The organism is Acetobacter malorum (assembly GCF_001580615.1).
In the GTDB taxonomy this organism is placed as follows: Bacteria; Pseudomonadota; Alphaproteobacteria; order Acetobacterales; family Acetobacteraceae; genus Acetobacter; species Acetobacter malorum.
This window is the reverse complement of sequence record NZ_LHZC01000054.1, coordinates 1-57,671: the sequence shown is the minus strand read 5'-3', so window position 1 is coordinate 57,671 and position 57,671 is coordinate 1. Positions and strand designations below refer to the sequence as shown.

Sequence of the window (57,671 nt, the reverse complement as noted above, 5' to 3'; positions counted from 1 at the left end):
CGGTCCGCGTTCTCTGGTGGTGGTGGATGAAATCGGGCGTGGCACGGCAACGCTGGATGGTCTGGCCATTGCCTGGGCGGTGCTGGAGGCGTTGCATTCAACAGTGCGCTGCCGTGCAATTTTTGCAACGCACTTCCATGAACTGGCTGGTCTGGTGGATACTCTGCCGCGCCTTTCTCCGCACACTATGGCGGTGCGGGAATGGCGGGGCCAGATTGTCTTTTTGCATGAAGTGCTGGCCGGTTCCGCCAAGAAAAGCTGGGGTGTGCATGTGGCGAAGCTGGCCGGTGTGCCACCTTCAGTCGTAGATCGGGCAGGGCGTTTGTTGCGTGAACTGGAGCGTGACCATGCGACCGGGCCGAAGCCTTTGCCGCTGTTCGACACGCAGAAGATATTACCGCAAGAAGACGAAAATACGTTAAGAAAGCGACTGTTAGAGGTAGATCCGGATGCCCTGACACCGCGTGCCGCGCTGGACATTCTGTATGAGCTTCACAAGGAAGCAGTGCGGGAAGACGAATGTCCGGCCCAGAGTTGAAACCGGGTTCTTTATCAGACGACCCTCAGGAGCAGATTCCGACCGCAATGTCGATTTCCCCCGCACATGCTGCCTCCGAGCAGCCCGATGTTTCCGCCCTTGCATCCCTCACCCCGGAGGGGCTTGCCGCCTGCCTTGCGCGGGAGTTGAGGGACGCCACGCCGGCAGATGCCACCATCCCGGAGCGGGACGAGGCCGTGGCTATTTTCCGCCGCCATCTTGGCCGGTATCAGGCGGATATCCGCAGTCGGTTTGAAACGCATGTGCTCAAAGGCGCCAAGGCAGCCAAGCAGATTGCGGCGTTCACGGATGTTATGCTGCGCGGCATTATCGATCTGGCATTGCGCGCCACGGGCACGGCGGAAGGTGTCGGGCAGATCGGGGAGGGCGCTCCTGCCGTCGGGCGGCTGGTTGTGGCGGCAACGGGTGGTTACGGGCGCGGCCTGCTGGCCCCGTTCAGCGATATTGATCTGCTGTTTCTGACCGAGGAAGAAAACGTTCAGAGCGCCCACCGTCTGGTGGAATATGTGCTCTATTTTCTGTGGGACCTGGGCCTGAAAGTCGGCCACGCGACCCGCACGATCAATGAATGTATTGAAGAAGCCCGAAAGGACACCACAGTCCGCACGGCGCTGCTCGATGCCCGCCTGCTGGCCGGGGATGCGGCCCTGTTTGCCATGTTCGAGGCCCGCTATATTGTGGCCTGCGTGGAAGCCGGGGCTGCGGGCTTTATTCAGGACAAGCGGCGGGAACGTCTGGAACGGCATCGCCGGTTTGGAGACAGCCCCTATCTGGTTGAGCCCAATATAAAAGAAGGGCGCGGCGGCCTGCGGGATTTGCAGACGCTCTACTGGATGTGCCGCAACACCTTCGGCACCCGTCACGTCATGGACCTTCTGGCGCCGGAATTTATCTGGATGGGCCTGCTGACCGAGCAGGAAGCAGCGCGTGCCCGCCGGTCATGGGACTTCCTGTGGACGGTGCGCCTGCATCTGCATTACGTCGCAGGGCGCGCGGAAGAACGGCTGACGTTCGATATGCAGCCCGTTATTGGCGCGCGCATGGGCTACACCCGGCATGGCCGCCAGAATGGTGTGGAACGCTTCATGCGCCACTACTTCCTGACGGCGCGTGAAGTTATGCGACTGACACACGTGCTGGAACCTGCGGTGCTGCGGCAGGCGCAGGGGCCGGTGGCGATCGCCGCCAAGCCGGACGAGGCCATGCGGGAAGCAGGCTTTACGCTGGTTGACGGGCAGATCCTGCCGGAACGCGGGATTTCGTTCGATCAGGAACCCATCAAGATGATGCAGTATCTGGACTGGGCGCGGATGCGCCGCCGGCCATTGCATCCCTTGGGGCGGCATCAGCTTATCCGGTGGGAACGTCGGGCCATGGCCCTGCGTGATAACCCGGAAGCGGCCCGTATTTTTCTGGATCTGCTTTGTGGGGAAACAGAACCGAAGGATCTTCCGCCGCGTCGTCGGCGTGAGACCCACGCGGCAGGGGATGAGGCAGGAACGCCTCTGTTGCGGGATGCTACCTATGAGCAGCAGACCCCTCCCGGCCACGCGCACTGGCTGCATATTCTGAACGAGACGGGCATTTTCGGGCGGCTGATCCCGGACTGGGCGCGGATTGTCGGCCAGATGCAGTTTGATACCTATCACGTGTTCACGGTTGATGAGCATACGATAGAAGCCATCCGCATCATGGATGAGGTCACGTCCGGCCGCATGGCGGATGAAATTCCGGTGGCCTATGAACTTGTTAAAGGCCTGCATTCCCGCCGGGCGCTCTATATGGCGGTGCTGCTGCACGATGTCGCCAAAGGGCGCGGGGGCGATCATTCGGAAATCGGGTCTGAAATTGCCGCTGACCTGTGCCCCAGACTGGGCATGTCGGGCGAGGAGACGGAAACGGTTTCCTGGCTGGTGCTGCATCATCTGCTGCTGAGCCACACGGCCTTCCAGCGCGATATTGATGACCCCAAAACCATTCTGGATGTGGCGGACATCGTTCAGTCTCCGGAACGCCTGCGTCTGCTGCTGCTGCTGACCATTGTCGATATGCGTGCTGTCAGCTCCCGCGTGTGGAACGCATGGAAGGCCACGCTGCTGCGTGAGCTTTATGTGCGGGTTGCGGAAGTGCTGGCGGGTGGCCTCGCCACCACGGAGCGTGACGTGCGTGTGCGGCACGCTAAGGAAATCACGTCCGAAATTCTGGCCGAAGATGGTGTCGCTCCGCAGGACATCGACCGTTTTCTGGGGCTGGGTTATGCGGGCTACTGGCTCTCCTTCGACCATGAAACCCACAAGCGCCATGCTCGCCTGATCCGGGATGCGGATGGGCGCGATGCCCCGCTGACGGTGGAAGTGCTGCCGCTGCCAGCGCGTGGGGTGACGGAAGTCACGGTTTATACGGTCGACGTGCCGGGTCTGTTCTCCAAAATTGCCGGAGCTCTGGCGCTGGCCGGGGCCTCCATTGTCGATGCCCGGATTCACACCATGATGCACGGCATGGCGCTGGATACGTTCTGGATTCAGGACACTGCTGGCAGCGCGTATGAAGAAACGCATCGTCTGGCGCGGCTGTGTTCACTGATTGAGCAGGCGCTGAGCGGCCAGATTGATATCGGGGCGGAAATTGCGCAGGCCGGGTTCGGACACATGCCCATGCGGATGCGGGCCATTCATGTGCCGCCGCGTGTGGTGATTGATAACGGGGCGTCCAATACCTACACGGTCATCGAAATCAACGGGCGTGACCGGCCCGGCCTGCTGCATGACGTGACAGCGGCCATGAGCGAGGAAAACCTTCAGATCGCCTCCGCGCACATCACCACCTACGGGGTGCGGGCCGTGGACGTGTTCTACGTGAAGGATCTCTTCGGCCTGAAAATTACCGACAAGAAGCGTCTGGAAGAAATCCGGGAACGCCTGCTGACCGGCATGAAGGAAGCTGAGGCCGAAGCCAAAGCCCTGCTGGACGCCCGCATTTCAGCCTGAGGCCGGAATGCGGGGCCTGCCGTGCCTCAGGGGGCGGCAGGTGCCAGAGCGGCTTTATGGCCGGGGCTGGCGGCCGAGAGGCCCTGTGTCAGCCCATCTCGCAACTGGCGGCCTTCGGCTGACTGCGGGTCAATCAGGCCGTTGCGCAGGAACAGGTCAATCAGCACAAGATTGACGTTGAATTTGAACTCGTCCGTATCCCGCACAAGTTTGTAAACCTCGCCAAGCGGCATCAGGTGGAAGGATTCCACTTCGCCGTCTGCCGCGACGGGTGAGAAGCTTTCGGGCAGGAACAGGTCGTAGCAATACAGAATGTCGCGTCGCAGCCCTTCTGGCCGGTCCAGCGCATAAACAATGCGGCCGACCTGATGTGCCTGTGAGGCCAAGTCTTCCTGAATGCTGGCTTCTTCCGCAGCTTCCTTCAGCAGGGCTTCCCACGGCGTATGGCCAGCTGGAACGCCACCTGCAACCAGATGGTCCAGCTTGCTCGGGTCCAGCCGCTTGTTGGCGGCTCTGCGGCCTGTCCACAGGTAAAGCCCATCAGGCTTCCGCACCAGACCGTTCAGATGCACGCCAGCGGCGACCAGACCGAACAAGGGTAGGGCGCCACGGTCAATGCGGGCCAGCACGGGCTGGTCTACATCGGCCATCACATCAAACAGTTCATGATGAGAGCGATAAACGCCTTCCCGCGCCAGCTCTTCTCCCAGCGGTTCCAGATCCGCCGGGTTGGGCAGAGCAAAGCCCTGTGCGCGGGAGCCTAGGCCCCGCTGTTCCAGCGCGTCTGTCAGGTCCGGGGCAATCCATCCTGCGGCCTTGCCGCCCAGAGAAAACGGAAAGCGCGCACCCGGCACGACGGCGGTGTTGCATTGCCTGAGATGACGAAGAAAAGGCGTATCGTCCGACGGCATCGGAAAATCCAGTCGTGCTTGAATGAGACCATAAACGCACAAGGCGTATGTGTTTATCCGGCGTATGCAGGGGAGAGGCAAGGTGCCTCGGGGTTGCAAAATTGTGGAGGCGTGTCACATGCGAAGGTATGTCTCCACGTAATCGTTCTCCGTCCGGGCCGCTAAAACAGCCGGCTTCGGTCACGCTTTCCCGTCTTCTCCCGTATCTCTGGCCGCGTGAAAACAGCGGGCTGAGGTGGCGCGTCATTCTGGTGCTTCTGGTGCTGGTGGGGGGAGAGCTCGCAACACTGGCTGTGCCGATGGCTTACAGTCGGGTGGTGGATCGGCTCTCGCACCCCGGTAGTCTGGCTATGGCCCCGGTCGCCCTTATTCTGGGCTACGGGCTGATAAGGCTGGTCTCCGCCGCTCTCACCAACCTGAGGGATTCCCTGTTCGCCCCTGTCAGGTTCCGGGTTGCGCGGCAGGCGGCGTTCCGCAGCTTTCAGCACATGCACAAGCTTTCCCTGCGGTTCCATCTGGACCGCCGGACAGGGGGCGTCACACGGGCCATAGAACGTGGCACGGAGGGCGTTGAAACCCTGCTGCGCATGGGTATGTCCATCTCGCCCACAATCTTGCAGGCTCTGCTGGTCGTTGTGGTCATCTGGCGGGTGTTTGACTGGCGCTATGTGAGCCTGATGGTGCTGATGATTGCCACCTATATCGGCTTTACCGTGATGTTTACCTCATGGCGGCTGGGCATCCGCCGGCGGATGAATGAGACCAATACCGAGGCAAGCGGCAAGGCGCTGGATAGCCTGCTGAATTACGAGACGGTCAAATATTTCGGCAACGAGGCCCATGAGGCCACGCGCTATGACAACGCACAGGCCCGCTATGAGCAGGCAGCCCGGAAAACCCAGTATTCTCTGGGGCTGCTCAACTTCGGGCAGGCCGCCATTATTGCCGTGGCGCTCACGCTGATCATGCTGCTTGCCGGGCGGGATGTTGAGGCCGGGCGCATCAGTGTTGGCCAGTTCGTCATGATCAACACCTATCTGCTCCAGCTTTACGGGCCGCTGAATTTTCTGGGGTCTGTCTATTCCGCCATCCGCACGGCCATGGTGGATCTGGAGCAGATGTTCGGTTTGATTGAAGAGAATGTGGAAGTGGCGGACCCGGAAAATCCGCTGCCGATTGCCACCCGCCTTGCGGAGTCCGCTCCGGCGCAGGTGGAGTTCCGGGATGTCCGGTTTGGCTACGGGCCGGAGCGTGAAATTCTGCACGGCGTCAGCTTTGTGGCGGCTCCGGGCAAAAAGGTCGCCATTGTCGGCTCGACCGGGGCCGGAAAGTCCACCATCAGCCGCCTGCTGTTTCGGTTTTATGATGTCTGGTCCGGTGCGGTGCTGGTGGATGGACATAACGTGCGGGACTACCGCCAGAAGGACCTGCGGGCGGCTATTGGCGTAGTGCCGCAGGATACCGTGCTGTTTAACGAGACCATTGGCTACAACATCGCCTACGGGCGTCTGGGGGCCTCTCCGGCAGATGTGGAGCAGGCAGCCCGGCTGGCGCAGATTCATGATTTTATCATGTCTCTGCCAGATGGATACCAGACACAGGTGGGGGAACGTGGCCTGAAGTTGTCAGGTGGGGAAAAGCAGCGCGTTGCGATTGCCCGAACACTTTTAAAAGACCCTCGCGTTCTTGTGCTTGACGAGGCCACAAGCGCGTTGGACACACATACGGAACAAGAGATTCAGGCGGCTTTGAAAGCTGTCTCTGCCTCCCGCACGACGCTGGTGATTGCACACCGCCTGTCCACCATTGTGGATGCGGACGAAATTCTGGTGATGGGTCAGGGGCGTGTGCTGGAACGCGGCACGCATGAGGCTCTGCTGGCGTCTGGCGGCCAGTATGCCGCCATGTGGGCAGCCCAGGGGGCGGAAGGAATTGCAGAACGGATTGCCGGGTAGGGGAGCACCCCGCCTGTCAGGCTGTTCTGGCGAATCGGATACAGCATCGGCCTTCCAGCTGGTGCCTGAGAAACTGAAGGAAGATGAAACGCATGACGGATAAAGCTGGAAACACGCCCGCAGAAACCACATCGGAAGAGATGCCGGGCGTGCCGGAAGATCTGGCCCGCTGCGCCATGGTTATTGAAAGTGCCATGGAGCATCTGCTCAAGGAGAATCACCCGCCGCTGGCCATTGCCTCAGCGCTGCTGGGCGGTTCTCTGGGTCTGCTGGCCCGCAGCATGGATAAGGAGACCATCCTGCATATTCTCGACTCCGCAGCAAACAGCGTGCGTACGGGCGAGATTCATGCTGCAACACAGGCACAGACCGACCCGGAAAGTGAGAAAGCCTGAGGTCAACCCTTGACGGAAGGCGCTTGCTCAGCCATAAGCCGCGCCAATCCTGAATGTGGTCGCCGGGCAAATTGTCTCGGCCCTCTGTTTGATACCTAAGACAAGGATGAGACAATGTCCCGTCGCTGCCAGATTACCGGCAAAGGCGTTCTGACCGGAAACAACGTCAGTCACGCCAACAACAAAAGCCGTCGCCGTTTCCTGCCCAACCTGCAGGAAGCATCCCTGATGTCCGACATCCTGGGCGCTCCCGTGCACATGCGCGTCAGCACCCGTGGCCTGCGCACCATTGAACACAATGGTGGCCTCGATGCCTTCCTGATCAGCACGCCTAACCGCAAGCTGCCGGAAGAAGCTCAGGTCGTGAAGCGCCGCGTTCTGCGCGCTCAGGCTAAAAAACAGGCTGCCGCTGGCGCCTGATTCAGGGGTTTCCTAACTGCGGTGGATCCGGGCCGGTCATAAACTGACGGTCCGGATTTGCTGTGCAGGTGTCTGGCAGGGTGTCAGGCACTTTCGTCTATCGGCCGGTTTCCGGCAGCCGGGCTTCCTGAATTTAAATAGGATCAGCACGGTGTTCGGTAGCCACAGGCGCGAAGGGTTTCCTGTCGCGCCTGACCTGTTTTCTGGAGGTTTTCGTGTCCGCCAAATCCGAACTTTCGAAGATCCGCAATATCGGGATCACCGCGCATATTGACGCGGGCAAGACAACCACGACCGAGCGTATCCTGTATTATACCGGCGTATCTCACAAAATTGGTGAAGTGCACGACGGTAACACCACGACCGACTACATGGCGCAGGAACGTGAGCGTGGTATTACCATTACCTCCGCTGCTGTGACCTGCGTGTGGAACGACCACCGCATCAACATCATCGACACCCCCGGACACATCGACTTCAACATCGAAGTGAACCGCTCCCTGCGCGTGCTCGATGGCGCCGTGTTCATCATTGAAGGTGTGGCCGGTGTTCAGCCGCAGTCCGAAACCAACTGGCGTCTGGCTGACCGCTACAAGGTTCCGCGTATCATCTTCATCAACAAGCTCGACCGTACCGGCGCGAACTTCTACCGTGCATTCGACACGCTGAAGGAAAAGCTGGACATCGTTGCGATCCCGCTGCAGCTGCCGATCGGCGCTGAAGACCAGTTCCTGGGCGTGGTTGATCTGATCGAGATGAAAGCAATCGTCTGGGAAGGCGGTGAGCTGGGCGCGAAGTTCCATGATGAGGAAATTCCGGCCGATCTGAAGGAAAAGGCTGCTGAAGCCCGCCAGAACCTGCTCGACACCGCTCTGGCTGTCGATGACAAGGCGATGGAAGAATACTTCGAAAACGGCGATGTCTCCATCGAGACGCTGAAGCGCTGCATCAAGAAGGGCACCATCTCTGGTGAGTTCCGCCCGGTTCTGTGTGGCACGGCCTTCAAGAACAAAGGCGTTCAGCCGCTGCTCGACGCGGTGATCGACTATCTGCCGGCTCCTGATGACGTTGAAGGCATTCGTTGCGCTCCGCCGGAAGGTGAAGAAGAAGACGAATCCGCTCAGCCCATTATCCCGGTTGACCCCGATGGTAAGTTCGCTGGTCTGGCCTTTAAGATCATCAACGACAAATACGGCACGCTGACCTTCGTGCGCGTCTATCGTGGTGTGCTGAAGACCGGTGATACCGTGCTGAACACCACGAAGGGCCACAAGGAACGTATCGGCCGTATCTACCAGATGCATGCTGACAAGCGTGAAGAACTGACGGAAGTTCATGCTGGTGATATTGCTGCGTTCGTGGGTCTGAAAGACTCTCAGACGGGTGATACGCTGGCTGATGCGGCTGATCCGGTTGTTCTGGAGCGTATGAGCTTCCCGATCCCGGTTATCGACATCTCCGTTGAGCCGAAAACCAAAGACGGCGTGGAAAAGATGACGCTGGCTCTGCAGAAGCTGGCCAGTGAAGATCCTTCCCTGCAGCTGAAGACGGATCAGGAAACGGGTCAGACCATTCTGTCCGGCATGGGCGAACTGCACCTCGACATCATCATCGACCGTCTGCGTCGTGAATATGGTGTGGATGCAAACGTCGGTGCGCCGCAGGTGGCCTATCGTGAAACGATCTCCAAGCCGCATACGGAAACCTACACGCATAAAAAGCAGTCCGGTGGTTCCGGTCAGTTCGCAGAAGTGAAAATTTCTTTCGAGCCGCTTGAGCGGAACGAAGACATCCACTTCGAGAACAAGGTCGTTGGCGGCACCGTGCCGAAGGAATACATTCCTGCGGTCGAAAAAGGTATCCGTATGCAGGCCTCTACCGGCGTGCTGGCAGGCTTCCCGACCGTCGACTTCAAGTTCACGCTGCTTGACGGTAAGTACCATGACGTTGACTCGTCCGCTCTGGCGTTCGAAATCGCGGCTAAGGCTTGCTTCCGTGAAGGTATGAAACAGGCTGGTCCGGTTATTCTGGAACCGATCATGGACGTGGAAGTAACCACCCCGAACGATCACGTTGGTGACGTTGTGGGTGATATCAACCGTCGTCGTGGTATGATCCAGAGCCAGGAAACCTCTGGTTCCACGGTTATGGTTCGCTCTCATGTGCCGCTGAAAGAAATGTTCGGTTACATTTCTCACCTGCGTTCCATGACGAAGGGCCGTGCCTCCTTCACCATGCAGTTCCATCACTACGACCCCGTGCCGCGCAACGTGGCAGAAGAGATCATGGCTCAGTCCAAATAAGCCATCCTCTCCGGGATTATCTTCGGATACAGAAAAGCCGCCTCATCACGAGGCGGCTTTTTTTTGTGTTTACAGGGCAGGGGAGGTATTGCCCGATCTGGCACTGGCACTGGCACTGGCACTGGCACTGGCACTGGCACTGGCACTGGCACTGGCACTGGCACTGGCACTGGCACTGGACTGGTATGTGAAATTTGTAGTGTGCCAGCATGAGCATGAGCATGAGGTGTGACAGCTGACACGGAAGCGGAAGGCTGCCTAAGTAGAAGTCGGGGTTTTCGCCAATAGTCACCACGAGCGGAACGAAGGCCTACAGAGAAGGCTCCACGTTCAGGCTTTCAAACAACCTGAGGCTGTGCGGAACATCATATCTTTGATGGAAAAATATAAGCCGCGCTGAGAGGCGACCGGGAGGGCAAGGGCAGGCAACCGGGCGTGCGTGCCCGATTGCCTGATGCTGTTAGTTCTTGCCTTGTTTTTTTAGTTTGGCATCCCACGCGGCCCGGACTTCCGCCGGGGTCATGCGGCCTTCATGCGGTTTGGGGGCAGATGCTTTGCCGGATGTCTTTTTAGGGTTGCTTGTGGCGTGAGGCTTGCTGGCCGGGGCCACGCTGCTTTTAGTGCCGACGGCGTGGGAGAGGGAGCCCGGCGCAATGCCGGCAGCCGGGTTGTCATTCACGGCCTGCACGGCGCGGGCGCAGCGGGAATCATCCCCCACACCAAGCTGAATGGTGGGCAGAAGAGCCAGCGGTGGGAACACAAACCCCAGTCCTGCGGCGGCGGCTGCACGCCCCAGAATTTCCGCACCGGGCAGCACCGTAGGCGATTTGATGGCCCCGGTAATATTGAAGGCGCCCGGCAGGGACGCAATGGTCGGGTTCTGGGCACGGGTGGTCAGAGAGTAATCCAGCGTATTGGTTTTGAAGTTGATCGTGCCGCGTCCCAGCGTGCGGGCCTCACCGGTTTCCAGCAGCAGGGTGTTGGTGGAGACAATGCCGTTTTTCAGGGGCATGTCCGCAATAAAGCATTTGATGTCTGTATGAGAGGGCAGGCCGAGTGCTGTCAGGATGGCGTTGCCCAGTTGCAGCCCCATAATATTTGGCAGGATGGCGGTAATATCGCCCCCCTGATCCAGCACTAGTGTGAGGCCACCATTCCCCGCAGCCATAAGGCTGGCAATGGAATTCCCTTTGGCCTTCAGCGTCATGTGGCCGCCGATAATGCCGCGTGCTTTGGAATTGGTTGTCGCCTGCATGACGCGGGCCAGATCAATGCGCGCAAAATCAATACGGGCGTTTGTATCAAACAGGGAGCCATCCGGCTTGAGCGTTGCAGAACTCGCCAGCGTGCCATGGCCAACGGCAAAGTTCAGACGTTTGAGATCAATCGCACCATTGGTGATGAAAAACTCGGTGTCGATGTTATCAAGCGGCAACTGCTTATTTTCGATATGCGCCCCATGATACGTGACATGAGCATTGATGGCGTTCAGGCGCGGAATATTGATCGGCGTATCCGGCAGGACCGTCTTGTTTTTGGCATCCTGCTTTTTCTCAGCCGCAGTTTTTGTTGGTTTGGCACCAATAAAGCCACCCAGATCCACCAGATTAACTTGCCGGGAATGGAGGTCGGCCTGAACGTTCATGGGCTTCTGGTGTGGGTCCAGTTCAATGGTGCCGCCAATGTCACTGGTGCCCATTTTGCCTTCAAAATCTTTGAAGAGGATGTGGTTCTGGCTGTAATCCAGATTGCCGATAATGCTGTAGGCAGGGGTGCGGGGAATGGGCACACCGGTCAGCGGGTAGAGCAGGGACATATCCGGCCCGGCAAAATGCAGCTTGAGGTGGGCCCCCGCAAAACTCATCGGGTGGACCACATCGCCTTTCAGAGTCGCCGTGGTGGGGCCATTCTGCACGGTAAGGTCCACAGGGTAGGGTTCTTTGTCGGCCACAAAGGACAGCAGTGCGCCGCCAATAAAGCGAGCAGTAATAGGCTGCTGCGCGTAACGCCCCTTGGCTTGCAGATGCAGGGTGCCGCGATCATTCCCCTGCGGCGGCGTGGTTTGCACAGCCACCTGCATATCGGCCTGAAGCGGGTCATATTTTACATGCAGGTTGCCGTCGGTAATCCGCAGTTCCCCGATATCCGGCAGGCTGGTTGAGGAGGAAGCATCCTGCTTTGTGGGTGTCTTCGCGGGCTTGCCGTCCTCGGTAAAGGTGTAATTGTTCAGGCTGTTTTTCAGCGCGATAATGTCTGCCGTTGGCTGCTCCAGCGCAATAAGCGGCAGATGCAGCGTGCGGTGCCAGAGATAGGACCAGACATCGACCGAAACGGTCACGCTTTTGGCCTGCGCAAACTGGTCTTTTTCTTTTTCAAAGGTTTTGGGCTGTTCAATCCGCAGGTCATCCACCTTGATGGTGGTGACACGGCCCAGATGCACATGCAGATGGGCAATCGTGGTTTTGCGGTGTAGCAAGGCCGTCGCTTTGGAATTAACCAGAGGCACAAACCAGTCCCACGACCAGAAGAGAATCAGAAGCAGGAGTGCCAGTGCGATACCGCCGAGAATTTTCAGGATGGGATGCCTGACGCGTTGTGTGTCCGGGGTCGTGGTGGTCATAAGGACACACTCCGTTGTTCTGGGTTCAGTAAAAATCTGGGCATAAAATGCTTCGTCGTCCGTGTCAGTCCTGCAAGACTGAACGTCAGCCCGGAGAGTTTGGTTCCGGGCTAAGCATTCATGGTGGAGTTGCGCCTCCGTTTAGCCAAATGCGCCAATGTCATGCATGACGCCGACACTGATCTCACGGAGCAGGGCGAACATCTGCTGCATGGGCACAAAGATTTCCCGGTGCTCCCGCTCGTAAATGCCCTGCTCACGCGGGCCACGGGGTTCATAGAAATCAAGGTTGGAGGCAACGGTGCCTGATGGGAAAATATGCACCATTTCTTTGAGCACAGCCGGAATTTCCAGACGCAGAATCTGCTGCATCATCACATCCCGGTTAAAGCCCCCGCGCGGCATGAAGAAGGGAATGCGGCACGCCAGAATCCAGATGCGCTCAATTAAGGCCACCCGAATGGCATGCAACGCGCGGTTGAGCGGCGCGCCATGCGGGGCGTCCTCCCATGCTTCCCGCAGGGCCAGATGGTCTGCCTGAATGCGGCGGAACATGGTGCGCAGGTCTGCTGAAAGGTTCAGTTTTTCCAGATCCTGCATCAGGGTGAGGAAGGCCGCCCGGCGTGGCGCTTTGGGTTCCGCTGTGGCGCGGTCCAGCCAGTAGCTGGGGTCCAGCAGATTGATGACGGATTGCAGAACCCGGTCATCTGAGCTGGTCAAGGCATGGCGGGCAAAATCCAGAGCGCGATGGAAGCGCGGGCTGGAGGTGTTGAAGCTTTCAAACGTCTCCGGGTGTCGGCGCGCAGCGGCTCCCAGCCCTTGCAGGGTGTTGGCACACCAGCCGAGTTGCTGAAGAATCGCATTGTTGGGAATGGCGCGCAGCTGGCCCGGATGGGTCAGGCGGGTGCTGGTGGCGGCCTCCGCACTCTGGCGCGCTGGCGGGCGGGAGCCGGTGCGGTCAATCAGCGCCGGACCAAATGCACCAAGCAGGGCGGCGTAACCGGGGTCTTCCACCAGAGCCTGCATGCCTTCGGAAATGCTGGAGAAGAAATCAGCCGAAAAGACCGGCTGCTCGTAAACCGGGTCACCTTCCTGATGCAGTGGGTTGAACAGGTTTTCCGCAATGGTAGCGAGAGTCGCGCCCGCCAGATGCGGGGTGCCGAACAGCAGGTAGCCGTCCCCGCCCTGAAAGGCCGTTTCCTCCCGGCAGGCAATGCCGGTGTTGGCAAATTCGGTCCTTACATGAGTGGGGGAAAGGTAGCTCAGCCGCCCGGCCATACGAAATGGATGCGCGCCGCGGCCAATGCTCTCGCCATGCGTATCAAAGAAAATGACCGTCACGTTCTGCAGGTTCCAGCGGACCAGCAGGTCATGAATTTTCAGGCGCAGGCGCTCGATAAGATAGGTGGCAGCCAGCTGGCCGACATAGCGGCCGGAATCGGAATAGCCGAACTGGAAGCTGATGCGCCCGGTGCGCTGCACATAGGCCCGCCATGTGGGGGAGCGCAGGGCCTCTTCCACAATGCGGTCACCGTTGCTCAGGGCGTCTTCTGTTTCAAACAGGGGAGAGATTTCCACCTTGTCCGCCACGCCGTAGTGCAGGGCTGCCCAGAGGGCTGCCAGCAGAGTGTAACCGGTTTCCGTTTCGGCAATCAGAAAGCGGACGGGGGTCTGGTTATCGATGTGTTTGGTCATCTGGGCGACCGTCATCATCAGGCGGCCTGCCGTAGACGGGTCTCCCATCAGCGCGCCGAAATCAACCGGCACGGGCTGCACGCTTTCCAGTGCTTCATTCAGGCGGTTGAGCAGGGCACGCCGGTGGGCCGGATTGGCCGGGTCATCCGGAATATCGAGCTTCTGCCGGACAAAGTTATGAATTTGCGTGGCGTTCAGCCGCACATGTGTGTGGGCCAGCGCCAGACCATGCGCCATGAAACCCGCGCGTGCCACGGCCAGCGGGAGCTGTGCAGCAGGAGGCGCGGCTTGTAAGGCGGCGTCCAGATCATCCGCCAGATCATCCGCATTCAGCAGGGCTGTCGCGTGTTGATTCACCAGCGCGTCTGCAAATCGGGCGACGGCTTCGGCATCCGGGCCGGTCGGCGTGGCGCTGATCTGGGTTTTGACGCAGGCAATGGCTTTGTGCAGCCGGTCCGTCAGAGCCGGGGCCAGAGCGCCAGAGGCACTGATCTGCTGGTCCAGACGTTCCAGCTGGAACAGCTTCATGCGCAGGCGCAGGCGCAGCGTGTCCCACCAGCCGATATCCGTGCGGCCATCCGTATCATACCCCACCCAGCTGGTGGCGATGACCGGTCGCGGAATGATGGACGTCCACGCCTCCGGCCAGTGCTGCTGGGCGGTTTCTAAAAGCGCGCCATTCAGCTGGTCCATGGCGTCTCGCGCCCGGATGATGGCCTGCGTGGCGAGGGTGAATTCCTCTTCCAGCGTGGGCGGGCCGTCGCGGCGGTGCGTTTCAAAAGACGGAGCCTCGTCCGGCAAAACATCCTCGGACGCACAGTCGGCCAGCGCCGCATACACCGGGTTGCTAAGCGCAAACGTAGGGTGCGCCGTAAAAACAGCGGCAAAGCGCACGGGGCTGACGGCGTCCTGAAAGGCTTCCGGCGTGGGGGCAGGCAGGGAGGCAATGACGCGCTCAGCAACAGCAGACAGCCGTTTGGCGGTAGTCGTCTCTTCCGCTCCGCCAACATAACGATGCAGGCGTCTGGCACGACGCAGGAAGGCGGAATCCCGAAGGGTCTGCACCAGCGCGGTGACATCCGGGAGCGAGAGGTCACCGTCTTCCAGCGCATCTTCAAGCTGCCGGGCGGTGCAGAGAACCGGATTCACGCCTTCGACCGGCAGCAGGGCTTCTTTGTCCTGCAGGATCGGTGCAAAAATGGTCTGAAGTTTGGGCGGAAGAGTAGAAAAATCCATTATTGCACCTCGCTCAGGGTTCGCAGTACGGCGGGGGGAAGGGGAAGACGTTACAGTTTCATGTCTGCTCTTTCGCTGCAACACACTCACGCACACTTGGGGGGCGAGAGTGGGAGTGCTATTCAGATACTATGACGTCATACCCTGAAAGTGACGGCGATCTCGCCGCCCGGAAGACCCTCAAACGCTACCAGCGCGCTGCAACCGGCTTGCTGGTGGGCATGGGAGGGCTGACTGTTGTGGGCTACGCGGCCCCCGCTGCCGGATGGGTGAAGGATGGCTTCTGGCTGGAAATGCTGCGGGCCGGGGCACGCGCTGGTGTTGTAGGCGGTCTGGCAGACTGGTTTGCCGTGGTTGCTCTGTTCCGCCACCCCATGGGTTTGCCGATTCCCCACACGGCTATTCTGCCTGCCCAGAAAGAGCGGCTGGGCCGGGCGCTGGGGCGCTTTGTATCCGGGCAGGTCTTTACGGAAAAAGAAATTGCCCGTGTGCTGGAGCAGGTGGATATCCCCACCTTTCTGGCCAACATGCTGGATGACCCGGCGACGCGGGAGACACTGACGCGCTCCGTTCTGGCCTCCATGCCCAAAATGCTGGACCGGCTAGAAGATGGGCGGGCCAGCGGGGCTATTGGCAAGATTTTCCCGCGCTTGCTGGGCAACAGCAATCTGGCCCCCATTGTGGCGAGGGCTCTGCGCAGCCTTGTGGATGATGACCGGCATCAGGAAGTGCTGTCCTTTCTGCTTAGCCAGATCAAAGACGGCTTGCAGGCCAGAGAAGGCGCTCTGCGCGACATGATTGAAGAGCGTGTGCGCGAACAGGGCGGTCGTTTGCTTGGCTGGGCCATAGGCGGCTCTATCGCTACGCGGGTTCTGATGGCCGCCAGCAAAGAGCTGGAGCGGGTCGATCCGCAGAATTCCACCCTGCGTGAAGGCTTTACCACCTGGGTACGCTCCCAGATTGACCGTATTGAAACGGACCCGGAACGCGGCAGCGATATCTCTCAGGCCATCATGGGCGTGCTCTCACATGAAAGTGTTGTGAGCTGGTGGGCCGATATCTGGCAGCGCTTCCGGCGTCTGGTGGAAGCGGATGTGGAAGATCCGGATGGTCGTATCGCCTCTCTGGTAGAAGAAGGGCTGACCCATATTACCGCACAACTGCGGGAAGACCCGGTCATGCGGCAACGGATTATGGCCAGCGTGGACAAGGCAACCGTCAAGGCTCTGCCGTTTGTGCGGGAGCGGATGGCGGATTTCATCGCCCGCGTCGTGGCAGGATGGGACGCGGTGCAGATTGCGGAAAAACTGGAACTGCGCGTGGGGAAGGACCTGCAATATGTCCGCTTCAACGGCACGCTGGTTGGCTTTGGCGTAGGGGCGTTGCTGTTTGCCGTCCTGCGGCTCCTGTTTGGGTTGAACGCCCAGTAAGACCGCCGGGGCAGCTATGCTGCTTTTGGGTTGACCTTTGGCCCGCTTCGCCCCATGTGTCTGAAACAGGACCTGACTGGTCTCCAATCACCTGATGGCAGGATAATGCTGAAACTTTCCCGTCTGGCGGACTATGCGGTTGTCATACTTGTCAATCTTGGCGAGCAGGATGGTGTGGTCACATCACCCGCCCTTGCAGCCGAGACCGGTGTGCCGGAACCGACTGTCGCGAAAATTCTTAAGGTTTTATCCGCTCATAAGTTTGTGCTGTCCCAGCGGGGTGCCAAAGGCGGCTACCGGCTGGCCCGTCCGCTGGCTGATATTTCTGTCGCCAGCGTTATTACGGCAGTGGATGGCAAGATTGCGCTGACAGCCTGTGTGGATGGTGGAGAGTGTGATACCGGCGTGTCCTGCGGCATGTGCGGCAGCTGGGATACCATCAACAAAGCCATTCGGGACACGTTGGAAGGTATTTCTCTGGAGATCATGCGCCAGAAGAGCGCATGCGGTGCAGTCATGACGAAGAGAAACGCGCTGATGAGCGCCAGCACGAGACGCGAAGGGGCTTGAACAATGCCAGCAGTCACCGAAACGCGTGAAGCAGTCGAAAAACTCGGTCAGTCTTCCTACAAATGGGGCTTCGAGACGGACATTGATATGGACGTCGCCCCCAAGGGGCTGAACGAAGATACCATTCGCCTGATTTCCGCCAGAAAAGAGGAGCCGGAATGGCTTCTGGAATGGCGGCTGGCGGCCTATCGCGCGTGGCTGAAAACCACAGAGCCTGAATGGGCCAAGGTGTCCTACCCGCCGATTGATTATCAGGACCTGCACTACTACGCAGCACCCAAGAAAAAGCCCGGCCCGAAGTCCCTTGAAGAAGTGGACCCGGAACTGCTGCGCACCTACGAAAAGCTGGGCATTCCGCTGCATGAGCAGGCGATGCTGGCCGGGGTGGAACTGCCGGAAGGTGAAACCGCCCGTCCGCCCGTGGCCGTTGATGCTGTGTTTGACAGTGTTTCCGTTGTCACCACCTTCCGCAAAACGCTGGAAGAAGCGGGCGTAATCTTCTGCCCTATTTCTGAAGCCGTGCGGGATTACCCGGATCTGGTCCGCAAGTATTTGGGCAGTGTGGTGCCGGCAGGCGATAACTTCTACGCCGCCCTCAACTCTGCCGTGTTTACCGATGGCTCCTTTGTGTTCGTGCCCAAAGGCGTGCGCTGCCCGATGGAGCTTTCCACCTATTTCCGTATCAATGCCAAAAATACCGGGCAGTTTGAACGGACGCTGATCGTGGTGGAAGACGGTGCTTCCGTTTCCTACCTCGAAGGCTGCACGGCCCCCATGCGGGACGAAAACCAGCTGCATGCGGCCGTGGTGGAACTGGTGGCGATGGAAGATGCCTCCATCAAATATTCCACGGTGCAGAACTGGTATCCGGGCGATGAGAATGGCCGCGGCGGGATCTATAACTTCGTGACCAAGCGCGGCGCATGCCGTGGCGCACGTTCCAAGATCTCCTGGACGCAGGTGGAAACCGGCTCTGCCATCACATGGAAATACCCGTCCTGCATTCTGCAGGGTGAAGGCTCCGTGGGGGAATTCTATTCCGTGGCGGTGACCAACAATCACCAGCAGGCCGATACCGGCACCAAGATGATCCATATCGGGCGGAATACCCGCTCGACCATCATCGCCAAGACCATCAGCGCCGGGCATTCAGACAGCACATATCGCGGTCTGGTGCGTGTGCTGCCTAAGGCCTCCGGTGCCCGAAACTTTACACAGTGCGATAGCCTGCTGATCGGTGATCAGTGTGGCGCGCATACCGTGCCCTATATTGAAAACCGCAATATGGGCGCACGCATTGAACATGAAGCCACCACCTCCAAAATCTCGGAAGACCAGCTGTTCTACTGCCGTCAGCGCGGGCTTTCTGAAGAGGATGCGGTGGGGCTTATCGTCAACGGCTTCTGCCGTGACGTTCTGAAAGAGCTGCCCATGGAGTTTGCCGTGGAAGCTCAGAAATTGTTGCAGATCAGCCTCGAAGGCAGCGTAGGGTAAGGGAGTGCATGACATGACCCAGTTTTTGGATATTTCCGGTCTGTGCGCCCGGATTGATGCTGACGGGCAGGAAAAAGAAATCCTCAAAGGTGTGGATCTCAGCATCCCGCCGGGTGAGGTTCACGCCATTATGGGGCCGAACGGGTCAGGGAAATCCACCCTGTCCTACGTGCTGGCCGGGCGTGAAGATTATGAAGTCACAGCAGGCACTGTAAACTTTCAGGGCAAGGACCTGCTGGAGATGGAACCCGAAGAGCGCGCTGCGGCGGGCCTCTTTCTGGCGTTCCAGTCTCCTATCGAACTGCCGGGCGTGAACAACGCCAACTTCCTGCGCACGGCTGTGAATGCGGTGCGTCGTGCCCGTGGGAAAGACGAGCTGGATGCCGTCACCTTCCTGAAAACAGCCCGTGCTGCGGCCAAGGAACTTTCCATGGCGCCTGACATGCTGAAGCGGAACGTGAACGTCGGCTTCTCAGGTGGTGAGAAGAAGCGCAACGAAGTGCTGCAGATGACGCTCCTTGAGCCATCCTTCGCCATTCTGGACGAAACGGATAGCGGGCTGGACGTGGATGCGCTGCGCATTGTGGCGGAGGGCGTTAACCGTCTGCGCTCCCCCAGCTTCTCCGCGCTGGTCATTACCCATCATCAGCGCCTGCTGGACTATCTGGTGCCGGACCGCATCCATGTGATGGCGAAAGGCCGGATTATCCATTCTGGTGGGCCGGAACTGGCGCAGCAGATCGACCGCGAAGGCTACACCCGGTTCCTGGCGGAGGCTGAGGCGGCGTGAACGCAATCACAAAAGATCGGTCAGACACGCTGGCCCCGTTCGGCACACGCCTGGACGGGGTGACAGACCCGGTGCGCAAGGCAGCGATAGGCGCTTTGCACAGAAGTGGGCTGCCTGACCGCCGTGTAGAAGAATGGCGCTATACCAGCCTCCGTTTTCTGTCGGAAACGCCGCTGGCGGCTCCGGCTGAGGTCTATGACGCCGGGCAGATTCAGGCGCAGCTTGAAAACCTCGGGCTGAGCACTGGCCCGCTGGCGGACCTGCCGCGTCTGGTGTTTGTCAACGGGCGCTATGCTGAGCCGTTTTCCGTGCTGCCTGCGGAGGTTAAGGTCTCTTTCTTCGCAAAGACCCAGACCTTCGGTTCTCTGTCTGCTCCGGATCGTGACCCGCTGACGGCTCTGAACGCTGCTCTGGCGTCTGACGGTGCCCAGTTGCATGTGCCTGCTGGCAAGAACGGCGGCGACGTGCTGCTGGTCTCTCTGGGCCAGACGGATACGCCGGTGTCTTTCCATCCGCGTCATTCTGTCACACTGGATGAAGGTGCGCAGCTGACCCTGATCAGCATTCAGGCGGGGCAGGGGCGTTATCTGCATAACCCGGTGCTGGAAATCAGCGTGGCGGCGGAAGCTAACCTCAAGCATGTCACCCTTCAGACCGAAGGGCAGGATGCGGCATGTCTGGCCACCACCTACGCACAGGTTGCAGAGCGCGGCACGTATGACAGCTTCGTGCTGGGTCTGGGTGCCGCCTTGTCCCGTCAGGAAATTCATGCCCGTCTGGCTGCACCGTTTGCAACTGTGCATGTGAACGGGGCGCAGATGCTGGGCGGTAAGCAGATTGGCGATGTGACCAGTGTCATCACGCATGCAGCACCGGATTGCATCTCGCGCCAGACCGTGCGGAACGTGCTGGATGGCCATGCGCGCGGCGTGTTTCAGGGTAAAGTGTTTGTTGATCGGGTGGCCCAGAAAACCGACGGCTACCAGATGAATCAGGCGTTGCTGCTGTCTGAAAACGCGGAAATTGACGCCAAGCCTGAGCTTGAAATCTACGCGGATGATGTGAAGTGCAGCCATGGTGCTACGGTTGGCGCGCTGGATGACGATCAGCTTTTCTATCTGCGCAGCCGTGGCGTGCCGGATGCGGAAGCGCGGCAGATCCTTATCCATGCGTTTATGGATGAAGCACTGGGTCTGATTGAAGACGAGACGGCCCGCGCACTCTGCACGCAGATGCTGGCCCGGTCTTTCCCGGTTGCAGGAGAAAGTGCATGAGCATGGCATCCACACAGGACAAAGTCCGGCAGGATCTGGATGTGGCGGGAATCCGCCAGCAGTTCCCTATCCTGTCGCAAAAAGTGCATGACCGCCCGCTGGTCTTTCTGGATAGCGCGGCCTCTGCTCAAAAGCCGGAAGCGGTGATTGAGGCCATGGCGCACACCATGCGCAGCCAGTATGCCAATATTCATCGCGGCCTGTACTGGATGAGCGAACGCACCACGGAAGCGTATGAAGCCGTGCGCGATCAGATTGCACGCTTTTTGAACGCGCACTCCCGTGAAGAAATTGTGTTCACGCGCAACAGCACGGAAGCCATCAATCTGGTGGCGCATTCGTTCGGAGCTCTGCTCAAGCCCGGGCAGGCCGTGGTTATTTCCGAAATGGAACACCACGCCAACCTGATCCCCTGGCAGATGCTGCGGGATCGCGCCGGGATTGAGCTGCGTGTTGCCCCCATTACGGACGCCGGGGATATCGACCTCGATGCGCTGCAGGGCCTGCTGGCAGACGGGAAAGTGGCGCTGGTTGCCATTACCCATATGTCCAACGTGCTCGGCACCGTAACACCTGCCAAAACCATTGCGGATATGGCGCATGCCGCCGGTGCGCAGGTGCTATTTGATGGCAGCCAGTCCGTGGTGCATCGCAAGACGGATGTGCAGGCTCTGGGTGCGGATTTCTACACCTTCACCGGCCACAAGCTGTATGGGCCTACAGGGATTGGCGTGCTGTGGGCGCGCAAAGAACTGCTGGAAGCCATGCCGCCGTTCATGGGTGGCGGAGATATGATCTCCACCGTGACCTTTGAAAAATCGACCTGGGCCAATGTCCCGCACAAATTCGAGGCAGGCACCCCGGCCATTATCGAGACCATTGGTCTTGGTGCGGCGATCTCATGGGTGGAAGCTATCGGGTTTGAGGCTATTGGCGCGCATGAAGCCGCTTTGACAGCCCATGCTCTGACCCGTCTGGCAGACGTGCCGGGCCTCAAAGTCGTCGGCCAGCCCAAAGAGCGCGGCGGGGTGATTTCCTTCACCATCGACGATGTCCACCCGCACGATATTGCGACTCTGCTGGACCGGAACGGTATTGCCGTGCGGGCCGGGCACCATTGTGCAGAGCCGCTCATGCGTCGCCTTGGCCTGACGGCTACGGCGCGTGCCAGCTTTGGCCTCTACACACTGCCGGAAGAGATCGACACACTGGCGGATACGCTGGTGCGCATTCGGAACTTCTTTGTGTGAACAGTCTGGCGGACAGCGGTGCGTTGTATGATCGGCTGATTGTTGATCGTGCCCGCACCCCTCTTCATGCAGGGCGGCTGGAACAGGCTGATGCGCAGGGAGAGGGGAAAAACCCGCTCTGCGGGGATAAGACCCGGGTGGACGTTCAGATGGCTGATACCCATATCAGTCAGATCAGACATCAGACGCGCGGCTGCGCTATTTGCCTTGCCGCAGCGGATTTGATGGCTGAACGCGTTGCCGGTCTGACTGTCCCTCAGGCGCAGGATCTCAGCCGACGCTTTTCCGCCATGCTGGTGAATGAACCGGCCAGCACGCCGGATGTGAATACGGATACAACTGCATTGGGGCCTCTGGAAGCATTTGCCCCGCTGCGCGCACACCGGGCGAGAATCCGCTGTGCAGAATTGCCCTGGGTTGCTTTGAAGGAGGCGCTTTCTCATGTCGATGTCTGAAAAGGTGCATGATCCTGAACTGCAGGAGCAGGACACAATGACGCAGACTGCTACCACGGACGTTCTGCACGCTGACGCGCCGGAGGCTGGCGCAAAGACAGCGCGGGTCGAAAGCTGGACTCCTGATAATGCCGATGCTGCGCCTGCCAGTGCCAGTGCCAGTGCCAGTGCCAGTGCCAGTGCCAGTGCCAGTGCCAGTGCCAGCGCTTCGGCGGAGGGTGCTGACGCGGTTCCTGCAGATGGGGAGACGGTGGCGACCAGTCCTGCACCAGAGGGCACCGGAGAAGCGACCGGCCCGGCCTCTGAAGATGCAGTGATTGAAGCCATTGCCACGGTTCATGACCCGGAAATTCCAGTCAATATTTATGAACTGGGGCTGATCTACGCCATTGATCTGTATGATGATGGTCGCGTGAAAATCGAAATGACTCTCACGGCTCCTAACTGCCCGAGTGCGCAGGAACTGCCGGTGCAGGTGAAGGACGCTGTGGAGAAAGTGCCGGGTGTTGCCTCGGCACAGGTTGAGGTCGTGTGGGATCCGCCATGGGATATGTCCCGTATGAGCGATGAAGCCCGCCTTGCCCTGAATATGTTTTAATCGAAAGGACGGACCGATGTCTCAGACCAGTGTTGCGCCGCCCGTCAAAAGAGCTTTGCCGCCGTTAATGCGTCTGTCCGACGCAGCAGCAGAACGCCTCCAGCATTTGTATAAAACGGCCCATGCCGGGCAGCTGCTGCGTATCAGCGTCACCACCAAAGGCTGTTCGGGCAAAGCCTATGACATGCAGTTTGTAGAAACCCCGACAGAAGGGGATGAGGTGGTGTCAGACAAAGGCCTGACCCTGCTGGTAGACCGCAAGGCCACCCTGTTCCTGATCGGAACGCAGATGGACTACCACCAGACCGAGCTTGAGGAAGGGTTTGTCTTCCTCAACCCGAATGAGAAAGGCCGGTGCGGCTGCGGCGAGAGCTTTCATGTTTGAAGCCGCAAACGGCTTCAACCTCGGCTGACCACAGGAACTGGTCAATGACTGTCACGCTGGTCAGGCGATAGCCTGCAGCGTGCAGGGCTGCTGCATCGTTCGTCAGCGCGGCAGGATTACAGCTGACGTAAATCAGGCTGCGGGGCTTGCCCATAATCATCTGCTTCATTTGCAGCTTGGCCCCGGCATGTGGCGGGTCCAGCACCACACAGCCTGCCTGAGCGAGTTCCTTGGCCATAATAGGCTGCCGGTTTAAATCCCGGCAGGCCACTTCCAGCCGGGTGCCGCCCGCAGCGTTCTTCAGGGCTGTTGCGGCAGGCGGATAGCCCTCATAAGCCTGCACGCGAGCGCGGCGGGCCAGCGGGAAGCTGAGCGTGCCGCAGCCCGCATACAGCTCAATCACCACATCACGCTTGTTCAGCTTGGGCAGAGCGTCCAGCACGGCCTGCTGGATCAGCGTTTCACTTTCTGCGGTCGCCTGAAAAAACGCACCAGTCGGCGGACTGACGGTGGACCCGGCCAGCGTATGCTGCACCGGGCGCGTCTGTGCGGCGGTTTCCGGCAGACCCTGATCGCCCTGCCGCTGCCAGCAGATGCGCGGAATGCCGTGTTCAGCCGATAACGTTGCGAGTCGCGTGCGGTCCACGGTGGAAAGAGGCCCATCGGTGACCAGAAGGATATCCAGCCCCGACTCGAGCAGATTAATCCGCACATCCCCAGCCCGATACAGCCCTTCCAGACTTCTGAGCGTCTGACGGAGGGCCGGCAGGCAGTCCATAATGGCAGGGTGGAGAACGGGGCAGGTCGTCAGGTCAATGATGTCCGTGCTGCCACGGGTATGCAAACCAAGCAGAACCTCTTTGCCTTCTCTGCGCACGGCCAGATCCGCCCGGCGGCGGCTATGCTGCTGCACCTGGAACGCCTTCGGCTCAGGCAGATCAGAAAAACCAGCTTTTTTGAGGGCTGCCATCACCCGGTCTGTTTTCCAGACCAGCAGTGCTGCACGGTCCATATGCTGGAGCGTGCAACCGCCACATTCGCCAAACAGGGGGCATGGCGGCTCGGTTCTCTCCGGAGAGGGAACAAGAATTTCCGTCGCGGCCCATTTGCCGGATGCGGTGCGTTCTATCCGCACCTGCTCACCCGGCAGGGTGTAGGGCACATGCAGGGTCTGGCCGTCAGCCAGAACTGCGGCGCCGTCACCCTGTGCGCCAAGATAGGTAATAGTTACGTCGCGAATGTCTGAAGCGTGTTGCTCCGGTGTGTGAGCTGTCACGTTGAGTGCTTTGCGGCCTCTTCTTCAGATACAGAAACGTCTGTGGTCGGGGCAGGGAGGTCTGCCAGATTCGTCATGCGGCGCGGCAGCTGCATGAAGGCTGGAATGGTGTGGCCAAAGCCAACCACATCACCCGCAGGCATCGGCGGTGCGTCATCCCGGCGCGGCAGGCGGCCTGTAGAACGACGGCTTTCCTGCGCGGGCTGCGGCACAGGTGCTGCGGGAGCAGGTTTCGGCGCTGCTGCCTTAGGCTGTTGCGGAGCGGGAGCTGTTTTCTCGCCTCGAGTCCCATGCTGGCTTTTAGAGCCCGGTTTTTCTCTGCGGCGGCCCTGCGGCGGACGTTTTTCGTCCGACCAGTCCAGCTGCTCAATACCCTCAATCGTCAGACGCGGAATTTTGTTGCCGGTCAGGGTCTCAATGGCTTCGGCCAGATTTTTGTCATACGGCGTGGCCAGACTGTAGGCGTGGCCTTCTTTCCCGGCGCGGCCTGTACGGCCAATCCGGTGGACATAATCTTCTGCATGGAACGGCAGGTCGAAGTTAAAGACGTGCGAGAGCCCGCCAATATCAATCCCACGCGCGGCGACATCAGAGCAGACCAGAATTTTCAGCTCACCATTCTTGAATTTTTCAAGGGTGGAAAACCGGACTGACTGTGGCAGATCGCCATGCAGAGCACCTACGGAAAAACCGTGCTTCTGCAGGGACTGCATCAGTACGTCCACGTCGCGCTTGCGGTTACAGAACACAATGGCGTTCTGCATCGTGGGGTCGCGCAGCAATTTGCGCAGCGTGTCGCGCTTGTTGCCTTCATCCACAATCACCAGACCAGCCGTAATGGTGGTGGCAACGGAAGAGGCGCGGCTTACGGTAATTTCCTTGGGAGACCGTAGGAACGCATCCGCCAGCTGCCGGATAGCCGGAGCCATGGTGGCTGAGAAGAACAGCGTCTGACGGTTGGCAGGCAGCAGGCTGACAATTTTTTCAATGTCAGGGATGAAGCCCATGTCCAGCATGCGGTCAGCTTCATCAATCACCAGAATACGTGTCTGGGTGAGCAGCAGACCACCGCGTTCAAACAGGTCCAGCAGACGGCCCGGGGTGGCAATCAGCACGTCCACGCCGCGGTTCAGCACCTCTTTCTGGTCGGCCATGCTCTCGCCGCCAATCAGCAGCGCATGGGTCAGCTTGAGGTGCTTACCGTAATTTACAAAATTTTCTGCAACCTGAAGTGCCAGTTCCCGCGTGGGTTCCAGAATCAGGGAGCGCGGCATACGCGCTCTGGCCCGTGAACCGGAGAGAATTTCCAGCATGGGCAGCGTAAAGGATGCCGTTTTCCCGGTACCGGTCTGTGCCACGCCCAGCACATCCTTCGCCATCAGAATGGCCGGAATAGCCTGTTCCTGAATGGGGGTGGGATGGGTGTAGCCCATTTCCGTCACTGCGCGGAGAAGGGGTTCGGACAGTTCCAGATCGGCAAACGTTGCCTTGGGCTCGGCGTCCTTTTCAGGTTCCGCTTTTGCTTCGGCGCTCTCTGCCGTCACTGATTCAGCCGGAGCCTCGGCTACAGGTGTCACCGCAGCTTTTTTAGGCTCAGGCGCTTTCTCGGCCACGGTAGCTTCAGCAGCCGGGGCCGGAGCAGCACTCACGGAGTCTTCCGGTGCGGTCGGCTCAGGGGCAGACTCAGCAACAGCTTTTGTCGCGGCTTTTTTTGCAGGAGTCGCACGGCGCCGGGTGCGCTTGGGCTTAGGCGCTTCTTCAGCAACCGGGGCCTCTTCCGCAGCTTGAGTGGCGGGCTGTTCCGTGGCTTCGGGAGCCACAACGGCTGGCTCAGCAGCTTTCCGTCTGCGTCGTACAGGTTTTTTGGGCGCGTCTGCCTGTTCGGCAGGTGCAGCCTCAAGCGCTTCCGCACCCTTTTCCGTTGCGGCTGCGTCTACAGCCGTGGCAGCCGTTTTTGTGCGGCTGCGCGTCGTGGTCTTGCGGGGGCGGGTGGGCGTTTTGGCTATCAATATGCTCTCGGAGATACTTCAGTTCATTATAAGCATGGACCGACAGGCCCTGAATTTTCCATGCTCCGAAAGTCGGAGGAGGGAGAGAAGCTGAAGCCGGTCAGGCGCTTGCTGCGATAAAGGCATTTGCCGCCAGAATCAAGCTTTCCCCATCCTTGCGGTCTATTTTACACGAACGGATGGCCCAGCGAGGCGGCCAGAACAGCAATCAGGCCGAGCGCCATGATCACCAGAATCTGGTTACGGATCGAGTCGAACAGGGCTGGTTGCGGGCGCAGGGCCCGACGCGCCTTCTGAAACGGTCCTGTGAGTACACGTACATACAGGACAGCCATGATCACACCGATGAGCTGCATAAGGTTGGTGGTCCACGGTGCGTGTGCAAAGCCGCCTTCATGGAGAATCATCAGCCAGCCGGTAATCAGCGCGGTGGGGATGACATGCATCAGCACCCGGAAAAAGCGCCCCAGTGATTGCAGTTGCACCGAATTGCGCTGCGTCGGGTCCAGCAGGGAGAGGCTCTGGCGCATGATAATGGCGGCATAGGCGGTGCCGCCGATCCAGAACATGATGCTGATGAGATGGAGAGCAAGGATGACGCTCCAGAGAATGGAATGAGGCATGCAGACTCCGCTCGTAAAAAACTGAATTCAAAAACTGGCACGCCAGCGGCAGAAGGTCGCCGCTCTGCGCGATGCAGGGTGTCTGATTGCCAAGGGGACGCCCCGGGTGCAAGTCAGTATTCTTCAGGCACTGTTCCGGTTCCCCGTATCAGGAGGATTTCCATGCCCGTATCCCCACATTCCGACCTCAGTCTTTATACATCAGAAGAAATGGGGCGGGTGGATCAACTTGCCTCGGCATCGGTGCCGGTCTCCACACTTATGGATAATGCCGGGCGCGCCGTCGCCCGTGCGGTGCGGCGTTACATGCGTCCCTGCCGTGTTCTGGTGCTGTGCGGGCCGGGGAATAATGGCGGGGATGGATTTGTGGCGGCGCGCTATCTGGCGGAGGCAGGCTGGCCGGTTGCTGTGGCGGAAATGGCCTCACCACACGTCGGGTCTGCTGCGGCGGAAGCTTCTGCACGTTTTGAGGGCGTTCGCGTGCCATTTGCTCTGGCAGAAGTGGCGCGTGCCGATCTGGTGATTGATGCCGTGTTTGGGGCAGGGCTGAGCCGGGATGTGACGGGATTGCCCGCTGATTTATTGCAGGCAGCCCGCAAGGTTGTGGCGATTGATATTCCGTCCGGAATTGACGGCGCGACAGGGCAGGTGCGCGGCAATGCGCCCCATGCAGCCATGACGGTCACGTTTTGCCGCTTCAAGCCGGGGCATCTGCTCTATCCAGGGCGGAGCTATATGGGGCGGCTGGTGCTGGCGGATATCGGAATGCCGCAGGCCTTGCTGGAGCAGGTTCCGCCGCAAGCCTGGCAAAATGCTCCGGGATTGTGGCGACTGCCGGAGCCGGGGCCAGAGAGCCATAAATATACGCGAGGTGTCGTCAGTCTGTGTGCCGGACAGTCCATGCCGGGGGCGGCGCGCCTGTGTGCAGGCGGAGCGCGGGCCGCCGGGGCGGGGCTGGTGCGGATTGCCGCAGGGCAGGATGCTCCGGCTTACAGGCTGGGCGCGCCGGGGCTGGTGATTGATGACGGTCCACTCGAAAGTTTGCTTGCTGACAAACGGCGGGCCGTTTGGGTGTGCGGCCCGGGCCTGACGGAAGATGAGGTGGCACAAACGCTCCCGGCGTTGCTGGAAGCGCAAAAAATCGTTCTGGCCGATGCCGGTGCTCTCTCTGCGGCGGCAGGACATCCGGAAAAACTACACGGTGTGGCTGTCATCACGCCGCATATCGGAGAGTTCAGCAAATTGTTTGGGGCTCCCGGTGCGAACCCGCCAGACTCCGTGCGGAAGGCTGCGGCTCAGATCAATGCTGTTGTTGTGCTCAAAGGGGCGTCCACGCTGATTGCAGCGCCGGACGGGCGGCTGGCGATCAATGACCACGCGAGTCCCGCTCTGGGCACGGCGGGCTCTGGCGATACGCTGTCCGGGGTGATTGCGGCCTTGCTGGCGGCAGGTATGCCCGCGTGGGATGCCGCCTGTGCCGGCGTATGGCTGCATGGCGAGGCCGGAATTCAGGCCGGTGCATGGCCGATTGCGGAGGATCTGGACCGTTATCTGGGTCCTGCGCGTGAAAAAGCGACCCGATTGCAGCATGAATATGGAGAGATGTGCAGACGGTCTCTTGCCGGGAGCCACGCTCTGGGCTAAGTCCTCGCAACTTGCGACGGGGTTTTACCGTGCGGGCGTGGTGGAATTGGTAGACACGCCAGATTTAGGTTCTGGTGGCGCAAGTCGTGGGGGTTCAAGTCCCTCCGCCCGTACCATTTTTCATGGTGCTCCCGTCCTGTTCCGCGGCAGCCTTTCGGCACATTGCAGCGGGAAATTTGAGTTTGTACCGAAAGGAAGGCCTGGCCGATGCAGGTTACTGACACCCTCAATGAAGGGCTGAAGCGTGGTTTCACCATTACCATTCCGGCAGCAGAGCTTGCAGAAAAGCGCGATGCGCGTCTGAAAGAAGTTGCTGCCAACCTGACTCTTCCTGGTTTCCGCCCGGGTAAGGTGCCTGTTTCTCTGGCGCGCCAGCGTCATGGCGAAGCCGTGCGCGCTGAAGTGCTGGAACAGGCAGTGTCCGAATCCCTGCGCGCAGCGCTTGAAGAACGCGGCCTCCGCCCTGCTGGTCAGCCGCAGGTTGAGCTGGTGAGCGGTCAGGAAGACGACGGCAAGGACCTTGAATTTAAGGTTGAAACCGAAATCCTGCCAGAAATCACCGTGCCGGATCTGTCCGACCTCTCCCTGACCCGCCTGAAGGCGGTTGCCAGCGATGAAGCTGTCGACAAAATTCTGGCCGACGTTGCCAAGCGTCAGCGCACCTTTGAAACGATTGAGGAAGTCCGCCCGGCAGTGAAGGGTGACGTTCTCTCCGTTGATTTCGTTGGCAAGCGCGATGGTGTGCCGTTTGACGGTGGCACGGCGCAGGACGTCAATGTCGAAATCGGTGGCGAAGGCTTCATCCCTGGTTTTGCCGAGCAGATTGAAGGCATGAAGCCCGGTGAAGAAAAACAGATCACCGTGACTTTCCCCGAAAACTACGGGGCCGAAGAACTGGCTGGCAAGGAAGCAACCTTTGACATCACCGTCAAAGAGCTGAAGAAGCCGGTTGATGCGCCGATTGATGATGAGCTGGCTAAACTGCTGGGCTTTGAAACGCTGGAACAGCTGCGTGACCTCGTCCGCAAGCAGGTTGAAGGCGAATACGATCAGCTGTCTCGTCTGCGCATCAAGCGCGACCTGCTGGACGCTCTGGCTACGAAAACCGACTTCCAGGCCCCTGAAGGCATGGTTGACGCGGAATTCCAGCAGATCTGGCAGCGCGTTGAAGCTGACCGTAAAGCTGGTCAGCTTGATGACGAAGACAAAGACAAAGACGAAGACACGCTGCGTGCCGACTATCGCAAGATTGCCGAACGCCGCGTGAAGCTCGGTCTTCTTCTGGCTGAAATCGGCCGCAAGAATGCCATTACGGTTACGCAGGACGAACTGGGCCGCGCCATGCGCGCAGAAGCCATGCGTTATCAGGGGCAGGAGAAGGAAGTCTTCACCTTCTTCCAGAACAACCCGCAGGCCATTGAATCCCTTCGCGGTCCGATTTTCGAGAACAAAGTTGTCGATTATCTGATTGAACTCGCGAAAGTGGAGGACAAGGAAGTTACTCCGGAAGAGTTATCGGATATTCCTCCGGCTGATATCTGAGAAAATTGTGTCCCGCCGGTGTGAACCGGCGGGACACTCTTTTTCAGGGCAGATTTTCTTTTCCGGGGTAGCATCTTGCTACTTTATCTCTATCTTGATTGAGAGTGCCTGAACCGGTTTGCGTCTTCGGACGGAAATGGGGGAAGGATGGTGCAGGTTTTTTACGGGAATGACTGACATGAGGGATCGTGATCCCGTTGAGGTTTTCAGCAACGCTTTGGTGCCGATGGTGGTCGAACAGACCTCCCGGGGCGAGCGGGCATTTGATATCTATTCCCGCCTGCTTCAGGAACGGATCATCTTTCTGACCGGCCCGGTCTATGACCAGGTTGCGTCTGTGATCTCCGCACAGCTCCTTTATCTGGAAAGCGTGAACCCGACGAAAGAAATTTCTTTCTACATTAACAGCCCGGGTGGCGTTGTGTCCGCAGGTCTCGCGATCTACGACACGATGCAGTACATCCGCAGCCCGGTCAGCACCGTCTGTATCGGTCAGGCAGCCTCCATGGGCTCTCTGCTGCTGGCGGGTGGTGAAGCCGGGCGTCGTTTCGCTCTGCCAAATGCCCGCGTGATGGTGCATCAGCCGTCTGGCGGTGCGCAGGGGCAGGCGAGCGATATTGAAATTCAGGCCAAGGAAATTCTTATTATCCGGCAGCGCCTGAACGAGATCTATCGTGAGCATACCGGCCAGACGCTTGAGGATATCGAGCAGAAGCTGGAGCGCGATACCTATATGTCAGCCGAGGAAGCAAAGTCTTTCGGGATTGTTGACAAGGTGATCAGCCATCACAAGGCCACAGACGCTGGAAAGAAGGATAAAAGCCATCCTTAATCTGGTGTACGCTAAATCTCCTGTTCAATGTCAGGGGTGGTCTGCCCGCAGTAAGGCAGATAGAGTTGGTAACTCGGTTCCTGGTTTTCTGAGGTCCGGGACGTTCAAGGGAGTGGGCTGATGAACGCAAAGTCCGGTGATTCCAAAAACACGCTCTATTGCTCTTTCTGCGGAAAGTCGCAGCACGAGGTGCGCAAGCTCATTGCCGGCCCGACCGTGTTTATCTGCGATGAGTGTGTTGAACTCTGCATGGATATCATCCGTGAAGAGCACAAAACGACACTGGTGAAGTCACGCGAAGGCGTTCCGACTCCCAAGGAAATCTGCAAGGTTCTGGATGATTATGTGATCGGACAGTTTGAGGCCAAAAAGGTTCTCTCTGTTGCGGTGCATAACCATTACAAACGGCTGACGCAGGCGACCAAAGGCAATAACGATGTTGAGCTGGCAAAGTCCAACATCCTGCTGGTAGGTCCCACTGGTTCGGGTAAGACGCTGCTTGCGCAGACACTGGCCCGTATTCTGGACGTGCCGTTCACCATGGCAGATGCCACCACGCTGACCGAAGCCGGTTACGTGGGTGAGGATGTTGAAAACATCATCCTCAAGCTGTTGCAGGCCTCTGACTACAATGTGGAACGTGCGCAGCGCGGCATTGTCTACATTGATGAAATCGACAAGATTTCCCGCAAGTCTGATAACCCCTCCATCACGCGTGATGTGAGTGGCGAGGGTGTGCAGCAGGCTCTGCTGAAGCTGATGGAAGGCACTGTGGCCTCTGTGCCGCCGCAGGGTGGGCGCAAGCATCCGCAGCAGGAATTCCTGCAGGTGGATACCACGAACATGCTGTTCATCTGCGGCGGTGCCTTTGCCGGGCTGGATAAGATCATCACCGCCCGCGGTAAAGGGACTGGCATTGGCTTTGGTGCAGATGTCCGGTCTCCCGACGAGCGGAAAACCGGTGAAATCCTCCACGATGTGGAACCGGAAGATCTGATGAAATTCGGGCTGATCCCGGAATTTATTGGCCGTCTACCGGTTCTGGCAACGCTGGGGGATCTGGATGAGGCTGCTCTGATCCGCATTCTGACCGAGCCGAAAAATGCTCTGGTCAAGCAGTATCAGCGCCTGTTCCAGATGGAAGACGTCCAGCTTTCCTTTACGGATGATGCCCTGAAGGCCATTGCAGACCGTGCCATTACCCGCAAGACGGGTGCACGTGGCCTGCGGTCCATTATGGAAAGCATCCTGATGTCCACCATGTTTGACCTTCCCGGCCTTGATAACGTGGAAGAAGTGGTGGTGAACCGTGACGTGGCCGAGGAAAAAACAAGCCCGGTTTATGTCTATGGCAAAGGGAAAAAGGTTCCGGCGGAACAGTCAGCCTAAGAACTGCAAAACAACTGCCAGCAGGGAAGAAAAGCCCTGCTGGCCGGGTTTTCTGGTTAACCCATTGTAGAATGGGGCGTTCGTAACGACATGGTAGATGGTGGGAGCCTGTTGGCAGGTTCTCGCGGGTCTGGGTACGCCACATTACGGGTGCCCGGCCTGGATCGTCCTTGAAGGAGGTCATGGTTATGGCTGATAATGAAAAACCAGCAGTAAAACGTAAGCGTAAATCACCCGCAAAAACGCCGGCCAAAACGCCAGCAACGGTCACACCGACCGAAAACGCAGCCGTCGTCGCTGCGGACAACACAGCCCCCGACAAGAAGGTAGAGCAGGGTAACGGTCGTATCGCCGTTTTGCCGCTGCGCGATATTGTCGTGTTCCCCCACATGATTGTTCCGCTGTTTGTCGGCCGTGAAAAGTCCGTCAAAGCACTGGAATCCGTCACGCGGGAAGACCGGCAGATCCTGCTGATTGCGCAGAAAGATGCGGCTCAGGATGATCCGGGCGTTGATGATGTGTACCGCTTTGGCACCGTGTCCACCATCCTGCAGCTGCTCAAGCTGCCGGACGGCACCGTCAAGGTGCTGGTGGAAGGTGTGCGTCGCGCACGGGTGAAAGCCCTGCATGATATTGACGGGCATTTTGAAGCAGAGATTGAGGATGTGGTTGAAGAGCCGGCGGTAGGGGCGGAAGCCGAAGCGCTGGGCCGTTCCATCGTCTCTCAGTTTGAACAGTATATTAAGCTCAACAAGAAGATCGCGTCTGAAGTTCTGGTATCCCTTAACCAGATCAGCGATCTGTCCAAGCTGGTCGATACAGTTGCCAGCCACCTGAACCTCAAGATTTCCGAAAAGCAGGAAATTCTGGAGGCACCGTCTGTCACGTTGCAGCTAGAAAAGGTTTTCGCGCACATTGAAGCGGAAATCGGCGTGCTGCAGGTTGAGAAGAAAATTCGCAACCGCGTGAAGCGCCAGATGGAGAAAACCCAGCGCGAGTACTATCTGAACGAGCAGTTGAAGGCCATTCAGAAAGAGCTGGGTGAAGGCGAAGACGGCAAGGACGAAACGACCGAGATTGAAGAGCGGATTGCCAAAACCAAGCTTTCCAAGGAAGCGCGGGAAAAGGCAGTTGCTGAGCTGAAGAAGCTGCGTGGCATGAGCGCCATGTCTGCCGAATCGACGGTTGTTCGGAACTATCTGGACTGGCTGCTCGGTATCCCGTGGAAGAAGCGCACCAAGGTCAAAAATGATCTGGATGCCGCTGAAGCCGTGCTGGATTCCGATCACTACGCTCTGGAAAAGGTTAAAGAGCGTATTCTGGAATATCTGGCAGTCCAAAGCCGTTCCCAAAAGCTGAAAGGGCCGATTCTCTGCCTCGTGGGGCCGCCGGGTGTGGGTAAAACCTCGCTGGCACGCTCCATCGCCAAGGCTACCGGTCGGCATTACGTGCGCATGTCTTTGGGCGGCGTGCGGGATGAAGCTGAAATCCGTGGGCATCGCCGCACCTATATCGGCTCCATGCCGGGCAAGATCATTCAGGGGATGAAGAAGGCGAAGGTCTCCAACCCGCTTTTCCTGCTGGATGAAATTGACAAGCTGGGTGCGGATTGGCGGGGCGATCCGGCTTCAGCTCTGCTGGAAGTGCTGGACCCGGAACAGAACAGCACGTTTGCTGATCATTATCTGGAAGTGGATTATGATCTGTCGGACGTCATGTTCGTCACCACGGCAAACAGCCTCAACATGCCCCAGCCGCTGCTGGACCGCATGGAAATCATCCGTCTGTCTGGCTACACGGAAGACGAGAAGGTTGAGATCGCCCGCCGCCATCTGATCTCCAAGCAGGCTGAGGCTCATAACCTCAAGCCGAGTGAATGGTCGATCAGTGATGACGCTCTGCGGGATCTGATTCGCTATTACACGCGTGAAGCCGGGGTGCGTAACCTTGAGCGCGAAATTGCGAATCTGGCTCGTAAGGTGGTCAAAGAGCTTGTGACGGGGAAGGCAAAGAAAGTTGCCATCACCGTGCGCAATCTTGAAAAGCTCGCCGGTGTGAAGCGCTTCCGTTACGGCGAGACCGAAGCGGAAGACATGGTGGGTATTGTCACCGGGCTGGCGTGGACGGAAGTCGGCGGGGAAATCCTGACGATTGAAAGCGTCATGGTCCCGGGTAAGGGCGCTGTGGTGCAAACTGGCAAGCTGGGCGATGTCATGAAGGAGAGCGTCTCTGCGGCGTATTCCTACGTGCGGAGCCGTTCGACTACATTCGGGATCCTGCCGACTCTGTTTGAAAAGCGCAGTTTCCACGTGCATGTGCCCGAAGGTGCGACTCCTAAAGACGGGCCTTCCGCCGGTATTGCCATGGCAACGGCGCTTGTCAGCGTCATGACGGGCATCCCTGTTCGGCGTGATGTTGCCATGACTGGTGAGATCACGTTGCGGGGGCGTGTGCTGCCGATTGGTGGTTTGAAAGAGAAACTGCTGGCGGCTTTGCGGGCAGGCATCAAGACCGTATTCCTACCCAAGGAAAACGAGAAAGACCTCGCGGAAATCCCTGACTCTGTAAAGAACAATCTCGAAATCATCCCTGTATCCCACGTGGATGAAGTGATTGCCCAGGCTCTGGTCCGTAAGCCTCAGGCCATCCATTGGGATGAGGTTTCGGAAGCTGTTCCGACCCCGGAAGGAGCTGGTGCGGCGGCTGTGCTGCCGCACTAAGGGAAAAATTTACTATGTGGCCGAAGTTTACCGTTGCTCGGTTGACGTGGCGTAAAACGGCTGCATAGTGCGAGCGGGAAGCGGAGAGGCGGACGTAAAGCCGCCCGCCGCTCCAGTCACGATAAACACAGAGAGAGGCGTAATATGGAGAAGCCGCTTAACAAGCAGGAACTCGTAGCGGCAGTGGCCGACGAGGCTGCTCTGCCCAAGGCGAAGGCTGGAGAAGTGGTTGACGCCGTATTCGGTGCAATCGAAAAGGCGCTTTCCAAGAAGCAGGAAGTTCGTCTGGTTGGTTTCGGCACGTTCGTTACAGCCTCACGCAAGGCTGCTAAAGGGCGCAACCCGCGTACAGGCGAGGAAATTGATATTCCTGCTTCTACGTCCGTGCGCTTTAAGCCGGGTAAGGCTCTGAAGGATGCCGTAAGCTAAAAGTCTCTCAGACTGATAGTTTTTTGGTTTCGGCCGGTAAAACTTCCATTGGAAGGGTTGCCGGCCGCTTCTGTTTGTGACACATACGCATCCAGCGGGCGATTAGCTCAGAGGTAGAGCGTCTCGTTTACACCGAGAGGGCCGGCGGTTCGACCCCGTCATCGCCCACCATGATTTCTCTTAAGTCGTCATGGTTTCCGCGCAGAGCACCCAAATGTGAGATGCTCTCGTTTTTATGAATATCCCCCAAAATCTGTAGTTTTCCGCCATATTATCAATGGCTTGCCCCTGTTCTCTTAAGTAGTCACGGGAACGTGCCCGTTATTACAGGTGTCAGGGCATGGCTGTTGTAAAGACTTAGGTCTAGGATCCTCTGCATGACGTTTGATCTTCATGATCTCTCTCATGCAAGGAATACAGATGCAGTCTGTTCTTGGTGATTACGCCCCTGTTTTGGTATTCGGTGCTATTTCAGTCGTTATTGCGGCTGCAATGCTGGGTATGGCGCTGCTATGCGGCCATCAAAAACCTTATCCTGAAAAAGTAACGGCCTATGAGTGCGGATTTGAGGCCTTTGATGATACGCGCCGTCGCTTTGACGTGCGGTTTTATTTGGTCGCGATCCTTTTCATTATTTTCGACCTCGAGGTCGCGTTTCTGTTCCCTTGGGCTGTTAGCCTGTCCCGCATAGGGCTGTTTGGCTTCTTGTCCATGCTGGGGTTCCTGAGCGTGCTGGGGATCGGCTTTCTGTATGAGTGGCGCAAAGGCGCGCTGGACTGGGATTGAGGGAGCCGCCGATGTCTGCAAATCCGCAAGACGAAACCATTCTGTGGAATCGTGAAGCCCTTCCACCCGGCCCCGAGCAGGACGCCGTGGTGCGAGGCATTACCGGCGCCATTGCCGAGAAGGGCTTTGTGGTTGCCAATCTGGATAAGCTGGTCAACTGGGGGCGCACAGGCAGCCTGTGGCCCATGTCCTTTGGGCTGGCGTGCTGCGCTGTGGAGATGATTCACGCCTACATGCCGCGTTACGATCTGGACCGCATGGGCATTATCCCGCGTGGCTCACCCCGGCAGTCTGACGTGATGATTGTTGCGGGCACGCTGACCAACAAGATGGCCCCGGTGCTGCGTCGGCTCTATGAGCAGATGGCAGAGCCGCGCTGGGTCATTTCCATGGGCTCCTGCGCCAATGGGGGAGGGTACTACCACTATTCCTATTCCGTGGTGCGTGGGTGTGACCGGATTGTGCCGGTGGACGTCTATGTACCCGGCTGCCCGCCTACGGCTGAAGCGCTGATTTACGGCATCATGCTGCTTCAAAAGAAAATCCGCCGGACCGGGACCATCCTCCGTGGTTGAGGCGCGCCTTTCCTCTCCGCAGCAGGTCAGCCTTCAGGGGCGTCTCGGGGCGCTGGCCTTCACCTTCTCAACAACCTGGCCGGATGTCTTATCCGCAGGGCTGGAGAAGGGGGAACTGGTGGTCCGCACTACGCGGGACCAGCTTTTGCCGCTTATGACCTTCCTGCGGGACGATCCGCAATGCCGGTTTGAGCAGATGATGGATCTTTGTGGGGTGGACTATCCCAGCCGGGCCGAACGGTTTGACGTAGTCTATAACCTGCTCTCCGTCACGCTTAACCAGCGCATCCGTGTGATTATCACCACGGATGAAGTCGCACCGGTAGCATCCGTTTCCGGCCTTTGGCCGTGTGCGTGCTGGTGGGAGCGGGAATGCTACGACCTGTTTGGCGTGCAGTTTTCCGGCAACCCGGACATGCGGCGCATCCTGACGGATGATGGGTTTGAAGGCTATCCGCTGCGTAAAGACTTCCCGCTGACCGGGTATGAGGAAGTGCGTTACGACGTGGAAAGCCGACAGGTGGTTAAGGAACCTGTCTCGCTCGCGCAGGATTTCCGTAATTTTGATTTCGTCTCCCCGTGGGAAGGCATGCTGACCTTGCCGGGGGATGAGAAAGCGCACGAGGTCCGGCAACATATCAGGAGGTCACGCGGATGACAGACGCGGACAAAGGCATTCTGCTGAATGACGCAGATGCTATCCTGCAGGCAGATATTCCGGAAACTCTGCTGCCAGACCAGCAGGTGAAAGCGCGAGAACGCAAGACGCTGGAGATTGACTCCCATGCGTTAAATTTCGGGCCACAGCATCCTTCCGCACATGGCGTGTTGCGTCTGGTGCTGGAAATGGAAGGCGAGCTTGTGGCGCGCACGGTGCCGCATATCGGGCTTTTGCATCGTGGTACGGAAAAGCTGATAGAATACAAAACCTATCAGAAGGCGCTCCCGTATTTTGACCGGCTGGATTACGTCTCTCCCATGTGTGAGGAGCAGGCGTTTGCTCTGGCGACGGAAAAGCTTCTGGGGATTGAAATTCCTGAACGTGCACGCTGGCTGCGGGTTATGTTTGCGGAAATAACCCGTGTTCTAAACCATATTTTGAATATTACAGCACTAGGTCTGGATTGCGGCGCGGTAACACCTGCTCTGTGGGGTTATGAAGAGCGTGAAAAGCTGCTGGAGTTTTACGAGGCCGCTTCCGGGGCACGCTTCCATGCCAATTATTTCCGTCCCGGTGGCGTGGCGCGGGATCTTCCGGCAGGTTTGGAAGATAAAATTGGCGCATGGGCTAAAGAATTTCCGGCCTGGATTGATGAGCTGGAAGGCCTGCTGACGGAAAACCGGATCTGGAAACAGCGCACGGTGGGGATTGGCGTTTTCACGGCCGAGCAAGCGCTGGCATGGGGATTTAGCGGCCCCTGTCTGCGAGCCTCTGGCGTGCCGTGGGATCTGCGCCGCATGCAGCCGTATGACAATTATCATAAGGTGGACTTCAACGTGCCTGTGGCGCGGCATGGGGATTGCTATGATCGCTATCTCGTCCGTGTTGCGGAAATGCGCGAGAGTGTCAGCATTATTGAACAATGCCTGAGCCAGATTCGTCCCGGCGATGTCAAAGTGCAGGACCCCAAATTCAGCCCGCCACCCCGTGCGGAAATGAAGCGCTCCATGGAAGCGCTCATTCACCATTTCAAGCTGTTCAGTGAAGGGTATCACGTGCCCCCGGGGGCGACTTACACGGCTGTGGAAAGCCCGAAAGGTGAGTTCGGGGTTTATCTGGTGGCCGATGGCAGCAACAAGCCGTATCGCTGCAAAATCCGCCCGACAGGTTTTGCGCATTTGCAGGCTCTGGATGAACTGTCCCGCCGGTCCATGCTGGCCGATATGGTGGCGGTTCTTGGCTCGCTCGATCTTGTTTTCGGGGAGGTTGACCGATGAACACACACCAGACACCCCAGGAACAGCCGGACAGCTTCGCTTTTGATAGTGCGTCCGAGGCGGAAATTGTGACTGTGCTCGCCAAATATCCTGAGGAGCGTAAAGCCAGTGCGGTTATGCCGCTGCTCTATATTGCTCAGCGGCAAATGGGCCGGGAAACCGGGAGCGCATGGGTGCCTGTGGCGGCTATGGATGAGATTGCGCGTCGGCTGGAAATGGCTGCCATCCGCGTTTACGAGGTAGCGTCTTTCTACACCATGTTCAACACAAAGCCCGTGGGCCGCTACCATTTGCAGGTTTGCACCACAACGCCATGCTGGCTGCGTGGGTCGGATGATGTCGTAGCTGCCTGCAAGCGGGTGACCGGCATTGCGGGTTTTGGTGAGACCAGCGCAGACGGGCAGTTCACCCTGACACAGGTGGAATGTCTTGGCGCTTGCTCCAATGCGCCCATCCTGCAGGTGGATGACGATTTTTATGAAGATATGGACGGCCCGCGCACGGTGGCGCTGATTGAAGCGCTGCGCAAAGGGGAACGCCCGCCGGCTGGCCCGACAATCAACCGCTGCGGTTCTGCTCCGGAAGGTGGCCGTAAGACGCTGATGGATTCCGTCCATTCCATTTCAGAAAACAAGTAGGAGAGACGGGCATGTTGCAGGACAAGGACCGGATCTTCACAAATCTCTACGGTCAGGATGACTGGCGGTTAGAGGGCGCGCGCAAGCGGGGAGACTGGCAGAATACAGCGGAGATTCTGGCAAAAGGGCGGGATGGCATTGTTGCGGAAATGAAGGCATCCGGCCTGCGTGGCCGTGGCGGAGCCGGGTTCCCGACCGGGCTGAAATGGTCCTTCATGCCCAAGCAGTCCGATGGCAGGCCGCATTATCTGGTGATCAATGGCGATGAGTCAGAGCCGGGAACCTGCAAAGATCGTGAAGTCCTCAGGCACGAACCGCATAAGCTGATTGAAAGCGCACTGATTGCCTCCTTTGCCATGGGCGCGCATGCAGCCTATATCTACGTGCGCGGCGAGTTTTTTAATGAAGCGGTCCATCTTCAGACTGCGGTGGATGAAGCCTATGCCGCCGGCCTGATTGGCAAAAATGCCTCTGGCTCTGGATGGGATTTCGATTTCTTCATTCATCGTGGCGCCGGGGCATATATCTGTGGGGAAGAAACGGCCCTGCTGGAAAGTCTGGAAGGCAAAAAAGGCCAGCCACGGATGAAGCCCCCGTTCCCCGCGGGGGCAGGGCTTTATGGGTGCCCGACCACCGTGAATAACGTGGAGAGCATTGCCGTGACCTCCACCATTCTGCGGCGCGGGGCGGCATGGTTCGTCGGGTTGGGGCGGCCTAATAATGCAGGCAGCAAGCTGATGGCCATTTCCGGCCATGTGAACACACCATGTGTTTTTGAAGAAGAACTTGGCGTACCGCTGAAAGAAATTATCGAGAAGCATGGCGGCGGCGTGCGGGGCGGGTGGGATAATCTGCTGGCTGTTATTCCCGGCGGATGCTCGGTTCCGGTTCTGCCAAAATCCGTGTGTGAGACTGTCTTGATGGATTATGACAGTCTGCGCGCGGAGCGTTCCGGTCTGGGCACCGGCTGCATGATTGTCATGGATAAGTCGACGGACATTATTGAAGCCATTGCCCGGTTCTCACGCTTTTTCAAACATGAAAGTTGCGGGCAGTGCACCCCCTGCCGTGAAGGCACCGGCTGGATGATGCGCATGATGGACCGGATGGTTCAGGGCCGGGCGGAACTGGATGAAATTGACCTGCTGGAGCAGGTGACCCGTCAGGTTGAAGGCCACACCATTTGCGCGCTGGGTGATGCCGCTGCCTGGCCTATTCAGGGTCTCATCCGCCATTTCCGGCCGGAAATGGAAGAACGCATCCGCCAGTATAAAGCAGCGCATGGTGGCACGGGGCTGGTGCAGGTGCCAGCCTCCGGCGTGCCAGTGGCTGCGGAGTAAACGCTATGGTGAGGGTGATTGTTGATGGCACACCTGTCGATGTGCCAGCCGGTTTCAGCGCCTTGCAGGCCTGTGAGGCTGCGGGCAAAGAAATTCCCCGCTTTTGCTATCATGAACGGCTTTCCGTCGCCGGTAACTGCCGCATGTGCCTCGTGCAGGTGGTGCGTGCGCCCAAGCCGGTCGCATCCTGCGGTTTTCCGGTTTCTGAAGGGATGGAAATCCTGACAGATACCGAGGTGGTGCGTCGTGCCCGCCGTGCGGTGATGGAGTTCCTGCTGATTAATCACCCGCTGGATTGCCCGATTTGCGATCAGGGTGGCGAGTGTGACTTGCAGGATCAGGCGTACGGATATGGTTCCGGCATCTCTCGCTATCAGGAAGCCAAGCGGGCGGTAACGGATAAAAATCTGGGGCCGTTGGTCAAAACCGTTATGACGCGGTGCATCCAGTGCACACGCTGCGTGCGCTTTGCTACGGAGGTCGCGGGAACGCCGGAACTGGGGATGGTCTCACGCGGGGAAAATGCGGAAATCACCACTTATGTGGAAAAGGCGCTGACGTCAGAACTGTCTGGCAACCTGATTGATATCTGCCCTGTGGGCGCGCTGACGGCCAAACCATCTGCCTTCCATGCCCGTTCCTGGGAATACAAAAAGACTGACAGCATTGATGTGATGGATGCCGTTGGCACCAACATCCAGATTCAGGCGCGTGGCGGCGAGGTCATGCGGATTGTGCCGCGCGTAAATGATGAGGTGAATGAAGAATGGCTGTCTGACAAAGGCCGTTTTTCAGTTGATGGCCTCAAGCGCAGGCGGCTGGATCGCCCTTGGGTGCGAGTGCATGGCAAGCTGATGCAGGCGTCCTGGCAGGAGGCTTTTGTCTCTCTGGCACGGCGTCTGGACGGGGTGTCTGGCTATCAGATTGGTGCGATTGCGGGGGATCTGTGTGATGCGGAAAGCCTGTGCGCCCTGAAAGACCTGATGACATCTCTGGGCTCACCCAATCTCGACTGCCGTCAGGATAACGCATGGTATGACCTCAATGCGCGGGAAGGCTATCTGTTTAACAGCGGCATTCTCGGTATAGAGGAGGCCGATGCCCTTCTGCTGGTGGGAACGCACCCTCGGCATGAGGCTCCGGTGCTAAATGCCCGTATCCGCAAACGGCTTCTGGAGGCCGGGCGCGGCGGTTTCCCCATTGCTATGATCGGTCACCCGCTGACGGACCCCACCTATCCGGCTGAGCTGCTGGGGGATGGACCGGAGGTTCTGGAAAAACTGCTCGATGGCAGTCATGCTTTTGCCGAAATTTTAAAAACAGCAAAGCGGCCCATGATGATCATCGGCCACGGTGCGCTGACCCGCCCTGATGCATCAGCCATTTATGACGCCTGTAAAAAACTGGCGGTTCAGACCGGCGCGATTGCCGAGGGCTGGAACGGTTTGAACGTCCTGCACACTGCGGCCTCACGGGTCGGGGCGCTTGACCTCGGCTTTCTGCCCGGTACGCGCGGGCGCAACGCCAGTGGCATGCTGCGTGGCGGTGTTGATGTTCTCTGGCTGCTGGGTGCTGATGAATTCCCGATTGATAAAATCGGGGCTGATACCTTTGTGGTCTATCAGGGCCACCATGGCGATGCCGCTGCTGCCCGCGCTGATATCATCCTGCCGGGTGCGGCCTATACGGAAAAACCGGGCACGTATGTGAACACGGAAGGCCGCGTGCAGCGGAGCTTCCGGGCTGTTTTCCCGCCCGGTGAGGCGCGGGAAGACTGGCGTATCCTTCGGGCTTTTTCTGAAGTAATCGGGAAAACACTGCCCTATGACACGCTGGATGCGCTGCGGGACCGGATGGCAGAGGTGAATCCGGTCTTCCGGCAGATCGGGTCCGTTGCTCAGCCGAGCGCGCAGATTGAAGGGCAGGGTGCGTCCGCATCCAGCGCTCCGGCAACGTCTGCCGCGCAGGAGGAGGGGCTTGCTGCAAGCGCCTTCAGACCAGTGATGCAGGATTACTACCAGACCAACCCCATCAGCCGGGCCAGCCCCACCATGGCGGATTGTTCCCGTGTTTACGGGCCTGTGCGTGCAGTAGCGGCGGAGTAAGGGCGAATGGCGCAGTTTTTTTATCATACGCTCACGGGCCAGATTATCCTGATGCTTCTGGAAACACTGGCCGTTCTGGTGCCGTTGCTGATTGCTGTGGCGTATCTGACGCTTATGGAACGTAAGGTGATGGCGGCCATGCAGCGTCGGCGCGGGCCGAATGTGAACGGTCCGTTCGGGATGTTTCAGGCATTTGCCGATGCTATCAAGATGATTACGAAGGAAACGGTTATTCCTGCCGGGGCAAACCGGGCACTGTTTCTGTTTGCACCGTTTCTCACCTTTTCTCTCGCCATGCTGGCCTGGGCGGTTATTCCGACAGGTAACGGGCTGGCCGTAGCGGATATCAATGTCGGCATTTTGTATCTGCTCGCCATTTCCTCGCTCGGGGTTTATGGCATTCTGATTGCCGGGTGGGCATCCAATTCTCGCTACGCCTTTCTGGGCGGGTTACGGTCTGCCGCGCAGATGGTCTCGTATGAAGTGTCCATAGGGCTGGTCATCGTCTCGGTGCTGCTGGCCGTAGGCAGCCTGAACCTGAATGATATTGTGCTGGCCCAGCGCCATATCTGGTTCTGCGTGCCGATGTTCCCGATGTTTATCGTTTTCTTCATTTCGGCTCTGGCGGAAACCAATCGTGCGCCGTTTGATCTGCCGGAAGGCGAGAGCGAACTCGTGGCCGGGTTCTTTGTGGAATATTCGTCGCTGGCCTTTGGTCTCTTCTTCCTTGGCGAATATGCAAACATGATCCTGATGTCAGGCATGATCAGCATTCTGTTCCTTGGGGGCTGGCTGCCACCGCTTGGGCTGGCACCCTTTACGTGGGTTCCCGGGCCGCTGTGGCTGATTTTTAAAATTCTTTTCTGCCTCTTTGTCTTTATCTGGATCCGGGCAACATTTCCTCGCTTCCGGTATGACCAGTTGATGCGCCTTGGCTGGAAAGTCTTCCTGCCGCTGTCACTGGTCTGGATGATTGCAACGGCTGGTTTCCTGATGGCCACAGGCCTGTTGCCACAGGTAGGAGGCGTAAACTGATGGGCGCTTTAACACGCACGTTCCGTTCGTTCCTGCTGACAGAGCTTGTCGGCGGGATGGCGTCAACATTCAAAATGATGTTCCAGCCGAAGGTGACGCTGAACTACCCGTATGAAAAAGGGCCGCTCTCGCCGCGCTTCCGTGGGGAACACGCCCTGCGGCGTTACCCGAATGGGGAAGAGCGCTGCATTGCCTGTAAACTTTGCGAAGCAACGTGCCCGGCCGAAGCTATTACGATTGAGGCGGAAGAACGGGACGACGGCTCTCGCCGCACCACGCGCTACGATATCGACATGACAAAATGCATCTATTGCGGGCTGTGTGAAGAAGCCTGCCCGGTGGATGCCATTGTCGAAGGGCCGAATTACGAATTCGCCACAGAAACACGGGAAGAGTTGCTCTACGACAAGGATAAACTCCTTGAAAATGGAGACCGGTGGGAAGCCTTGCTGGCCCGTCGGCTGGAATACGATGCCCCGTATCGTTAACCCCGTGCAGCCCCGGCTGGGGCAGGAGGCCGGCTGATGTTGGCGCAGGTTGTTTTTTACGTTTTTGCCGCCGTATTGCTGATGTCTGCTGGTATGGTCATCAGTGTGCGCAACCCGGTTCATGCTGTGCTGTTTCTTATTCTGGCGTTTTTCAATGCATCCGGACTGTTTCTCATCGCTGGAGCCGAGTTCCTGGCGATGCTGCTGGTCATTGTCTATGTCGGCGCGGTGGCGGTCCTTTTCTTGTTTGTCGTCATGATGCTGGATGTTGATTTCACGCAACTGAGGGAAGGCTTGCAGCGAAACGCGCCTATTGGTGCGTGTGTGGGCGCCATCCTGTTTGCGGAACTCGTTATGGCTGTAAGCAACTGGACCATGGCTCCGGCCAGTGCCGGCGTCTCCGTGCAGGCTGTTCCGGGCCTGACCAACACGGCAGCTTTAGGCACGCTGATCTATACGCACTACGTGCTGCTGTTTCAGGCCTGTGGGCTGGTGCTGCTGGTCGCCATGATCGGGGCCATTGTGCTCACCCTGCGCCAAACCGGTAGCGGGCGGCGGCAGAATATCGAAAAACAACATGCACGCACACGTGAAGAGACCCTAGAGCTTGTGCAACTGCCACTTGGCGAAAACGTGTTGGAGCAGGGTGGTTTCCTGCGCCCCCGAACCTCCTATTACGAAATTGCTGCTCCCGGCTCTTATGGTTCTGCTGAGCAGCGCAAAGAGGCGGAAAAAGAGGAGACTGGCGCATGACTCCGGCAATCGCTCCTATCGGGCTTGGGCCTTATCTTGTGGTCAGTGCGGCGCTGCTGGTGCTGGGGGTGCTGGGTATTTTTCTTAACCGGAAAAATATCATCATCATCCTGATGTCCATGGAGCTCATTCTTCTGGCGGCAAATCTGAACTTTGTAGCGTTTTCCTCCGTACATGGAGATCTTTCCGGGCAGGTGATGGTGCTGTTTGTGTTGACCATTGCCGCAGCGGAAGCCGCCATCGGGCTGGCGATTGTCACGGTGTATTTCCGTAACCGTGGCTCGATCCAGGTCGAAGACGTCACGATGATGAAGGGATGAGCGGACTCATGCAGACCGATCTTCACCTGTTTGCCGCAGCCGTGACCCTGCCTCTGGCGGGGGCCGTTGTGGCAGGGCTTGGTGGCCGCCTGATGGGCGACACCGCGGCCAAAATCGTGACATTGCTGTGCATGGGCGTGGCCACCCTGTGCGGGGTGGGGGCGTTATACGGCGGCTGGACGTCCGGCTTTGGCCCTTCTGCCGTGCCGCTGGCGGATTGGATCAATGCAGGCGGCTTTCACGCCACATGGACCCTGCGGTTCGATACGCTTTCAGTAACCATGACGGCCATGGTGCTGTGCATCTCGCTGCTGGTTCACTGCTACAGCCTTGGCTATATGAGCCACGAGAGCATGCCGGTTTATCGGTTTTTTGCGTATCTCTCGCTGTTTACCTTTGCCATGCTCATGCTGGTGTCGTCTTCGGACCTCATTCAGCTGTTTTTTGGGTGGGAAGGGGTGGGCCTCGCCAGTTATCTGCTCATTGGCTACTGGTATGACCGTCCGGCCGCCACGGCTGCGGCCATCAAGGCCTTTGTGGTCAACCGCGTGGCGGACTTGTTCTTCCTCGTCGGGATTGGCCTGATTTACGTCCAGTTCCACTCCGTGCGGTATGAGGATATTTTTGCCGCTGTGCCGCAGGTTGCCGGAGCGCCTTATACGCTGTTCGGACAGTCCTTCCGTATGGTGGAAGTCATCAGCTTCCTGCTGTTTGTCGGGGCGATGGGCAAATCCGCGCAGCTCTTCCTGCACACATGGCTACCGGACGCCATGGAAGGGCCAACCCCGGTTTCCGCGCTGATCCACGCTGCTACCATGGTGACGGCTGGTGTCTTCCTGATGGCGCGGATGTCGCCCTTGCTGGAGGTCGCGCCGAACACCCGCCTGTTCGTGATATTTATTGGCGCGACCACCTGTTTTTTTGCCGCCACGGTTGGGATGGTGCAGCCGGATATCAAACGGAGCATTGCTTATTCCACGTGCTCCCAGCTGGGCTACATGTTTGCGGCTGTCGGCGTGGGAGCGTATCAGGCGTCCGTTTTTCACCTCACAACACATGCCTTTTTCAAAGCGCTGCTGTTCCTTGGGGCTGGCTCCGTGATCCATGCCATGCATGATGAACAGAACATGTTCCGCATGGGCGGGCTGTGGAAAAAACTGCCGCTGACCTATGCCGTGATGTGGATTGGCAGTCTGGCGCTGGCCGGGGTGTTTCCCTTTGCCGGATACTGGTCAAAAGACGCCATTCTCAACACGCTCTGGGCGGCGGATAGCGGCATGAGCCACTATGCGTGGGGGCTGGGCGTTATCACGGCTTTCCTGACGGCCTTTTACAGCTGGCGTCTGATCTTTCTGGTGTTCCACGGAGCGCCTGCCGACGCGCACGCACGGGATGCCGCGCATGAAAGCCCGCTTTCTATGACCATCCCGCTGGTGCTGCTGGCTGTTGGCGCTGTGGTGAGCGGGATTGCGCTGGCTCCGTATTATATCGGCGCGCAGCAGGCCGCGTTCTGGCAGGGCAGCATTTTCAATGCGCCGGATAACAGCATCATGGAAATCTTTGAGCATGTGCCGGGACTGGTGGCGCTTCTGCCATCTGTGGTCGGGCTGGCGGGCATTGCTGTGGCGTATGTGTTCTACATTGCCAGACCAGACCTGCCGGGTGCGCTGGCCCGTTCCTGCGCCCCGCTTTATCGGTTCCTGCTCAACAAATGGTATTTTGATGAGCTGTATGACCGCATTTTTGTCCGGCCTTATACCGCCATTGCCCGTGTTCTCTGGAAAGACGGCGAGGAAGGGGCGGTTGAAGGCCTCCCGCGTGATCTGGTTCAAGCCACGGCCAACGGTGCGTCCGATGCGATCCGTCTGCAAACTGGTTCTATCGCGTTCTATGCATTCACCATGCTGGCGGGTCTGGTCGTGGTGCTGACCGTAGCCCTCTGCGGGTGAGGAGACTGAAATGACCCACGCTGTCTTTCCTGCTTTCTCCTGCTCTGAACGGAGTGCCGAGCCATGAATGCTGCATCGGTTAACTGGATGCTGGCTTTGCCGGAAATCACGCTCGGACTGGCGGGGCTGGTTATTCTTGTGTTTGGCGTGCTGCAGCGGGAAGGGAAGGGCATTGTGTCCTGCACTCTGCTGACGGTTGCGGCGTTTGTCGGCTGTGGGGTGCTGGTGGCGCTCTCTCCAGACGGCATGGCGTATGCTGGCACCTTTGTGAATGATGGCTTTGCGCGTTTCATGAAAATACTGGCGCTGCTTGGGGGATTGGTCGCACTGGTGCTGACGCTGAGCTACCGCACGGACGAGCATGAGCCTCTGCCGTTTGAAACGGGCGTGCTGATCCTGTTTTCAACCCTCGGTGCGCTGATTATGGCGTCCTCCGCCAACCTGATGACGCTGTTTGTCGGGCTGGAGCTGTCCTCGCTCTCCATTTACATCCTGTGCGCGTTGGAGCGGGACGATGTGACGTCCTCCGAGGCCGGCCTGAAATACTTCGTTCTCGGGTCTCTGGCGTCCGGCCTGCTGCTGTATGGCATGTCTCTGATCTATGGGTATGCCGGGACCATGGCCTATACAGGGCTGATTGCCGCTATTCAGCAGACAGCTACGCTGCCCACGGGGCTGATGGTCGGCCTTGTGTTCCTTGTTGTCGGGCTGAGCTTCAAGCTCTCGGTGGTGCCGTTCCATATGTGGACGCCGGATGTGTATCAGGGTGCCCCTACACCTATTACGGCCTATATGGCGGGCGCTCCCAAATTTGCGGCCTTTGCGCTGTTCCTGCGTGTGATGAGTGGCCCGTTTGGGTCTATGGCCCCGCGCTGGCAGATCCTGATTGAAACGCTCTCCATTCTCTCCATGGTCTATGGCGCGTTTGCAGCTATCCCGCAGACCAATATCAAGCGGCTGATGGCCTATTCCTCCATCGGCCATATGGGTTACGCGCTGATGGGTTTGGCTGCGGCCTCCACCAACGGCGTACGGGCCACGCTGGTCTATCTGGCGGCCTATCTGGTCATGAATGCCGGGGTCTTCGCCGTGATTACGGCCATGCGCCGCCGGGGGCATGAAGTGACCTCCATTTCTGACCTGGCCGGTCTGGGCCGGACAGACCCCGGACTGGCAGCCGTGCTGGCAATATTCATGTTCAGCATGGTCGGTGCGCCGCCGCTGGCAGGTTTTTTTGGGAAACTGATGGTTTTTGCCGCCGCATGGCAATCCGGCCTTTACGTTCTGGTGGCGATCGGGGCAGTCTCGAGCGTTATTGGTGCGTATTACTATCTGCGAGTGGTGAAGGTGATGTATTTTGATGCCTCTGCGGAGGGGCTGGACCGGCCAGCACGTAGCCTGCTGTTTGTCTCGGGCAGCATGGGGCTGGCGACGGTGTTCTTTATCCTCGCACTTGGCCCGCTGATGGCCATGGCTCGACAGGCTGCTCTGGCCCTTGGCGGATGAGTGAGCCGACGGCAGCCTGGCGGCTGGAGTGTTATGAGGAACTGACGTCCACGTCCGATGTCTGTCTGGAACGCGCCCGCACCGGAGAAGCACCGGGGCTGGCGCTTCTGGCGTTGCGGCAGACCAAAGGGCGCGGCAGCCGGGGGCGGAACTGGGCCAATGCCGGGCAAAGCCTTGCCCTCTCTGTCCTGCTGGATGCGGGGCAGGCGGGGATGGACGCACTGGGGGGCTGGCCCTTTGTTGCGTCTCTGGCGTTTTTTGAAGGGCTGGCGACAAGCGTTCCCGCAGCGCGGGACCGGCTGATGATCAAATGGCCGAATGATATTTTGCTGGATGGCCAGAAGCTCGGTGGCATTCTGATCGAGCGGGAAGGGCCGATGCTGGTTATCGGCATGGGGGCCAACCTTGTGCAGCCCCCGCAGGAAGAACAGATTGGCCGTAAAGCGGCCTCCCTGGGGCAATGCGGGCCGGTGCCGCCGCCTGCGGATGTGGCCCGTGCTATTCTGGCGCAACTGGCGCACTGGTGTGCTGTCTGGCAGCAGGATGGCTTTGCTGTTTTGTGTGCGGAATGGCGGAAACGCGCACATCCTGTGGGCACGCCTCTTGTCGTAAGCGGCGGGACTACTTATGAAAAGGGCCAGTTTGCAGGGCTTGCCGCTGATGGACGGCTTCTGCTTGAGACGGAACAGGGCATGAAAACGATCGCAACAGGGGATATCCTGCTGGCAGACCAGGGGGCTGACGTTGCTTCTCGTCATTGATGCCGGCAACACGAATGTCGTGTTTGCCGTGCATGATGGCGAAAAATGGCGGGGCGTCTGGCGCATTACCATGCAGGCCCAGCGCACGTCTGACGAATATGCTGTCTGGCTGCTGGCCCTGCTGAAGATGCAGGGGATTGCGGCGGATGATATTGAAGGCGCTGTGATTGGCACGGTGGTGCCCGCGGCCCTCTATCATCTGCGTACCTTGTGCCGCCAGTGGTTTGCGGTGGAGCCGTTGCTGGCCTCTGCCCGGCTGGACTGGGGATTTTCCATCAAAATGGATAATCCGGACGAAGTTGGCGTAGACCGGCTTTTAAATGGACTTGCGGCACACCATCTGTACGGTGGCCCGCTGACGGTGATTGATTTTGGCACCGCCACAACCTTTGATGTGGTGGATGCAGAAGGCAGCTATTGCGGGGGTGTGATTGCACCGGGCATCAACCTTTCGGTTGAGGCTTTGCATCAGGCAGCCGCACGGTTGCCGAGAATAGGAATTGGACGCCCGGCGGTGGATTCCGTCATCGGGCGGAATACAGTGGCCGCTATGCGGTCAGGCGTGTTCTGGGGTTATGTGGGTTTGATCGAGGGGATCGTCGAGAGGATCAGGCAGGAAGTCGGGCAGACCATGAAGGTGCTCGCTACTGGCGGTCTGGCTCCGCTCTTCTCGGAAGGCACGACAGTGTTTGATCACGTGGATTCAATGCTGACCCTGAACGGGCTGCGGATATTGGCGGGGCGGAATCCCTTGCCGCGTCTCACAATCGAAAAAGACTTTTTGACAGAAGGATAACTGGACTGATGACAGAAGAGAACGGCGGTCTGGCCTTTCTGCCCCTGGGCGGAACGGGCGAGATCGGTATGAATCTGAATCTCTATCGCCTTGGGGAAACCTGGCTGGCGATAGATTGCGGGATTGGCTTTAGCGGGAACGACACCCCGGAAGCTGAAATTCTGATACCGGACCCCACCTTTATTGCCGAGCGTAAAGACAAGCTGGCCGGGCTTGTTATTACCCATGCGCATGAAGATCACATCGGCGCGGTCGCGCACGTCTGGCCGCTGCTCCAGTGCCCGGTTTACGTAACGCCGTTTGCTGGCGCCGTCCTGCGTCGCAAACTGGGGGAAGCCCGCCTGCTCCAGCAGGTGCCGATCCACGTTATTCCGTGCGGTGGCCGGTTTGAAGTTGGTCCGTTTGATCTGGAATTTATCCCCGTAACCCATTCCGTGCCGGAAGCGCAGAGCGTTGTGCTCCGCACGCCGGATGGCATTGTGGTGCATACCGGGGACTGGAAGCTGGACCCGGACCCGCTGGTCGGCCCGCCGACAGACATCAAACGTCTGAAAGAAGTGGGGGATGAAGGCGTTCTGGCACTGGTGTGTGACAGCACCAACGTCATGAAGCCCGGCCCCTCGCAGTCTGAATCGGAAGTCCGCCGCAGCATGACGGACCTTATCAGCGGTCTGAAGGGGCGTATTGCCGTCACCTGCTTTGCGTCCAACGTGGCGCGTGTGGAAACCATTGCCATGGCAGCGCAGGCTGCTGGCAGGACGGTGGTGCTGGTCGGTCGGTCCCTGCGTAATCTGGATGTTGCTGCGCGTGAGTGTGGCTATATGTCCGGCGTTATGCCGTTCCTGTCTGAACAGGACGTTAATGACGTACCGGATGATCAACTCGTTATGATCATCACGGGGAGCCAGGGTGAGCCGCGTTCCGCTCTTTCCCGCATTTCTCTGGATATGCACCCCAATGTGTCCCTCGGTGAGGGCGATACGGTGATTTATTCCAGCCGTATGATTCCGGGGAATGAGCGCGCCATTATGGCTGTGCAGGATAATCTGTCCCGTCGCGGTGTTACCGTGATTACGGATAGAGAAGCCTTCGTGCACGTGTCCGGCCATGCCACGGGTGGTGATGTCAGCACGATGTATGATCTCATCCGGCCGAAATATGCTGTGCCGGTGCATGGGGAATGGCGCCATCTGACGGCTCATGCCGCTCTGGCTCAGGAAAAGGGCATTGCTCCGATTCTGCTGGAAGATGGTGATATCCTGCGTCTGGCTCCCGGTAAGGTGGAAGTGGTTGATACCGCGCCGAGTGGCCGTCTGGCACTGGATGCCGGGCGTCTGCTGCCCATGAATGGCGGTGTTCTGGCGGCACGCCGCAAGATGCTGTTCAATGGTGTGGTGATTGCCAGCTTCGCGGTGGATGATGAAGGCTTCGTTATCGGTGAGCCGAAAGTCAGCGCACCGGGTCTGCTGGAGCCGGATGATCTGGAAAGCGTGCGCGTGCGCGAAGAATTCGCCAACGCGATTGATGTGATCCCTGATGAACTGCGCAGCGATGACCAGTCCTTCCGGGATGCTGCCAAAACCGCGCTGCGTCGCGCGCTGGGCCGCAAACTTCAGAAACGTCCGCTGGTGGATGTTCACGTTCTGCGCGTCTGACGCGCAGAACCATACCCTGCATCGGACAGGGTAAAAACGGCGGCTGAAAGAAGACCTGCACCCTGCGGGTTTTCTTTGTCGCCGCACTGTTTTAGAGCAGATTACAGAGTAAAATTTCAGAGTGAGGCCGCCTGTGGTCTCACCTGCCAGACAAGGCTGAGTGCATCATGCGTCTTTCGCGTAGTTTTCTTCCCACGCTTAAGGAAAACCCGGCAGAGGCGCAGATCGTCTCGCATCGGCTCATGCTGCGGGCCGGCCTGATCCGGCAGACGGCATCCGGCATTTATGCCTGGCTACCCGCAGGCCTCAAGGTTCTGCGCAACATCAGCCAGATCGTGCGGGAAGAGCAGGACCGCATTGGCGCGCAGGAAGTGCTGATGCCCACCCTTCAGTCTGCTGATCTGTGGAAGCGGTCCGGCCGGTATGATGCGTATGGGCCGGAAATGCTGCGCATTCAGGACCGCCATAAACGTGAGCTGCTTTACGGGCCGACCAATGAGGAAATGATCACCGATCTGTTCGGGCAGGCTGTGAAGTCCTACAAGGACCTCCCGCAGATGCTGTATCATATCCAGTGGAAATTCCGTGATGAAGTGCGTCCGCGTTTTGGCGTGATGCGTGGCCGCGAATTCCTGATGAAAGACGCCTACAGCTTTGATCTGGATTACGACTCTGCAGTCGCCACCTATCGCCGGATGCTGCTGGCTTACCTGCGCACGTTCCAGCGTCTGGGTGTGCGGGCCGTGCCGATGCGCGCCGATACCGGCCCGATTGGTGGTGAGCTGAGCCATGAATTCCTGATCCTCGCCCCCACAGGGGAAAGCGGCGTGTTCTACGATGCCGCTCTGGAAGAGCAGGATTGGCTGGATGAGCCGGTGAATGTGGAAGACCCCAAAGCGCTGGACGTTTTCTATAAGCGCGTAACCACGCCGTATGCTGCGACTGATGAAATGCACGATACCGCCGCATGGGATGCCGTGCCGGAAGATCGTCGTCGGGAAGGGCGTGGCGTGGAAGTCGGCCATATTTTCCACTTCGGCACCAAATACACCCAGTCCATGGATGTGACGGTCAGCGGGCCGGAAGGCACGCCGGTCTACCCGGAAATGGGGTCTTACGGCATTGGCGTCTCCCGTCTGGCCGGGGCGATTATTGAAGCCAGCCATGACGACGCCGGTATTATCTGGCCGGATGCGGTGGCACCCTTCCGTGCAGTGATCGTCAATCTGAAGGTTGGTGATGAAACCTGTGATGCCATGTGCGAGCAGATCTACAACACCAACACCGAAGCCTTCCTGTATGACGACCGGACGGACCGTGCCGGTGCGAAATTCGCGGATGCGGACCTGATGGGCCACCCCTGGCAGATCGTTGTCGGCCCGCGTAGCGCCAAGGAAGGCCGCGTGGAACTCAAGCGCCGCGCAACGGGTGAGCGCAAGGAAGTCAGTGTGGAAGATGCCCTCGCTCTGGTGCTGGCAGACTGATGATGTTTGGTCCCTTCGAGCGGGCCGTGGCAGGCCGCTACCTTCGGGCACGGCGCGGAGAACGCTTTGTTTCCGTCATTGCTATATTCTCGCTTGTGGGGATCGCCCTGGGGGTCGCCACGCTCATCATCGTCATGGCGGTGATGAACGGCTTTCAGGCTGACCTGATGGGCCGTATTCTCGGCCTGAATGGGGATCTGAGCATTTACGGCGCGGGCCGCACCATTTCTCAGTATGAGGATGTTGCCGCACGGGTGCGGAAAGTGCCCGGCGTTATCAGTGCAACTCCGCTCATTGAGGGGCAGGTGCTGCTTAGTGCGGGGTCTTACAATTCCGGCGGGGTGGTACATGGCATGACCCGGCAGGGGCTGCTGGACCTGAAAGGCGTTAGCTCCTCGCTGGTGGCTGGCACGCTGGATGATTTCGGCAGTGATGATTCCATCGCCATTGGCGTGACACTGGCGGACCGTGCCGGGCTGTCCATTGGCTCCCGCATCACGCTGGTTTCGCCCGATGGCGCGGCCACGGCCTTTGGCACCGTGCCCCGCGTGCGCGCCTATCATGTGGTGGCTATTTTTGATGCGGGGGTGAACGACTACAATTCCAGCTACGTCTTCCTGCCGATGCACGCCGCGCAGGTCTATTTCCAGATGCCTGACAAGGTGACCCAGATTCAGGTCATGGCGAAGGATGAGCAGAATATCCGCCCGGTAACGATGCGGATTGTGAATGCTATTGGCGAACCGGGCCTGCGGGTGCTGGACTGGACCAATGCCAATAACGCTTTGTTTGGCGCGGTGCAGGTGGAACAGAACGTTATGTTCCTGATCCTGACCCTGATTATTCTAGTCGCCGCCTTCAACGTCATTTCCTCCCTGATCATGATGGTGAAGGATAAGACGGGCGATATTGCTGTGCTGCGCACCATTGGGGCCAGCCGGGGGGCTATCATGCGCATCTTCCTGATGTGCGGGGCCTCCGTTGGCGTCACCGGTACCGTGGCGGGAACGCTGCTGGGCGTGGTGTTCTGTGAGAATATCGAACGGATTCGTCAGGCGCTGCAGAAGCTGACCGGCACCAATCTCTTCAACCCCGAGGTTTATTACCTTGAGCACCTCCCGGCCAAGCTGGTTTGGGGGCAGGTGGGTGAAGTGATTGCCATGGCTCTGACCCTTTCCCTGCTGGCCACGCTGTATCCCTCATGGCGTGCGGCAAAAACTGATCCTGTGGAGGCATTGCGCCATGAGTAATGTCGCCCTCAGCCTGCGTGGCGTGAAGAAGACCTATAAGAGCGGGGAAGACGGCACGCTGCCTGTTTTGCAGGGTGTCGACTTCACGCTTCATGCGGGTGAGATTGTCGCGCTTGTGGCCCCTTCGGGCACTGGCAAATCCACGCTGCTCCATCTGGCTGGCTTGCTAGATACGCCGGACGAAGGCGAGATTGAGATCTGCGGGCAGCGGACGCACGGTTTGCCGGAAGTAGGGCGCACGGGGCTGCGGCGTGACCAGATTGGCTTTGTCTATCAGTTCCATCATCTGCTGGCCGAGTTCACCGCGCGTGAGAACGTCATGCTGCCGCAGATGATTGCTGGCGTGCGGAAAGCTGTTGCGCGGCAGAAAGCGGAAAAACTTCTGGACATGTTTGGTCTGGCGCACCGCGTGAGCCACCTGCCGGGCAAGCTGTCCGGCGGTGAGCAGCAGCGCGTGGCCATTGCCCGTGCCCTGGCCAATAATCCGGCTTTGCTGCTGGCGGATGAACCAACCGGCAACCTGGATGTGCGCACAGCAGACGCCGTGTTCTCAGAACTGATGGCGGCTGTGCGCGGGCAGGGGCTGGCGGCTCTGGTCGCCACCCATAATGAAGAGCTCCTGACCCGCATGGACCGTGTCGTCACGCTGCGGGATGGGCTGATCGTTCCTCGTTAAAGGCTAAACCCCGCTCAGGGATTCAGGATCACACGTTCCACCGCTTTGGTTACCCGGGCGGAGGTCGGCGGCGTGATGCTGGAAAACCAATCGACAGGTTTGCCCTTCCGGTTGGTCAGATATTTGTAGAAGTTCCAGCGAGGGCGGGCCAGAAAACCGCACTCCTTGTCCAGCCAGCGGAACAGCGGAATGGTCTGCGGGCCTTTCACGGGGCTACGAGCCGCCATGGGAAAGCTGACCCCGTAGTTCCGGTGGCAGAAAGAGGCGATATCGGAGGCCGTTCCCGGTTCCTGAGCGCCAAAATCGTTGCTGGGAATCCCGATAACAACCAGCCCCATGCTGCGGAACTGGTACCACAGGGCCTGAAGCCCTTCATATTGCGGAGTGAAGCCGCATTTGGAGGCTGTGTTCACAATCAGAACGGGCCGGCCACGGTAATCAGCCAGATTGATCTCACCACCTTCAAGGGCGGGGAGGGTAAAATCATAGAGTGTGGTCACGGTCAGGCACTCATCTTTACGACATTGACGGGACTTGCGTCCGTCCTGTTTAGCGTAAGAGAACCAAAGGAGCGAGTGTGGAGGGGGAGATGTGTCAGATCAGAAAAGTCCGGGGGGAAGCCTGCTGCCCTGTTCCGGGTTCTTGTCAGGCTTCCACCAGAATAGTCTGCGGTAGGATCGAGTTCTGATTTTTATTGTTCATTATATTGAACTCGATCCCGTATTTGGAATAATGAGGGTAAGGCCCCTCTTTGTCAACAAGGAAAATAAGAAACGGCATGTCCAAATCTCATGATTCTGTGCCCGCCCTGCGCCGGGCTGTGCGCATTCTGGATCTGGTGAAAAGCACAGAGCGCCCGCCGCTTGCGGCGGATATTGCCCGCCAGCTTGAACTACCCCGCAGCACAGTCCACGGGCTGGTGGCCGTTATGGTGGAACTGGGGCTGCTGGAAAAAACCGTCACACAAGGCTATCGGCTGGGCGCGCGCCTGCTGGACTGGGCCGGAGGGGTGACGGAACGGCGGGACCTGGTGACGGAATTCTACCAGACTCTGGAAAGCTTCTCGGACCTCGCAGCCTTTACGGTCACTCTGACGGTGCTGGAAGATACGGAAGTGGTCTACATGGCCTGCCGGAACAGTGCGACGGTGCTGGGCGCGTCCTTCCGGGTCGGCATGCGTCTGCCTGCCATATTTACGGCCACAGGCAATGCCATGCTGGCTGAGATGGACGATAACGCCTTCCGGGAATGGCTGACCCTGCATCCGGCTTCAACATGGCCGGAACCGCTAACACCCAACGGTATCCGTTCAGTCACGACGCTGGTGCGGGAAATCGCGGAAATCAGAGAACGCGGTTATGCCGTGGATGATGAGCAGATCCATGATGGCCTGTGGTGCTTCGGCGCAGGGGTAAAAGACCATTCCGGGCGCATGGTGGCGGGGGTGGGGCTGAGCCTGCCGCAGACTGAGCTGGGCCGTTATGATGTGGGCCAGCTTGGGCGCATGGCTGGGGCTCTGGCGCAGGCGCTTTCCCGCCGGTTGGGGTATCGTCCTGTGCAGGCCGAGTCTGTCTGAGGCCGTTTGAAAAAGGAATGCTATGCCGCGTTTACGTTTGCTGTCCGGTGGGGCCGCTCTTCTAAGGTCTTTTGTGCCGGGCCTGTGTGCCGGACTTTTGCTGGTGAGCGGGTGTGGCTCTGTTGCGCGGGCTGATGCCGCGTTGCCTCAGACGGTCGTGAACTATCGTGTCTATGCGCACGGCTTCAACGTCATGGATATTCAGGCATCCTATCGGCTGAGCGAGACGCAATATGGGGTTGCCGCCCA

Annotated in this window: 49 protein-coding genes, 2 tRNA genes and 1 pseudogene (1 of these 52 running past the window's edge); 45 read left to right on the top strand and 7 right to left on the bottom strand. The window is 58.7% G+C overall.

Annotated elements, in window-relative coordinates:
• A protein-coding gene (gene mutS, locus AD930_RS12015; RefSeq protein WP_061506443.1) for a DNA mismatch repair protein MutS crosses the window boundary here: on the top strand, positions 1-538 show its 3' end. Its footprint begins 2,111 nt before the window's first position; 538 of the gene's 2,649 nt are visible here — the last part of the coding sequence; its start codon lies off the left edge, out of view; it ends in the stop codon at positions 536-538.
• Positions 539-585: 47 nt separating this feature from the next.
• Positions 586-3,546, top strand: a complete 2,961-nt coding sequence (locus tag AD930_RS12010) for a [protein-PII] uridylyltransferase (RefSeq protein ID WP_061491431.1) — start codon at positions 586-588, stop codon at positions 3,544-3,546.
• 26 nt (positions 3,547-3,572) lie between these two features.
• On the opposite strand, the gene AD930_RS12005 is transcribed toward AD930_RS12010, so the two are convergent.
• Complete coding sequence (locus AD930_RS12005; protein ID WP_043550627.1) at positions 3,573-4,457, bottom strand: NUDIX hydrolase; 885 nt, start codon at positions 4,455-4,457, stop codon at positions 3,573-3,575.
• Between the two features lie 128 nt (positions 4,458-4,585).
• On the opposite strand from AD930_RS12005, the gene AD930_RS12000 reads away from it, so the two are divergent.
• The 5 genes from AD930_RS12000 (at position 4,586) to AD930_RS17905 (ending at position 9,762) form a co-directional block, all read left to right on the top strand.
• Positions 4,586-6,412 carry an ABCB family ABC transporter ATP-binding protein/permease gene (locus AD930_RS12000; protein WP_061506442.1) on the top strand — a complete coding sequence of 609 codons (1,827 nt, stop codon included), beginning with the start codon at positions 4,586-4,588 and terminating at the stop codon, positions 6,410-6,412.
• Positions 6,413-6,504: 92 nt separating this feature from the next.
• Positions 6,505-6,807, top strand: a complete 303-nt coding sequence (locus AD930_RS11995; protein ID WP_061506562.1) for a hypothetical protein — start codon at positions 6,505-6,507, stop codon at positions 6,805-6,807.
• Between the two features lie 114 nt (positions 6,808-6,921).
• Positions 6,922-7,227, top strand: a complete 306-nt coding sequence (gene rpmB, locus AD930_RS11990; protein WP_043550631.1) for a 50S ribosomal protein L28 — start codon at positions 6,922-6,924, stop codon at positions 7,225-7,227.
• A 215-nt stretch (positions 7,228-7,442) separates the two neighbouring features.
• Complete coding sequence (gene fusA, locus AD930_RS11985; RefSeq protein ID WP_043550633.1) at positions 7,443-9,530, top strand: elongation factor G; 2,088 nt, start codon at positions 7,443-7,445, stop codon at positions 9,528-9,530.
• Between the two features lie 88 nt (positions 9,531-9,618).
• Positions 9,619-9,762, top strand: coding sequence for a hypothetical protein (locus AD930_RS17905; RefSeq protein ID WP_156477059.1), 144 nt, complete (start codon positions 9,619-9,621; stop codon positions 9,760-9,762).
• 228 nt (positions 9,763-9,990) lie between these two features.
• On the opposite strand, the gene AD930_RS11980 is transcribed toward AD930_RS17905, so the two are convergent.
• Both AD930_RS11980 and AD930_RS11975 read right to left on the bottom strand, forming a co-directional pair.
• Positions 9,991-12,150, bottom strand: a complete 2,160-nt coding sequence (locus AD930_RS11980; RefSeq protein ID WP_061506441.1) for an AsmA family protein — start codon at positions 12,148-12,150, stop codon at positions 9,991-9,993.
• Between the two features lie 141 nt (positions 12,151-12,291).
• Positions 12,292-15,081 (bottom strand): phosphoenolpyruvate carboxylase, encoded by a 2,790-nt coding sequence (locus AD930_RS11975; protein ID WP_061506440.1) that lies wholly within the window; start codon positions 15,079-15,081, stop codon positions 12,292-12,294.
• 131 nt (positions 15,082-15,212) lie between these two features.
• On the opposite strand from AD930_RS11975, the gene AD930_RS11970 reads away from it, so the two are divergent.
• The 9 genes from AD930_RS11970 to AD930_RS11930 all read left to right on the top strand — a co-directional run bounded on the left by AD930_RS11970 (position 15,213) and on the right by AD930_RS11930 (position 23,327).
• Complete coding sequence (locus AD930_RS11970; protein ID WP_061491471.1) at positions 15,213-16,511, top strand: DUF445 domain-containing protein; 1,299 nt, start codon at positions 15,213-15,215, stop codon at positions 16,509-16,511.
• A 105-nt stretch (positions 16,512-16,616) separates the two neighbouring features.
• Positions 16,617-17,081 (top strand): SUF system Fe-S cluster assembly regulator, encoded by a 465-nt coding sequence (locus tag AD930_RS11965; RefSeq protein WP_043550641.1) that lies wholly within the window; start codon positions 16,617-16,619, stop codon positions 17,079-17,081.
• 3 nt (positions 17,082-17,084) lie between these two features.
• Positions 17,085-18,575 carry a Fe-S cluster assembly protein SufB gene (gene sufB / locus AD930_RS11960; protein WP_043550642.1) on the top strand — a complete coding sequence of 497 codons (1,491 nt, stop codon included), beginning with the start codon at positions 17,085-17,087 and terminating at the stop codon, positions 18,573-18,575.
• Between the two features lie 13 nt (positions 18,576-18,588).
• Positions 18,589-19,365, top strand: a complete 777-nt coding sequence (gene sufC / locus AD930_RS11955; protein WP_061506439.1) for a Fe-S cluster assembly ATPase SufC — start codon at positions 18,589-18,591, stop codon at positions 19,363-19,365.
• The gene (sufD, locus tag AD930_RS11950) at positions 19,362-20,639 is read left to right on the top strand and encodes a Fe-S cluster assembly protein SufD (protein ID WP_061506438.1); all 1,278 of its coding nucleotides are present in this window, start codon (positions 19,362-19,364) and stop codon (positions 20,637-20,639) included. Before sufC ends, sufD begins: the two co-directional genes overlap by 4 nt.
• A 2-nt stretch (positions 20,640-20,641) precedes the next feature.
• A complete protein-coding gene (locus AD930_RS11945; RefSeq protein ID WP_156477078.1) occupies positions 20,642-21,889 on the top strand; it encodes an aminotransferase class V-fold PLP-dependent enzyme in 1,248 nt (415 codons plus the stop codon).
• Positions 21,886-22,344 carry a Fe-S cluster assembly sulfur transfer protein SufU gene (gene sufU, locus AD930_RS11940; RefSeq protein WP_043550646.1) on the top strand — a complete coding sequence of 153 codons (459 nt, stop codon included), beginning with the start codon at positions 21,886-21,888 and terminating at the stop codon, positions 22,342-22,344. The genes AD930_RS11945 and sufU overlap by 4 nt, the downstream gene beginning before the upstream one ends.
• 250 nt (positions 22,345-22,594) lie before the next feature.
• On the top strand, positions 22,595-22,942 hold the full coding sequence (locus tag AD930_RS17460) for an SUF system Fe-S cluster assembly protein (RefSeq protein WP_082781876.1): 348 nt from the start codon (positions 22,595-22,597) through the stop codon (positions 22,940-22,942).
• 16 nt (positions 22,943-22,958) lie between these two features.
• On the top strand, positions 22,959-23,327 hold the full coding sequence (locus AD930_RS11930; RefSeq protein ID WP_043550649.1) for a HesB/IscA family protein: 369 nt from the start codon (positions 22,959-22,961) through the stop codon (positions 23,325-23,327).
• On the opposite strand, the gene rlmD is transcribed toward AD930_RS11930, so the two are convergent.
• From rlmD to AD930_RS11915, 3 genes are all read right to left on the bottom strand, one after another.
• A complete protein-coding gene (gene rlmD, locus AD930_RS11925; RefSeq protein WP_082781860.1) occupies positions 23,275-24,603 on the bottom strand; it encodes a 23S rRNA (uracil(1939)-C(5))-methyltransferase RlmD in 1,329 nt (442 codons plus the stop codon). The genes AD930_RS11930 and rlmD overlap by 53 nt on opposite strands.
• Positions 24,600-26,612 (bottom strand): DEAD/DEAH box helicase, encoded by a 2,013-nt coding sequence (locus AD930_RS11920; protein ID WP_156477057.1) that lies wholly within the window; start codon positions 26,610-26,612, stop codon positions 24,600-24,602. The genes rlmD and AD930_RS11920 overlap by 4 nt, the downstream gene beginning before the upstream one ends.
• A 167-nt stretch (positions 26,613-26,779) precedes the next feature.
• A complete protein-coding gene (locus AD930_RS11915) occupies positions 26,780-27,235 on the bottom strand; it encodes a hypothetical protein (RefSeq protein ID WP_061506435.1) in 456 nt (151 codons plus the stop codon).
• Between the two features lie 162 nt (positions 27,236-27,397).
• Between AD930_RS11915 and AD930_RS11910 the strand changes: the two genes are divergently transcribed.
• The 27 genes from AD930_RS11910 (at position 27,398) to AD930_RS11780 (ending at position 55,846) form a co-directional block, all read left to right on the top strand.
• Complete coding sequence (locus AD930_RS11910; protein WP_061506434.1) at positions 27,398-28,879, top strand: bifunctional ADP-dependent NAD(P)H-hydrate dehydratase/NAD(P)H-hydrate epimerase; 1,482 nt, start codon at positions 27,398-27,400, stop codon at positions 28,877-28,879.
• A 31-nt stretch (positions 28,880-28,910) separates the two neighbouring features.
• A tRNA-Leu gene (locus AD930_RS11905) sits at positions 28,911-28,995 on the top strand.
• 91 nt (positions 28,996-29,086) lie between these two features.
• Positions 29,087-30,421, top strand: a complete 1,335-nt coding sequence (gene tig, locus AD930_RS11900; protein WP_043550651.1) for a trigger factor — start codon at positions 29,087-29,089, stop codon at positions 30,419-30,421.
• Between the two features lie 169 nt (positions 30,422-30,590).
• Entirely contained in the window at positions 30,591-31,253 is a 663-nt protein-coding gene (locus tag AD930_RS11895; RefSeq protein WP_197056219.1) for an ATP-dependent Clp protease proteolytic subunit, read from the top strand.
• A 120-nt stretch (positions 31,254-31,373) separates the two neighbouring features.
• Positions 31,374-32,642, top strand: coding sequence for an ATP-dependent Clp protease ATP-binding subunit ClpX (clpX, locus tag AD930_RS11890; protein ID WP_043550654.1), 1,269 nt, complete (start codon positions 31,374-31,376; stop codon positions 32,640-32,642).
• Between the two features lie 188 nt (positions 32,643-32,830).
• Complete coding sequence (lon, locus tag AD930_RS11885; RefSeq protein ID WP_082781859.1) at positions 32,831-35,362, top strand: endopeptidase La; 2,532 nt, start codon at positions 32,831-32,833, stop codon at positions 35,360-35,362.
• Between the two features lie 60 nt (positions 35,363-35,422).
• Positions 35,423-35,791: an HU family DNA-binding protein gene (locus tag AD930_RS11880; RefSeq protein ID WP_256441373.1), complete on the top strand. Its 369-nt coding sequence runs from the start codon at positions 35,423-35,425 to the stop codon at positions 35,789-35,791.
• Between the two features lie 96 nt (positions 35,792-35,887).
• A tRNA-Val gene (locus AD930_RS11875) sits at positions 35,888-35,962 on the top strand.
• Between the two features lie 249 nt (positions 35,963-36,211).
• Positions 36,212-36,577 carry an NADH-quinone oxidoreductase subunit A gene (locus tag AD930_RS11870; protein ID WP_025827009.1) on the top strand — a complete coding sequence of 122 codons (366 nt, stop codon included), beginning with the start codon at positions 36,212-36,214 and terminating at the stop codon, positions 36,575-36,577.
• Between the two features lie 11 nt (positions 36,578-36,588).
• Positions 36,589-37,152, top strand: coding sequence for a NuoB/complex I 20 kDa subunit family protein (locus AD930_RS11865; protein ID WP_043550655.1), 564 nt, complete (start codon positions 36,589-36,591; stop codon positions 37,150-37,152).
• Positions 37,145-37,810: an NADH-quinone oxidoreductase subunit C gene (locus AD930_RS11860; RefSeq protein WP_061506432.1), complete on the top strand. Its 666-nt coding sequence runs from the start codon at positions 37,145-37,147 to the stop codon at positions 37,808-37,810. Before AD930_RS11865 ends, AD930_RS11860 begins: the two co-directional genes overlap by 8 nt.
• Positions 37,807-39,090 (top strand): NADH-quinone oxidoreductase subunit D, encoded by a 1,284-nt coding sequence (locus AD930_RS11855; RefSeq protein WP_061506431.1) that lies wholly within the window; start codon positions 37,807-37,809, stop codon positions 39,088-39,090. The genes AD930_RS11860 and AD930_RS11855 overlap by 4 nt, the downstream gene beginning before the upstream one ends.
• Positions 39,087-39,728 (top strand): complex I 24 kDa subunit family protein, encoded by a 642-nt coding sequence (locus AD930_RS11850; RefSeq protein ID WP_061506430.1) that lies wholly within the window; start codon positions 39,087-39,089, stop codon positions 39,726-39,728. The genes AD930_RS11855 and AD930_RS11850 overlap by 4 nt, the downstream gene beginning before the upstream one ends.
• 11 nt (positions 39,729-39,739) lie before the next feature.
• On the top strand, positions 39,740-41,068 hold the full coding sequence (gene nuoF, locus AD930_RS11845; protein WP_061506429.1) for an NADH-quinone oxidoreductase subunit NuoF: 1,329 nt from the start codon (positions 39,740-39,742) through the stop codon (positions 41,066-41,068).
• Between the two features lie 5 nt (positions 41,069-41,073).
• Positions 41,074-43,173, top strand: a complete 2,100-nt coding sequence (gene nuoG, locus AD930_RS11840) for an NADH-quinone oxidoreductase subunit NuoG (protein ID WP_061506428.1) — start codon at positions 41,074-41,076, stop codon at positions 43,171-43,173.
• Positions 43,174-43,179: 6 nt separating this feature from the next.
• Positions 43,180-44,208 carry an NADH-quinone oxidoreductase subunit NuoH gene (gene nuoH / locus AD930_RS11835; protein ID WP_061506427.1) on the top strand — a complete coding sequence of 343 codons (1,029 nt, stop codon included), beginning with the start codon at positions 43,180-43,182 and terminating at the stop codon, positions 44,206-44,208.
• Complete coding sequence (gene nuoI, locus AD930_RS11830) at positions 44,208-44,696, top strand: NADH-quinone oxidoreductase subunit NuoI (RefSeq protein WP_043550664.1); 489 nt, start codon at positions 44,208-44,210, stop codon at positions 44,694-44,696. The genes nuoH and nuoI overlap by 1 nt, the downstream gene beginning before the upstream one ends.
• Positions 44,697-44,732: 36 nt before the next feature.
• Positions 44,733-45,449, top strand: coding sequence for an NADH-quinone oxidoreductase subunit J (locus AD930_RS11825; RefSeq protein WP_082781858.1), 717 nt, complete (start codon positions 44,733-44,735; stop codon positions 45,447-45,449).
• Positions 45,446-45,769: an NADH-quinone oxidoreductase subunit NuoK gene (gene nuoK, locus AD930_RS11820; RefSeq protein WP_061506426.1), complete on the top strand. Its 324-nt coding sequence runs from the start codon at positions 45,446-45,448 to the stop codon at positions 45,767-45,769. Before AD930_RS11825 ends, nuoK begins: the two co-directional genes overlap by 4 nt.
• Positions 45,770-45,777: 8 nt before the next feature.
• Positions 45,778-47,718, top strand: coding sequence for an NADH-quinone oxidoreductase subunit L (nuoL, locus tag AD930_RS11815; RefSeq protein ID WP_061506425.1), 1,941 nt, complete (start codon positions 45,778-45,780; stop codon positions 47,716-47,718).
• A 63-nt stretch (positions 47,719-47,781) separates the two neighbouring features.
• Complete coding sequence (gene nuoN / locus AD930_RS11810) at positions 47,782-49,224, top strand: NADH-quinone oxidoreductase subunit NuoN (RefSeq protein WP_061506424.1); 1,443 nt, start codon at positions 47,782-47,784, stop codon at positions 49,222-49,224.
• On the top strand, positions 49,221-49,985 hold the full coding sequence (locus tag AD930_RS11805) for a biotin--[acetyl-CoA-carboxylase] ligase (protein WP_061506423.1): 765 nt from the start codon (positions 49,221-49,223) through the stop codon (positions 49,983-49,985). Before nuoN ends, AD930_RS11805 begins: the two co-directional genes overlap by 4 nt.
• Positions 49,969-50,781, top strand: a complete 813-nt coding sequence (locus tag AD930_RS11800; protein ID WP_043550670.1) for a type III pantothenate kinase — start codon at positions 49,969-49,971, stop codon at positions 50,779-50,781. Before AD930_RS11805 ends, AD930_RS11800 begins: the two co-directional genes overlap by 17 nt.
• 8 nt (positions 50,782-50,789) lie before the next feature.
• Positions 50,790-52,436, top strand: coding sequence for a ribonuclease J (locus tag AD930_RS11795; RefSeq protein WP_043550673.1), 1,647 nt, complete (start codon positions 50,790-50,792; stop codon positions 52,434-52,436).
• Between the two features lie 167 nt (positions 52,437-52,603).
• Entirely contained in the window at positions 52,604-53,920 is a 1,317-nt protein-coding gene (gene proS, locus AD930_RS11790) for a proline--tRNA ligase (protein ID WP_061506422.1), read from the top strand.
• Between the two features lie 2 nt (positions 53,921-53,922).
• On the top strand, positions 53,923-55,170 hold the full coding sequence (locus AD930_RS11785) for a lipoprotein-releasing ABC transporter permease subunit (RefSeq protein WP_043550760.1): 1,248 nt from the start codon (positions 53,923-53,925) through the stop codon (positions 55,168-55,170).
• Positions 55,163-55,846 (top strand): ABC transporter ATP-binding protein, encoded by a 684-nt coding sequence (locus tag AD930_RS11780; RefSeq protein WP_061506421.1) that lies wholly within the window; start codon positions 55,163-55,165, stop codon positions 55,844-55,846. Before AD930_RS11785 ends, AD930_RS11780 begins: the two co-directional genes overlap by 8 nt.
• A 14-nt stretch (positions 55,847-55,860) precedes the next feature.
• On the opposite strand, the gene AD930_RS11775 is transcribed toward AD930_RS11780, so the two are convergent.
• The gene (locus tag AD930_RS11775) at positions 55,861-56,346 is read right to left on the bottom strand and encodes a glutathione peroxidase (protein WP_061506420.1); all 486 of its coding nucleotides are present in this window, start codon (positions 56,344-56,346) and stop codon (positions 55,861-55,863) included.
• Between the two features lie 278 nt (positions 56,347-56,624).
• Between AD930_RS11775 and AD930_RS11770 the strand changes: the two genes are divergently transcribed.
• Together AD930_RS11770 and AD930_RS11765 are read left to right on the top strand one after the other, a co-directional pair.
• On the top strand, positions 56,625-57,422 hold the full coding sequence (locus AD930_RS11770) for an IclR family transcriptional regulator (RefSeq protein WP_061492164.1): 798 nt from the start codon (positions 56,625-56,627) through the stop codon (positions 57,420-57,422).
• A 22-nt stretch (positions 57,423-57,444) separates the two neighbouring features.
• A pseudogene (locus AD930_RS11765) lies at positions 57,445-57,671 on the top strand (hypothetical protein); the annotation flags it as partial.

Coding starts and splice junctions, on each gene's coding strand:
- AD930_RS11930 (WP_043550649.1), top strand. CDS start 22,959: ATGTCTCAGACCAGTGTTGCGCCGCCCGTCAAAAGAGCTTTGCCGCCG.
- nuoF (WP_061506429.1), top strand. CDS start 39,740: ATGTTGCAGGACAAGGACCGGATCTTCACAAATCTCTACGGTCAGGAT.
- AD930_RS11995 (WP_061506562.1), top strand. CDS start 6,505: ATGACGGATAAAGCTGGAAACACGCCCGCAGAAACCACATCGGAAGAG.
- AD930_RS11870 (WP_025827009.1), top strand. CDS start 36,212: ATGCAGTCTGTTCTTGGTGATTACGCCCCTGTTTTGGTATTCGGTGCT.
- nuoI (WP_043550664.1), top strand. CDS start 44,208: ATGGGCGCTTTAACACGCACGTTCCGTTCGTTCCTGCTGACAGAGCTT.
- tig (WP_043550651.1), top strand. CDS start 29,087: ATGCAGGTTACTGACACCCTCAATGAAGGGCTGAAGCGTGGTTTCACC.
- AD930_RS11785 (WP_043550760.1), top strand. CDS start 53,923: ATGTTTGGTCCCTTCGAGCGGGCCGTGGCAGGCCGCTACCTTCGGGCA.
- AD930_RS11965 (WP_043550641.1), top strand. CDS start 16,617: ATGCTGAAACTTTCCCGTCTGGCGGACTATGCGGTTGTCATACTTGTC.
- AD930_RS11910 (WP_061506434.1), top strand. CDS start 27,398: ATGCCCGTATCCCCACATTCCGACCTCAGTCTTTATACATCAGAAGAA.
- AD930_RS11945 (WP_156477078.1), top strand. CDS start 20,642: ATGGCATCCACACAGGACAAAGTCCGGCAGGATCTGGATGTGGCGGGA.
- AD930_RS11970 (WP_061491471.1), top strand. CDS start 15,213: ATGACGTCATACCCTGAAAGTGACGGCGATCTCGCCGCCCGGAAGACC.
- AD930_RS11825 (WP_082781858.1), top strand. CDS start 44,733: ATGTTGGCGCAGGTTGTTTTTTACGTTTTTGCCGCCGTATTGCTGATG.
- AD930_RS11850 (WP_061506430.1), top strand. CDS start 39,087: ATGAACACACACCAGACACCCCAGGAACAGCCGGACAGCTTCGCTTTT.
- AD930_RS11770 (WP_061492164.1), top strand. CDS start 56,625: ATGTCCAAATCTCATGATTCTGTGCCCGCCCTGCGCCGGGCTGTGCGC.
- AD930_RS11980 (WP_061506441.1), bottom strand. CDS start 12,150: ATGACCACCACGACCCCGGACACACAACGCGTCAGGCATCCCATCCTG.
- sufC (WP_061506439.1), top strand. CDS start 18,589: ATGACCCAGTTTTTGGATATTTCCGGTCTGTGCGCCCGGATTGATGCT.
- AD930_RS11865 (WP_043550655.1), top strand. CDS start 36,589: ATGTCTGCAAATCCGCAAGACGAAACCATTCTGTGGAATCGTGAAGCC.
- nuoL (WP_061506425.1), top strand. CDS start 45,778: ATGCAGACCGATCTTCACCTGTTTGCCGCAGCCGTGACCCTGCCTCTG.
- AD930_RS11895 (WP_197056219.1), top strand. CDS start 30,591: ATGACTGACATGAGGGATCGTGATCCCGTTGAGGTTTTCAGCAACGCT.
- AD930_RS11975 (WP_061506440.1), bottom strand. CDS start 15,081: ATGGATTTTTCTACTCTTCCGCCCAAACTTCAGACCATTTTTGCACCG.
- AD930_RS11805 (WP_061506423.1), top strand. CDS start 49,221: ATGAGTGAGCCGACGGCAGCCTGGCGGCTGGAGTGTTATGAGGAACTG.
- clpX (WP_043550654.1), top strand. CDS start 31,374: ATGAACGCAAAGTCCGGTGATTCCAAAAACACGCTCTATTGCTCTTTC.
- AD930_RS11855 (WP_061506431.1), top strand. CDS start 37,807: ATGACAGACGCGGACAAAGGCATTCTGCTGAATGACGCAGATGCTATC.
- AD930_RS11915 (WP_061506435.1), bottom strand. CDS start 27,235: ATGCCTCATTCCATTCTCTGGAGCGTCATCCTTGCTCTCCATCTCATC.
- lon (WP_082781859.1), top strand. CDS start 32,831: ATGGCTGATAATGAAAAACCAGCAGTAAAACGTAAGCGTAAATCACCC.
- nuoH (WP_061506427.1), top strand. CDS start 43,180: ATGGCGCAGTTTTTTTATCATACGCTCACGGGCCAGATTATCCTGATG.
- rpmB (WP_043550631.1), top strand. CDS start 6,922: ATGTCCCGTCGCTGCCAGATTACCGGCAAAGGCGTTCTGACCGGAAAC.
- AD930_RS12005 (WP_043550627.1), bottom strand. CDS start 4,457: ATGCCGTCGGACGATACGCCTTTTCTTCGTCATCTCAGGCAATGCAAC.
- sufB (WP_043550642.1), top strand. CDS start 17,085: ATGCCAGCAGTCACCGAAACGCGTGAAGCAGTCGAAAAACTCGGTCAG.
- proS (WP_061506422.1), top strand. CDS start 52,604: ATGCGTCTTTCGCGTAGTTTTCTTCCCACGCTTAAGGAAAACCCGGCA.
- nuoK (WP_061506426.1), top strand. CDS start 45,446: ATGACTCCGGCAATCGCTCCTATCGGGCTTGGGCCTTATCTTGTGGTC.
- nuoG (WP_061506428.1), top strand. CDS start 41,074: ATGGTGAGGGTGATTGTTGATGGCACACCTGTCGATGTGCCAGCCGGT.
- AD930_RS12010 (WP_061491431.1), top strand. CDS start 586: ATGTCGATTTCCCCCGCACATGCTGCCTCCGAGCAGCCCGATGTTTCC.
- nuoN (WP_061506424.1), top strand. CDS start 47,782: ATGAATGCTGCATCGGTTAACTGGATGCTGGCTTTGCCGGAAATCACG.
- AD930_RS12000 (WP_061506442.1), top strand. CDS start 4,586: ATGTCTCCACGTAATCGTTCTCCGTCCGGGCCGCTAAAACAGCCGGCT.
- AD930_RS11780 (WP_061506421.1), top strand. CDS start 55,163: ATGAGTAATGTCGCCCTCAGCCTGCGTGGCGTGAAGAAGACCTATAAG.
- AD930_RS11795 (WP_043550673.1), top strand. CDS start 50,790: ATGACAGAAGAGAACGGCGGTCTGGCCTTTCTGCCCCTGGGCGGAACG.